At 51.1% G+C, this 57,671-nt stretch carries 54 protein-coding genes and 4 tRNA genes (1 of these 58 cut by a window edge); 37 read left to right on the top strand and 21 right to left on the bottom strand.

Translation table 11 applies throughout. From position 1 onward, the window contains the following. From MET42_RS0108975 to MET42_RS0108960, 4 genes are all read left to right on the top strand, one after another. Positions 1-229, top strand: partial view of a fumarate hydratase gene (locus MET42_RS0108975; protein WP_019882580.1) — the 3' portion only. It extends 1,277 nt beyond the left edge of the window; only the last 229 of its 1,506 coding nucleotides appear in the window; its start codon lies beyond the left edge, outside the window; its stop codon occupies positions 227-229. Between the two features lie 134 nt (positions 230-363). After that, positions 364-645 (top strand): hypothetical protein, encoded by a 282-nt coding sequence (locus MET42_RS0108970; RefSeq protein WP_232411426.1) that lies wholly within the window; start codon positions 364-366, stop codon positions 643-645. Between the two features lie 196 nt (positions 646-841). Then, a complete protein-coding gene (gene acnB / locus MET42_RS0108965; protein ID WP_019882578.1) occupies positions 842-3,421 on the top strand; it encodes a bifunctional aconitate hydratase 2/2-methylisocitrate dehydratase in 2,580 nt (859 codons plus the stop codon). Between the two features lie 216 nt (positions 3,422-3,637). Continuing rightward, on the top strand, positions 3,638-4,606 hold the full coding sequence (locus tag MET42_RS0108960) for a crotonase/enoyl-CoA hydratase family protein (RefSeq protein ID WP_019882577.1): 969 nt from the start codon (positions 3,638-3,640) through the stop codon (positions 4,604-4,606). A gap of 23 nt (positions 4,607-4,629) precedes the next feature. Here MET42_RS0108960 and MET42_RS0108955 read toward each other — a convergent pair whose 3' ends face one another. After that, complete coding sequence (locus MET42_RS0108955; protein WP_019915252.1) at positions 4,630-6,849, bottom strand: ATP-binding protein; 2,220 nt, start codon at positions 6,847-6,849, stop codon at positions 4,630-4,632. A gap of 274 nt (positions 6,850-7,123) precedes the next feature. Here MET42_RS0108955 and MET42_RS0108945 point away from each other — a divergent pair, with 274 nt between their 5' ends. After that, a complete protein-coding gene (locus MET42_RS0108945; protein ID WP_019882574.1) occupies positions 7,124-8,242 on the top strand; it encodes a DUF2914 domain-containing protein in 1,119 nt (372 codons plus the stop codon). A gap of 7 nt (positions 8,243-8,249) precedes the next feature. On the opposite strand, the gene MET42_RS0108940 is transcribed toward MET42_RS0108945, so the two are convergent. Further along, positions 8,250-9,086 carry a 23S rRNA (adenine(2030)-N(6))-methyltransferase RlmJ gene (locus MET42_RS0108940; protein ID WP_019882573.1) on the bottom strand — a complete coding sequence of 279 codons (837 nt, stop codon included), beginning with the start codon at positions 9,084-9,086 and terminating at the stop codon, positions 8,250-8,252. A gap of 86 nt (positions 9,087-9,172) precedes the next feature. Here MET42_RS0108940 and MET42_RS0108935 point away from each other — a divergent pair, with 86 nt between their 5' ends. The 10 genes from MET42_RS0108935 (at position 9,173) to MET42_RS0108890 (ending at position 14,727) form a co-directional block, all read left to right on the top strand. Next, positions 9,173-9,919, top strand: a complete 747-nt coding sequence (locus tag MET42_RS0108935; protein WP_019882572.1) for a cation diffusion facilitator family transporter — start codon at positions 9,173-9,175, stop codon at positions 9,917-9,919. 39 nt (positions 9,920-9,958) lie between these two features. Further along, positions 9,959-10,138, top strand: a complete 180-nt coding sequence (locus tag MET42_RS0108930; protein WP_019882571.1) for a 4-oxalocrotonate tautomerase family protein — start codon at positions 9,959-9,961, stop codon at positions 10,136-10,138. Positions 10,139-10,177: 39 nt separating this feature from the next. Next, entirely contained in the window at positions 10,178-10,534 is a 357-nt protein-coding gene (locus MET42_RS0108925) for a hypothetical protein (protein ID WP_019882570.1), read from the top strand. 90 nt (positions 10,535-10,624) lie between these two features. After that, entirely contained in the window at positions 10,625-12,424 is a 1,800-nt protein-coding gene (gene uvrC / locus MET42_RS0108920; RefSeq protein WP_019882569.1) for an excinuclease ABC subunit UvrC, read from the top strand. A gap of 44 nt (positions 12,425-12,468) precedes the next feature. Then, positions 12,469-13,050 (top strand): CDP-diacylglycerol--glycerol-3-phosphate 3-phosphatidyltransferase, encoded by a 582-nt coding sequence (pgsA, locus tag MET42_RS0108915; RefSeq protein ID WP_029512386.1) that lies wholly within the window; start codon positions 12,469-12,471, stop codon positions 13,048-13,050. 106 nt (positions 13,051-13,156) lie between these two features. Then, positions 13,157-13,232, top strand: a tRNA-Gly gene (locus tag MET42_RS0108910). A 61-nt stretch (positions 13,233-13,293) separates the two neighbouring features. Then, positions 13,294-13,367 (top strand) — tRNA-Cys (locus tag MET42_RS0108905). A gap of 18 nt (positions 13,368-13,385) precedes the next feature. Further along, positions 13,386-13,461: transfer RNA gene (locus tag MET42_RS0108900), tRNA-Gly, on the top strand. A 77-nt stretch (positions 13,462-13,538) separates the two neighbouring features. Next, a tRNA-Leu gene (locus MET42_RS0108895) sits at positions 13,539-13,625 on the top strand. Between the two features lie 184 nt (positions 13,626-13,809). After that, positions 13,810-14,727 carry a YihY/virulence factor BrkB family protein gene (locus tag MET42_RS0108890; protein ID WP_232411424.1) on the top strand — a complete coding sequence of 306 codons (918 nt, stop codon included), beginning with the start codon at positions 13,810-13,812 and terminating at the stop codon, positions 14,725-14,727. A 4-nt stretch (positions 14,728-14,731) separates the two neighbouring features. Here MET42_RS0108890 and MET42_RS0108885 read toward each other — a convergent pair whose 3' ends face one another. Beyond that, the gene (locus MET42_RS0108885) at positions 14,732-14,950 is read right to left on the bottom strand and encodes a hypothetical protein (protein WP_019882566.1); all 219 of its coding nucleotides are present in this window, start codon (positions 14,948-14,950) and stop codon (positions 14,732-14,734) included. A 315-nt stretch (positions 14,951-15,265) separates the two neighbouring features. Here MET42_RS0108885 and MET42_RS0108880 point away from each other — a divergent pair, with 315 nt between their 5' ends. Next, the gene (locus MET42_RS0108880; protein WP_019882565.1) at positions 15,266-15,514 is read left to right on the top strand and encodes a helix-turn-helix transcriptional regulator; all 249 of its coding nucleotides are present in this window, start codon (positions 15,266-15,268) and stop codon (positions 15,512-15,514) included. 271 nt (positions 15,515-15,785) lie between these two features. Next, the gene (locus MET42_RS0108875; protein WP_232411422.1) at positions 15,786-23,276 is read left to right on the top strand and encodes a tetratricopeptide repeat protein; all 7,491 of its coding nucleotides are present in this window, start codon (positions 15,786-15,788) and stop codon (positions 23,274-23,276) included. Positions 23,277-23,424: 148 nt separating this feature from the next. Here the strand turns inward: MET42_RS0108875 and MET42_RS0108870 are convergent, their stop codons facing one another. From MET42_RS0108870 to aepX, 6 genes are read right to left on the bottom strand one after another with little or no spacing between them, the layout of a single operon-like run. Further along, positions 23,425-24,816: a CDP-glycerol glycerophosphotransferase family protein gene (locus tag MET42_RS0108870; protein WP_019882563.1), complete on the bottom strand. Its 1,392-nt coding sequence runs from the start codon at positions 24,814-24,816 to the stop codon at positions 23,425-23,427. A 6-nt stretch (positions 24,817-24,822) separates the two neighbouring features. Further along, complete coding sequence (locus MET42_RS0108865; protein ID WP_019882562.1) at positions 24,823-25,521, bottom strand: trans-aconitate 2-methyltransferase; 699 nt, start codon at positions 25,519-25,521, stop codon at positions 24,823-24,825. After that, positions 25,518-25,931, bottom strand: coding sequence for an adenylyltransferase/cytidyltransferase family protein (locus tag MET42_RS0108860; protein ID WP_019882561.1), 414 nt, complete (start codon positions 25,929-25,931; stop codon positions 25,518-25,520). Before MET42_RS0108860 ends, MET42_RS0108865 begins: the two co-directional genes overlap by 4 nt. Then, positions 25,928-26,917 (bottom strand): aminotransferase class V-fold PLP-dependent enzyme, encoded by a 990-nt coding sequence (locus tag MET42_RS0108855; protein WP_019882560.1) that lies wholly within the window; start codon positions 26,915-26,917, stop codon positions 25,928-25,930. The genes MET42_RS0108860 and MET42_RS0108855 overlap by 4 nt, the downstream gene beginning before the upstream one ends. Next, the gene (gene aepY / locus MET42_RS0108850; RefSeq protein WP_019882559.1) at positions 26,910-28,085 is read right to left on the bottom strand and encodes a phosphonopyruvate decarboxylase; all 1,176 of its coding nucleotides are present in this window, start codon (positions 28,083-28,085) and stop codon (positions 26,910-26,912) included. Before aepY ends, MET42_RS0108855 begins: the two co-directional genes overlap by 8 nt. Positions 28,086-28,112: 27 nt before the next feature. Further along, positions 28,113-29,411 (bottom strand): phosphoenolpyruvate mutase, encoded by a 1,299-nt coding sequence (gene aepX, locus MET42_RS0108845; RefSeq protein ID WP_019882558.1) that lies wholly within the window; start codon positions 29,409-29,411, stop codon positions 28,113-28,115. Positions 29,412-29,902: 491 nt separating this feature from the next. Here aepX and MET42_RS0108840 point away from each other — a divergent pair, with 491 nt between their 5' ends. The 7 genes from MET42_RS0108840 (at position 29,903) to MET42_RS0108805 (ending at position 35,157) form a co-directional block, all read left to right on the top strand. Next, positions 29,903-30,700 carry a flagellin gene (locus tag MET42_RS0108840; protein ID WP_019882557.1) on the top strand — a complete coding sequence of 266 codons (798 nt, stop codon included), beginning with the start codon at positions 29,903-29,905 and terminating at the stop codon, positions 30,698-30,700. Between the two features lie 72 nt (positions 30,701-30,772). Then, positions 30,773-31,117 carry a flagellar protein FlaG gene (locus tag MET42_RS14380; RefSeq protein ID WP_019882556.1) on the top strand — a complete coding sequence of 115 codons (345 nt, stop codon included), beginning with the start codon at positions 30,773-30,775 and terminating at the stop codon, positions 31,115-31,117. A gap of 36 nt (positions 31,118-31,153) precedes the next feature. After that, positions 31,154-32,821 (top strand): flagellar filament capping protein FliD, encoded by a 1,668-nt coding sequence (fliD, locus tag MET42_RS0108825; RefSeq protein WP_019882555.1) that lies wholly within the window; start codon positions 31,154-31,156, stop codon positions 32,819-32,821. Positions 32,822-32,902: 81 nt separating this feature from the next. Further along, positions 32,903-33,406: a flagellar export chaperone FliS gene (gene fliS, locus MET42_RS0108820; RefSeq protein ID WP_019882554.1), complete on the top strand. Its 504-nt coding sequence runs from the start codon at positions 32,903-32,905 to the stop codon at positions 33,404-33,406. Position 33,407: 1 nt separating this feature from the next. Beyond that, positions 33,408-33,740, top strand: a complete 333-nt coding sequence (locus MET42_RS0108815) for a flagellar protein FliT (protein WP_019882553.1) — start codon at positions 33,408-33,410, stop codon at positions 33,738-33,740. Beyond that, the gene (locus MET42_RS0108810) at positions 33,741-34,880 is read left to right on the top strand and encodes a flagellar hook-length control protein FliK (RefSeq protein ID WP_019882552.1); all 1,140 of its coding nucleotides are present in this window, start codon (positions 33,741-33,743) and stop codon (positions 34,878-34,880) included. After that, positions 34,867-35,157 carry an EscU/YscU/HrcU family type III secretion system export apparatus switch protein gene (locus MET42_RS0108805; protein WP_019882551.1) on the top strand — a complete coding sequence of 97 codons (291 nt, stop codon included), beginning with the start codon at positions 34,867-34,869 and terminating at the stop codon, positions 35,155-35,157. Before MET42_RS0108810 ends, MET42_RS0108805 begins: the two co-directional genes overlap by 14 nt. Positions 35,158-35,181: 24 nt before the next feature. On the opposite strand, the gene fliE is transcribed toward MET42_RS0108805, so the two are convergent. Next, entirely contained in the window at positions 35,182-35,547 is a 366-nt protein-coding gene (gene fliE, locus MET42_RS0108800) for a flagellar hook-basal body complex protein FliE (RefSeq protein ID WP_019882550.1), read from the bottom strand. A gap of 266 nt (positions 35,548-35,813) precedes the next feature. Between fliE and fliF the strand changes: the two genes are divergently transcribed. From fliF to fliR, 13 genes are all read left to right on the top strand, one after another. Then, on the top strand, positions 35,814-37,529 hold the full coding sequence (fliF, locus tag MET42_RS0108795; RefSeq protein ID WP_019882549.1) for a flagellar basal-body MS-ring/collar protein FliF: 1,716 nt from the start codon (positions 35,814-35,816) through the stop codon (positions 37,527-37,529). Positions 37,530-37,532: 3 nt separating this feature from the next. After that, a complete protein-coding gene (fliG, locus tag MET42_RS0108790; RefSeq protein WP_024931105.1) occupies positions 37,533-38,531 on the top strand; it encodes a flagellar motor switch protein FliG in 999 nt (332 codons plus the stop codon). Between the two features lie 25 nt (positions 38,532-38,556). Next, positions 38,557-39,225: a flagellar assembly protein FliH gene (locus MET42_RS0108785; protein WP_019882547.1), complete on the top strand. Its 669-nt coding sequence runs from the start codon at positions 38,557-38,559 to the stop codon at positions 39,223-39,225. A gap of 137 nt (positions 39,226-39,362) precedes the next feature. Beyond that, positions 39,363-40,805 (top strand): flagellar protein export ATPase FliI, encoded by a 1,443-nt coding sequence (fliI, locus tag MET42_RS0108780; RefSeq protein WP_198289789.1) that lies wholly within the window; start codon positions 39,363-39,365, stop codon positions 40,803-40,805. An 18-nt stretch (positions 40,806-40,823) separates the two neighbouring features. Then, complete coding sequence (gene fliJ / locus MET42_RS0108775; RefSeq protein ID WP_019882545.1) at positions 40,824-41,270, top strand: flagellar export protein FliJ; 447 nt, start codon at positions 40,824-40,826, stop codon at positions 41,268-41,270. A 25-nt stretch (positions 41,271-41,295) separates the two neighbouring features. After that, complete coding sequence (locus MET42_RS0108770) at positions 41,296-42,693, top strand: flagellar hook-length control protein FliK (RefSeq protein WP_019882544.1); 1,398 nt, start codon at positions 41,296-41,298, stop codon at positions 42,691-42,693. Between the two features lie 146 nt (positions 42,694-42,839). After that, the gene (locus tag MET42_RS0108765; protein WP_019882543.1) at positions 42,840-43,430 is read left to right on the top strand and encodes a flagellar basal body-associated FliL family protein; all 591 of its coding nucleotides are present in this window, start codon (positions 42,840-42,842) and stop codon (positions 43,428-43,430) included. Between the two features lie 33 nt (positions 43,431-43,463). Then, the gene (gene fliM / locus MET42_RS0108760; protein WP_019882542.1) at positions 43,464-44,465 is read left to right on the top strand and encodes a flagellar motor switch protein FliM; all 1,002 of its coding nucleotides are present in this window, start codon (positions 43,464-43,466) and stop codon (positions 44,463-44,465) included. After that, positions 44,465-44,950 (top strand): flagellar motor switch protein FliN, encoded by a 486-nt coding sequence (fliN, locus tag MET42_RS0108755; protein ID WP_019882541.1) that lies wholly within the window; start codon positions 44,465-44,467, stop codon positions 44,948-44,950. Before fliM ends, fliN begins: the two co-directional genes overlap by 1 nt. Before the next feature lie 33 nt (positions 44,951-44,983). Further along, positions 44,984-45,484 (top strand): flagellar biosynthetic protein FliO, encoded by a 501-nt coding sequence (gene fliO, locus MET42_RS0108750; protein WP_019882540.1) that lies wholly within the window; start codon positions 44,984-44,986, stop codon positions 45,482-45,484. Between the two features lie 113 nt (positions 45,485-45,597). After that, positions 45,598-46,365, top strand: coding sequence for a flagellar type III secretion system pore protein FliP (fliP, locus tag MET42_RS0108745; RefSeq protein ID WP_019882539.1), 768 nt, complete (start codon positions 45,598-45,600; stop codon positions 46,363-46,365). A 31-nt stretch (positions 46,366-46,396) separates the two neighbouring features. After that, entirely contained in the window at positions 46,397-46,666 is a 270-nt protein-coding gene (fliQ, locus tag MET42_RS0108740) for a flagellar biosynthesis protein FliQ (protein ID WP_019882538.1), read from the top strand. 12 nt (positions 46,667-46,678) lie between these two features. Next, complete coding sequence (fliR, locus tag MET42_RS0108735; RefSeq protein WP_019882537.1) at positions 46,679-47,446, top strand: flagellar biosynthetic protein FliR; 768 nt, start codon at positions 46,679-46,681, stop codon at positions 47,444-47,446. Between the two features lie 47 nt (positions 47,447-47,493). Here fliR and flgL read toward each other — a convergent pair whose 3' ends face one another. The 11 genes from flgL to flgB form a co-directional block, all read right to left on the bottom strand. Next, the gene (gene flgL, locus MET42_RS0108730; RefSeq protein ID WP_019882536.1) at positions 47,494-48,399 is read right to left on the bottom strand and encodes a flagellar hook-associated protein FlgL; all 906 of its coding nucleotides are present in this window, start codon (positions 48,397-48,399) and stop codon (positions 47,494-47,496) included. A gap of 21 nt (positions 48,400-48,420) precedes the next feature. Further along, entirely contained in the window at positions 48,421-50,073 is a 1,653-nt protein-coding gene (gene flgK / locus MET42_RS0108725) for a flagellar hook-associated protein FlgK (protein WP_019882535.1), read from the bottom strand. A gap of 106 nt (positions 50,074-50,179) precedes the next feature. Further along, positions 50,180-51,265: a flagellar assembly peptidoglycan hydrolase FlgJ gene (gene flgJ / locus MET42_RS0108720; RefSeq protein ID WP_019882534.1), complete on the bottom strand. Its 1,086-nt coding sequence runs from the start codon at positions 51,263-51,265 to the stop codon at positions 50,180-50,182. 13 nt (positions 51,266-51,278) lie between these two features. After that, positions 51,279-52,424, bottom strand: coding sequence for a flagellar basal body P-ring protein FlgI (locus MET42_RS0108715; protein ID WP_019882533.1), 1,146 nt, complete (start codon positions 52,422-52,424; stop codon positions 51,279-51,281). Between the two features lie 11 nt (positions 52,425-52,435). Beyond that, a complete protein-coding gene (locus MET42_RS0108710) occupies positions 52,436-53,086 on the bottom strand; it encodes a flagellar basal body L-ring protein FlgH (RefSeq protein WP_019882532.1) in 651 nt (216 codons plus the stop codon). 40 nt (positions 53,087-53,126) lie between these two features. After that, complete coding sequence (flgG, locus tag MET42_RS0108705; protein WP_019882531.1) at positions 53,127-53,909, bottom strand: flagellar basal-body rod protein FlgG; 783 nt, start codon at positions 53,907-53,909, stop codon at positions 53,127-53,129. 53 nt (positions 53,910-53,962) lie between these two features. After that, complete coding sequence (locus MET42_RS0108700) at positions 53,963-54,706, bottom strand: flagellar basal body rod protein FlgF (RefSeq protein WP_029512381.1); 744 nt, start codon at positions 54,704-54,706, stop codon at positions 53,963-53,965. A 36-nt stretch (positions 54,707-54,742) separates the two neighbouring features. Beyond that, the gene (gene flgE / locus MET42_RS0108695) at positions 54,743-55,954 is read right to left on the bottom strand and encodes a flagellar hook protein FlgE (protein ID WP_019882529.1); all 1,212 of its coding nucleotides are present in this window, start codon (positions 55,952-55,954) and stop codon (positions 54,743-54,745) included. A gap of 43 nt (positions 55,955-55,997) precedes the next feature. Beyond that, positions 55,998-56,666: a flagellar hook assembly protein FlgD gene (locus tag MET42_RS0108690; RefSeq protein WP_019882528.1), complete on the bottom strand. Its 669-nt coding sequence runs from the start codon at positions 56,664-56,666 to the stop codon at positions 55,998-56,000. 20 nt (positions 56,667-56,686) lie between these two features. Then, positions 56,687-57,091: a flagellar basal body rod protein FlgC gene (gene flgC, locus MET42_RS0108685; RefSeq protein ID WP_019882527.1), complete on the bottom strand. Its 405-nt coding sequence runs from the start codon at positions 57,089-57,091 to the stop codon at positions 56,687-56,689. Positions 57,092-57,107: 16 nt separating this feature from the next. After that, on the bottom strand, positions 57,108-57,539 hold the full coding sequence (flgB, locus tag MET42_RS0108680; protein WP_019882526.1) for a flagellar basal body rod protein FlgB: 432 nt from the start codon (positions 57,537-57,539) through the stop codon (positions 57,108-57,110). Between the last annotated feature and the right edge of the window lie 132 nt (positions 57,540-57,671).

The following is a 57,671-nucleotide window of genomic DNA, read 5'->3' as shown; positions in this document are numbered from 1 at the left end:
CAAGCACAAATCGGTTTACCTGATGGCGGTGGGTGGCGCGGCTTATCTGGTGAGCAAGGCGATTAAAAAGTCACGTGTATTGGCTTTTGAGGAATTAGGTATGGAAGCCATCTATGAGTTTGAGGTGGTGGATATGCCGGTGACGGTGGCGGTGAGTGCAGATGGGGAATCTGTGCACCAGACCGGGCCGGCACAATGGAAAAAAACCATTGCTTTACACGCAGTGTAAATAGCGGGCCTGCAATGTGAGCGACATCACTGAGGCCGGGCACGAATTGGGGAAATATACGTCATACTACTAAGCGTCATTATGGAGTGAGTATGATAAAAATAAACACTGGGGTAATTTGGTTCATAGCCGGGTTGGCAGTAGGTATTAGTTTGCCTGCGCATGCCGAATCCGCCCTGGAGTATTTTACCGATAGCACTGGCCGTTATAGCGGGCCAACGCTGGAAGACCAGGTGGCATTGATGGATAGTGATCACAACGGATTTGCCGATGTGTTTGAAGTGCGTGCCTATCTGGAAAAACAGCACGGCAAGGGTTATCAAAAAGAATTACTGGATAAATGGGAATCGTCTGCTTACGGAAAAAGTTGCAGTACGCCATTTGCCAAAGAGTTATATGGAGACAGTAACCGCTGACAAGATAGCAAAGGCATGAAGCAGTGTTGTTTTGTTGCTGTTGGCGGCGGTCATTTTGATCAATTGCCGGAATGTTACAAGCAGTTAACATTCTGGTGAATGGACTGGATTATAATCAAGCGAGAAGAATCCTCGCGGCCTGTGGTTAACACCAGCCCATTCCCCGACTTTAAGTTTTATTGATAGAGCCTACATCATGTTACAAGCATACGAAACCCACGTAAAAGAGCGCGCTGCGCAAAACCTGCCTCCATTGCCCCTGAATGCGGAACAAGTCGCTGCATTGGTTGAACTGTTGAAAGCCCCGCCTGCGGGCCAGGAGGCTTTACTTGTCGATTTGCTACAAAACCGTATTCCGGCGGGGGTTGACCAGGCTGCTTATGTGAAAGCCGCTTTTCTGGCCGATATTGCCAACAGCAAGGCCATTTCCCCATTGGTCAGCGCTGAAAGAGCGGTTGAATTGCTAGGCACCATGCTTGGTGGTTACAACGTGCAGGCATTGGTTGCTTTGCTGGACACACCGATGGCCGCCCATGCCGTGACAGCGCTGTCGACGACGATTTTGATGTTTGACGCGTTTCATGACGTCGACGCCAAGATGAAGGCGGGTAATGCGCATGCCAAAAAACTGATCGAATCCTGGGCAGCTGCCGAGTGGTTCACCAGTAAACCTGCGCTGGCAGAAGCCATTAAAGTGGTGGTGTTCAAGCTGGATGGCGAAACCAACACCGATGACCTGAGCCCGGCACAAGACGCCTGGAGCCGCCCGGATATTCCATTGCATGCGAAAGCCATGTTGATTAACCGCATGGCCGATGGTTTGACGACGATTGAAAGCCTGAAGCAAAAAGGCTTGCCATTAGCCTATGTCGGTGATGTGGTTGGTACCGGTTCTTCACGTAAATCGGCGATCAACTCTGTGCAATGGTGGATGGGCGACGATATTCCATTTATCCCTAACAAACGTACCGGCGGTGTGGTGATTGGCAACAAAATCGCGCCCATTTTCTTTAATACCGCTGAAGACTCCGGGTCTTTGCCGATTCAGTGTGATGTTTCCAAGCTGAACACGGGGGATGTCATCGTGATCAAGCCTTTTGAAGGCAAGGTCTTGTCAGAAGCCGGGGAAGTGCTGGCTACGTTTGAAATGAATCCAGTGACCCTGGCCGATGAAGTACGTGCCGGTGGTCGTATCCCGCTGATTATTGGCCGTGGCCTGACTGCCAATGCACGTAAGGCATTGGGTTTGGGCGACACGGATACCTTTATCAAATCTATCCCGGCGAAAGATACCGGCAAGGGTTACACGCTGGCACAAAAAATGGTGGGTCGCGCCTGTGGTTTGCCTGAGGGCTTTGGCGTGCGCCCAGGCACTTACTGCGAGCCAAAGGCAACGACAGTCGGTTCACAGGACACCACTGGCGGCATGACGCGTGACGAGTTGAAAGAGCTGGCTTGTCTGGGCTTCAGTGCCGACCTGGTGATGCAGAGTTTCTGCCATACGGCTGCGTACCCAAAACCAGTGGATATTAAATTGCAACATGAGTTGCCTGAGTTTATGTCTAGCCGTGGTGGTGTGAGCCTGCGTGCTGGTGACGGCGTGATCCATTCCTGGCTAAACCGCCTGGTGTTGCCGGATACGGTGGGTACGGGCGGTGACTCGCATACCCGCTTCCCGATTGGTATCAGTTTCCCTGCTGGCTCCGGATTGGTTGCATTTGCTGCGGCAACCGGTGCCATGCCGCTGGATATGCCAGAATCAGTCCTGGTACGTTTTAAAGGCGAAATGCAGCCTGGTATCACCTTGCGTGACCTGGTCAACGCCATTCCTTATGCGGCGATCCAGGAGGGTACGCTGACGGTGGGCAAACAGGGCAAGAAAAACGTGTTTAACGGCCGTGTGCTCGAAATTGAAGGCTTGCCAGACCTGAAGGTTGAACAGGCGTTTGAACTGGCAGATGCCTCAGCCGAGCGTTCTGCCAATGGTTGTACCGTGCTGTTGAACAAAGAGCCAGTGATTGAGTTCCTCAATTCCAATATCGTGCTGATGCAGAATATGATCGAGAATGGTTATGCCGATGCACGCACATTGGAGCGTCGTATCGCCAGCATGAAAGCCTGGCTGGAAAAACCGGAACTGTTGCAGCCGGATGCGGATGCCGAGTATGCACACGTGATTGAAATTGATCTTGCAGATATTAAAGAGCCACTGGTCGCTTGCCCGAATGACCCGGATGATATCAAGCCATTGACCGCAGTGGTCGGTGACAAAATTGACGAAGTGTTTATCGGTAGCTGTATGACTAATATTGGCCATTATCGCGCGGCAGGTAAAGTGCTGGAAGGCGCCGGTGGTATCCCAACCCGTTTGTGGATTGCGCCACCTACTCGTATGGACGAGGCGCAACTACGTGCCGAAGGCGTGTACTCAACCTTTGGTGTGGCAGGCGCACGGACTGAAGTGCCAGGCTGCTCGTTGTGTATGGGTAACCAAGCACGTGTGGCTGACAAGGCGACAGTATTCTCAACCTCTACGCGTAACTTTGATAACCGTATGGGTAAAGATGCGCGCGTGTATCTGGGCTCTGCCGAGCTGGCAGCCGTGTGCGCCAAGTTGGGCCGCATGCCTACGGTGCAAGAATACCTGGACACCCTGGGTAGCAAACTGACCAATACGGCGGAGATTTACAAATACCTCAACTTTAACCAGATGACCCAATATGCAGGCTCTTTGGAGAATGTGAAGAAAGTCATTCCGATTAAAGAAACCGCCTAACAGTTAATGGTTTAAGACACAAGTAAAGGGAGCATTCGCTCCCTTTGTTGTTTTTAAGGCAGGACATATCCTTGCAACTGTAAAACCTGAGAGCCTCCCTCACCGCGACCTTCTGTTTTGATTATGATGTACTGGCTGACGTCAACGATTCGATGTACATGCACGTCAATACCACTGATTCAATTCAACAGATTTTTAATGTCCAAGGAGAAACTCATGAAACCGTTCGAACAAGGGTTGGTTAATTATCAACAACGTTTACTGTCACATGATTACGGTCAGGTATTTTGCCGTTTTGATGCAGAGCAACAGGCGTTATGGAGCTATATACATCAACCTCAGCGCATTCCGTGCATCAATCATGAGTTACTCATGAACTTGCATCAGCACCATGCGGATATCCAGCGCAGTGGTGGCTATGTCCAGACAGACAGCGAGACAGTACTGCCGATCCGTTACTCTGTGTTTGCGTCAGCCACACCGGGCTATTTCAATATGGGCGGTGACTTGCAGAAAATGGCTGCCGCTATCCGCTTGCAAGACCGGGCGCAATTGCAGGCCTATGCGAAGCTGAGTATTGATGTGGTTGCACAGCGCGCATTCCGTTTCCAGCTGGACCATGTGACCAAAATCTCGCTGCTGCAAGGTGAAGTGCTAGGCGCCGGTATTGAGGCGGCCATGACCAGTGATGTACTTATCGCTGAAAAGCAATCCGTGTTCTGCTTTCCTGAGCTATTTTTCAACATGATTCCTGGCATGGGTGCTTATAGCTTTATTGCACGCAAGGCAGGCATGGCGGTGGCCGATAAAATGATTCTGGGTTGCGAGCGTTACACGGCTGAAGAATGCCTGCAAATGGGCCTGATTGACATCGTGGTTGAAGAGGGCGAGGGTGAGCAGGCCGTGCAAGACTTTATTCACAAAAACAATAAGCGCGCAGAAGGCTTTTTGTCTGCGCAAAAGGCCAAGGCCAGAATCAATCCTTTAACCTACGACGAGCTTAAGGATATTGTCGATGTATGGGTAGAAAATGCCTTACGCCTGACTGAGCGTGATCTCAAAGTGATGGATAGGTTTTATCGCGCGCAGTCACGTTTGTTCCCAAATGAAGCGCTTGCTAGTGAGGTTGCACCACAACAGCCGCTGGTGTTACCAACAGATCATCATATCGCAGTGAATCAGTAGTGTGCAGCAGAGCAGGTGCCCGGCTATTTATGCGAGCGTTTGGATGAGAGCTTGCTGCGATGTTGTTGCAGTTGCGTACGCGTCTCTTCGTAACAATCCGCAACGGCCTGATAAAGGCCGGAAATAGTCTGGGCATCTTCCATGCTCAAGCTCAATAAACGGCGGCTGAGTTTACTGAGTGGAATCAAGCCCATGTTGGCAGATTCACCAGCCAGCTCATGCGCCAGTTTATGTACCTGCTCGAAATTTAAATCCAGGCTTGCCATCCCGAGCGCGCGCAGCAAGACATCGGTCGAGTCAATAAACTCTGTGATGAGTTTGTGTAAGAATGCTTCACCCCCACCCAGTTTTAACAAGTGCGCCATACGGTCATCATCCAGCAATGGTTCAACCGTTGGAATGATGTTGGCAATTTTAGGGATGGGTACAGACGCGGGTTTCCCGGTTCTCATCGGTGAGTGTGGTGACCGTGCGTCTACAAATGTGGGTTCCACCGGAGCGGCCGTTAATGGCACTTCAGGCGACGTGACTTTAGGTTTTTTGCGTCTGACGGGAGCCACTTGCGCAACCTGTTCAGTCTCGATGGTGCTCGCAATAGCTTCAATCAGGCTTTGAATTTGTCTTGAGACCACTGGCTTGGTCAATACTTGATATACCCCAGCGCGCAAACAGCGGTCTTGTGTGGTTTTAGTCGCATCTGCCGTGAGGATCACTGTTCTGATCGGTTTGCTGCCAGGCAAGGCGTTGTGGATATTAAACACCTCAAGGCCATTCATCTCTGGCATGTTGTAGTCCAGAATCATCAGGTCAAACTGGTGATGTTCCAGCGCATCCAGTGCGGCATCTCCATTGTCTACCGCTTTCACCACACAGTGCATTCTTTGCAGTGTTTCATTCAGAATCAAGCGGTTGACCACATTATCATCAGCAATCAATACACGAATTTTCTTGCGGAATTTGGTGTGGCTGCTCAACGGGACCACATTTGACTGGCCATCCAGATTTATTTCGTTCACCGCCTGCGGTGCGGGTGCCACTGCATGTGTTAGCGGCAGGCTCACCACAAAGGTGGTGCCGACATTTTCCTGGCTGGCGACACTGATTTTACCGCCCATGACTTCGACCAGTTGCTTGGCAATAGAGGTGCCCAGGCCGGTGCCACCATAGCGTCGGGTAATGCTGCTGTCTGCCTGGGTGAAACTATCAAAAATCAGCGGCAAAGCATCACTTTTAATGCCTATGCCGGTATCTCGAATACGGAAGCTGAGCTTACTCATGTCGGCATGGCCTTGTACGACGCTGACCACTACGTCGACGCCGCCATGCTGGGTGAATTTAATGGCATTGGCGATCAGGTTGGTTAATACCTGTTCGATGTGGTGCATGCTGCCGACATAGTGACGTTCGACAAGAGGATCCAGGTGAAATCTCAGCCACAATTGTTTGCGTTCGACTTCAATCTGGAACATCAGGTGCAAGCGCTGAATCAGGTCAGGCAGGAAGAAGGTGATCTCTTCCAGTTCGACTTTGCCTTTTTCGATTTTGCTAATGTCCAGCACGTCATTAATCAGTTTTTTAAGGCTAGAGGCCGACGTGCCCACCATTTTAAGCAGTTCGGATTGTTTGCTATCCAGCTTGGTTTGCGCGATTAACTCACTGGCACCAATAATGCCGTTAAGTGGGGTACGCATTTCATGGCTGATATTCGACAGGAAATTGGTTTTCGCCTCACTGGCTTGACCAGCCTCTTTGGTCGCTTTTTCCAGGCTGACCAGCAAGCGCAATGCATGCGGTGGAATCAATAACAGGGTCAGTAAAAAGCCGTAGGCTAAATGCTGGTGCTGGTTCCAGTAGGGATTTAAATACAGGGTAAGACTAAAGCCGATCAGGCTGAAGACGTAACAACCTTTGAAAAATTTGGTGCCGTAGCGCAAGCCATAGCCGATGATGAGCCAGAGGTAAATACCGATAAACACGCCTGCCATGGCGCCTGAAATCATTTGCTCAAGTGAAGTCGCCGTAATGTCCATCACCATCGCTGTCCACTGGCGCTTTTCATTTTTTTGTGGATTCTGCAGGATGTTATACAACATCAAAAAGCCCAGGCACAAATAAATCAGGCAAAGTAATACGGGCTCGAAGCTGCTGTGATTGACGAGGAGATAAAGCGTGATAAAGCTGACGAAAGCAACACGGATAAGAGCCTGCTCAGTTTCATAACTGATAGACTTTATTTCTGTCACTTTCTGCTTTAACTGTCTAACGAAATCTCGCATGCTTAATCATGTTTCAGGGTTATACGCTTACTCGATACTTGCGCAGGGAAAATCTAATCTTTTAATTGAAAATCTAACCTATATTGATAGTTAACGGACTTTTCTTAAGATAACTTAAATTTTAGCAGGCTCGATTTGATTATCAAAGAAAGTTTACTTTTCACAACGCAAAATAATAGTGTGGTTGACGGCATCTGTGATAAAAATGCCGATATTCTGGCCTTATTAACGATTTATCTGCATGACGAACCCTATTGATACAGAGCAACCCTCGAGATTGTCGCGCTGGCTGGCGCGTAGCCGCATGATATTACCGATTTCCTTTTTTGTCGGTGGTTTTGTCTGGGATGCCATTACCATCGGCAAAAAAGTGGCGCTGTCCGATATGGCGATCTTTGCCGGCTATTTGTTACTGGCAGCGTTGCTCATGTACCAGTTGGCCGAACCTTCTTCGTCGGTCAGGCGTATGGGAGAGCGCTTGTTACGTTGGCAATGGTTGCAAAACAGGGTTTCTAGCTGGCCAGTGCAAGATTGGCCTTACTGGATATTGCAGTTTTTGTTTGGCAGCCTGCTCAGTGCCTTGTTCATTCTCTATTTTAAGAGCTCCAGCTATGGCCTGGCATGGGTCGTCACGTTGGTATTGGGCGTATTGCTAGTGGCCAATGAGTTTATGGAGGGCGAATACAGGCGCTTAAGTTTGTGCTGGAGCATGTTTGGCCTGTGTACCATTTTGTGGTGCAACTTTGCTTTTCCATTTTTGTTTGGCAGTGTACACGCGGCCTGGTTCTATTTGAGCACGGTGTTGGGTGCTACGGTCACCTATGTCTTATACCAGCGTGCGCCACATCATGCGGGCCGTATCTGGCCGGTGTGGGTGATTGCAGGATTGTTGATGCTCGCCTACCGTGCAGACATGATTCCGCCGGTGCCGCTGGTCAAGCAGGCGGTTGTGGTGGCGTATGACCTGGAAAAGTCACCGGAAGGTTACTGGATGACCGTCGAGAAGTCGCCCTGGTGGCAGTTCTGGCGCGTGGACAGCGACCATTTTTACCTGCAACCCGGGCAAAAATTGGTGTGTTTTTCGGCGGTGTTTGCGCCACAAGGCCTACAGACCAAACTGTTGCATGACTGGCAGAAGAAAGTGAAAGGAGAGTGGGTCAGTGTCTCCATGCCTGGCTTCTCGCTCACTGGCGGCCGCGATAGCGGCTACCGCGGCTATACCTATAAAACAAATCTGACCGCAGGCGAGTGGCGGGTACGTATCCAGACCGCTACCCGGCAAACAATTGCTGTGAGCGCATTTAATGTTTCTGTGAGCACGACTTTAGATCCGCAACATCGTACACGTATCCGCTATTAATGCCTGGTTAACGTTGCTGGCCTTCGCATGATGCATGTGCGGTGGCATCTTGCGCCAGCGTCTCTGCCAGCCAGTCCAGCTGTGGCTCTACAGACTGACGCAAGGTCCACGGCGGGTTAATCACCCACATGCCGCTGCCGTGCATGCCAAAACCATCGGCAGATGGTTGTTGCACATCCAGTGTCACGTGCAAATAATCTGTATTCAGGCTGCGTAGCTTGTCTATCATTTGCTGTGGCTCAGGCCGTTGCAAGCGCGGATACCAGATCAGGTAAGTGCCGGTGGCAAAGCGTTTTAAACTGTCTTTAATGCAATCGACCACCCGCAGGTAATCGTCTTTTACCTCATAAGGTGGATCTATCAGCACAATGCTGCGCTTGGTCGGGGGTGGCAAACAGGCTTTAATACCTTCAAAACCATCTTTTTGCTGGATGGATACCTGCCTTTTTTGTGCTGAAAACTGTTGCTCCAGCAAGGCGGCATCTGCCGGGTGTAGCTCAAACAAACGCAACTTATCCACCGGGTTTAAAAAGTGGCTGGCGATGCAAGGGGAGCCAGGATAAAGCGTGGCATTGCCTTGACCCGCCGCTGTGACGGCTTGCAGGTAACCATCAAAAATGTCAGGTGGTTGACCTTGCTGCAAGCGTTGAATGCCGTCTACATACTCGGCTGTTTTGTTGGCCACCGAACTATCAAGGCGGTACAGACCAGCCCCGGCGTGGGTGTCTATCACCCAGTAAGCTTTATCTTTCTGGTTAAAATAATCCAGCACCAGGCTGTAAATCCAGTGTTTTAAAACGTCGGCGTGATTGCCAGCGTGAAAGGCGTGACGGTAACTTAGCATGCATATATTCTCAATAAGCCGTCATTATAAGCTACAAAATTTGCGCGCTCTTGTGAAAACCAGGCAATTTGCATTAGCATGCAAATATGAAACCTAGTCATACACACTCTGAACACACGCATGCGCATAACCACTCACATGGGGGCTCCCATGAGGGTTGCGCGCACGATCACGCAACTGACCACACAACGCATGACCAGCATGGCGACCATGGGCATGATGACCATGCACATGGCAATCCTTTCTGGATTCCTTTTCTGGCGATTGCACTCTTCACCGTCGTAGAATTTGCGGGAGGCATCTGGACGCAGTCACTGGCCTTGCTTAGTGACGCCTGGCATATGTTGTTTGACGTGCTAGCACTCGGCCTGGCCATGTGGGCCGCCCACAGGGCACGCACCGGTCACCCGGCGTCGCAGCAAACCGAGCTTCGCGTCTCCATGGTCAATGCCCTCTCCATGTTGCTGGTAACGGCCGGCATTGTCATAGAGGCCATTGAGCGTCTTAAACATCCGGTTTCCGTAGCTGGTGGCTATGTCAGTGTGATTGCGCTGGTCGGCCTGCTGGTGAATCTGTTTGTTGCCAAGCATATGCATCACCAGCACGAACATCACGGCGGCGATGCCAGCTTGAACCACCGTGCCGCATTTTTGCATGTCTTGGGTGATTTACTCGGGTCGGTGACTGCCGTCGCCGCCGGTGTCGTCATCTACTTTACTGGCTGGATGACCATAGACCCGATTCTGTCTATTCTGATTTCGTTGTTGTTATTGGTGGTGACCCTTAACCTTATCCGCGATATCTATCGCGGGAAAACGGGCCATCATCACTAGTTTTCTTTAATTGTCCGATACATTAAAAGGAGCGCCCATATGCCTTACGTCAACGTCAAACTTGCCGGCTCTGTGACCAAAGAGCAGAAGAAACTGATTGCAAAAGAAATCACTGAAACTCTGCAAAAACATGCTCAGAAGCCTGCTAATTACACCTACATTGTATTTGAAGAGGTCGAATACGAAGACTGGGCTATTGGTGGCGAGCTTTTAGGCTAGCTCAATCTTGATAAGCGAGCTTTTCAAATAAGTTGATAAATGATGCACACCATTGAAGACTTGAGGCAGGCAAATGCAGCGCTTGATGAGGTGGCCGAGCGATGGTCGGCTGCCTATTCTGTAAATTGTACTAATCCTTTGGATGCGGAAGCTAAGGCTGCGGCAGAGAAAGTTCGCCACATTGAAGAAGACCTTAGACGTCGCGGGCTTTTACCCTTCACAGAGCAGGAGCTGCTGGAAGAGAGTTTAGATCAGAGATATCCTGGTGCCCAGAGCAGGGAAGTTGTCTTATACAACGGCAAAAGATATCGAAGAAGATTTTATCCACTAGAGTTAAGCAAATCTGGAAAGAGCGTTAAGCAATGGAGAAAGGAGTGGGAACCACTCGATGATTAATTAATAGTTGTTTAAGGGCTGATAGTTTCTTTCACGCTTGATCATGTGCAGGGAGTCACTTGAGCAAACATCTGGTGCTAAAATGCCGTCATGTTTGACCCCAAACCCATCCTCAAAAACCTGCCTAACTTACCTGGTGTTTATCGCATGCTGAATGCGGAAAATACTGTGATTTATGTTGGCAAGGCCAAAGACCTGAAAAAACGGGTTTCCAGCTACTTTAATAAAAACCTGGCTAGTCCGCGTACCAAGATGATGGTGTCGCAGATTGCCAATATTGAGACGACAGTGACGCGCTCGGAAGCCGAAGCGCTATTGCTGGAAAATAACCTGATTAAAGGTCTCATGCCGCGTTACAACGTGTTGTTCCGCGACGACAAGTCTTACCCTTATATTGCGTTGACTGGTGATGCTTATCCTCGATTGGCGTTTCACCGCGGCACACAGCGCAAGGGGGCGCAGTATTTCGGGCCTTTCCCCAGCTCGCCAGCCGTGCGCGAGAGCATACAGCTGCTACAAAAAGTATTCAAATTACGCACCTGTGAAAACACTGTGTTTGCCAACCGTTCGCGGCCTTGCTTGCAATATCAGATTGCGCGCTGTACAGCCCCTTGCGTAAAGTTGATTTCCCAAGAGGATTACGCCGGTGATGTACGCCATGCCGCGATGTTTTTGTTAGGTAAGACCAGTGAGGTGATTGATTCACTGGCAGATGGCATGAATGTGGCCGCTGAGGCGATGGAGTATGAGCAGGCGGCCATTTTACGTGACCGTATCCAGGCACTGCGCCAGGTGCAGGCCAAACAGTTTGTCAGTGATTTTAGCGTCAGTGATGCCGATGTGATTGCCTGCGCAGAAGTGCAGGGCCAGCATTGCATTAACCTGGTCATGATCCGTGGTGGCCGTCATTTGGGTGACAAGAGCTTTTTCCCGAAGAACAGCCAGGATGCCGAGTTGGTTGAAACCGTAGAAGCGTTTATCACCCAGTATTACCTGTCGCAAAATACGCCGCCATTGCTGGTGTGTGGCGCCGAGATTGATAAAACCGAATTTGAAGACATGCTGAGCGAGCAGTCCGGGCGCAAGATCCGTGTGCTGACCAATGCCATCGGCGATAAAAAAGTATGGCTTAAGATGGCACAAACCAATGCTGAGTTGGCTTTGCAGCAACGCCAGGCGACCTCAGCCAGCCAGCAGGCACGCTTGTTGTCATTACGCGAAGCGCTCAACCTGGCAGAAAACACCGAGCGCATTGAGTGTTTTGATATCAGCCATACCATGGGTGAGGCCACGGTGGGCAGCTGCGTGGTGTTTGACCGCGGTGACATGCAAAATAGCGAATACCGCCGTTATAACGTCACTGGCATTACGCCAGGCGACGATTATGCCGCCATGCGCGATGTGTTGACGCGTCGCTATAAAAAAGTGGCAGCAGGCGAGGGCAAGCGGCCAGACCTGATTTTTATTGATGGTGGCAAAGGTCAGCTCGGTGTCGCCATTGAGGTGATGCAGGAGGTCGGTCTGGACGATATTCTGCTGGTCGGCATTGCCAAGGGTGAAGAGCGAAAACCTGGTCTTGAGACCATGATTTTTTCTGACACCGGCGAAATGCTGAATTTGCCTAGCGATAACCAGGGCTTGCATTTATTACAGCAAATCCGCGATGAAGCACACCGCTTTGCCATTACCGGCCACCGCGCCAAGCGCGCCAAGGCCAGAATCACCTCTAGCCTGGAAGAGATTGAAGGCGTAGGCGCCAAACGCCGCAAAGCCTTGCTGACGCGATTTGGTGGCCTGGATGGGATAAAAAGTGCTAGCATAGACGAGATTGCCCAAGTCGAAGGCATTAGCCTGGTATTGGCGCAAATCATTTACGAACGCTTGCATTAATGGCGTGTAAATAGACCTTTGTATGCATCCATAGACGAATAAAAATGTGGAATATTCCAAATATACTTACCTTATTGCGCATCGGCATGATTCCGGTGTTTGTCGGTATCTTTTACCTGCCTGCCAACGCTGTCACCGCTGACGGTCTGCCAGCACACTGGGTCAATTTAACGGCAGCCAGTGTGTTTATCGTCGCCGCATTCACCGATTGGCTGGATGGCTACTGGGCGCGCAAATATCACCAGATGTCTAAATTTGGCGCGTTTTTAGACCCTGTGGCTGACAAACTCATGGTGGCTGCGGCCTTGATCGTGCTGGTCGAATTAAATCGCGCCGGGGCTGTGGTGGCGCTGATTATCATCGGACGTGAAATTGCGATCAGCGCCTTGCGCGAATGGATGGCTAGTATAGGCAAAAGTGCTAACGTGGCCGTCGCCATGGTGGGTAAGGTCAAAACTGCCGCACAAATGGCCGCCATTACCTTATTGCTGTGGTACGACCCGCTGTTTGGGGTAGACATTCAATGGTTGGGTGAGTGGCTGATTGTATTGGCCGCGTTACTGACCCTGATTTCCATGGGTTACTACCTGCGCGCAGCCTGGCCGGCAATACGCGAAACCATCTAAAAAAGCAATCATAAAAAAGAAACATTATTTTCAAAATCGTCCTTGACACCGGTCTCAAAATCATTAAAATGCCAGCTTCTTTACGACACATGGCGTAAGGAAATACGCGGGAATAGCTCAGTTGGTAGAGCGCAACCTTGCCAAGGTTGAGGTCGCGAGTTCGAGACTCGTTTCCCGCTCCAAATTTCGGGGAAAGCGCCGCTTTCCCTTTTTAACATAAGAAGTTTTTATGTTGTTGGTTCTGGCGCGATAGCAAAGCGGTTATGCCGCGGCCTGCAAAGCCGTTTAGGCCGGTTCGACTCCGGCTCGCGCCTCCAGTCTCATGTAGCAAATATGCGGGAATAGCTCAGTTGGTAGAGCGCAACCTTGCCAAGGTTGAGGTCGCGAGTTCGAGACTCGTTTCCCGCTCCAAATTTCTCTCAAGCACTCATTCTGGATGCTACGCAAAGTAGAACAGAGTGTTAAAATATAAAGCTTGTTGACCTGCCGCCCGGATGGTGAAACTGGTAGACACAAGGGACTTAAAATCCCTCGGCTTAACGGCTGTGCCGGTTCGATTCCGGCTCCGGGCACCAAAATAAGAAACCAGCTGAAAAGCTGGTTTTTTCATTTCACACTTTCAATCTACTCCTACTTGCAGTTCAACGCCTATCATCAGAGATTTCTGACAGGATGGTGCGGTGTCGTCTGATGTATAGAGCAGTTCCATTCCTATACCCTTATCATCATTGAACAATGCTCACAAAGCAGGGCAACGAGATGACGATCAAACAACTTTGGATATTAAGTAACGCCGCCTTTACCGCTTGGCGCGATGACCGTGCGCAAAGTATGGGCGCTGCTTTAGCGTACTACACGATGCTTTCAATTGCGCCAGTATTGCTGATTGTCATTTCCCTTGCCGGCATTATTTTTGGACAAGAAGCGGCACGTGGTGAAATCTATGCGCAATTGACCCATCTGGTAGGTGAGCAGGGCGCACTGGTGGTGCAAAACCTGCTGGAAAGCACCAACCAGCCAACCGAGGGGATTGCGGCGACCACGATTGGTATTGTGTTGTTATTGGTAGGGGCAACCACGGTTTTTGGCGAATTGCAGACTGCGCTGGATAGTATCTGGAGGGCGCCGGCGAGGATAAGCAGCGGTGTGTGGAGTTTGATGCGTGCCAGATTGTTGTCATTTGGCATGATTCTGGGGATTGGCTTTTTGCTGATGGTCTCGCTTGTTTTTAGCGCAGGCTTATCTGCGATCAATAAATGGTGGTCGCCTGTATTTGCGGGATGGCTGGCGGTTGCCGGTGTGGTGAATGTTGTGTTTGGCTTTTTATTGACGACGGGCATGTTTGCGTTGATCTACAAAATCATGCCGCGTGTCAGTATTCGCTGGAGCGAGGTTTGGATTGGCGCTGCGATGACAGCCGCTTTATTTACGGTAGGTAAATGGCTGATCGGTATTTATATTGGCAGAAGTGCGTTTGCAAGTGGCTATGGGCCTGCAGGCTCTTTGCTGGCGCTGTTAATCTGGATTTATTACTCCGCGCAGATATTTCTGATGGGCGCTGAATTTACCTGGGCATATTCCCATCTGTTTGGCTCACGCAAGCAGCAGGATACGCCACGGGATTTGGCGAAGGCATTCTCAAATAATCAAACGGCACATGAACTTGGCGCCAGATGAGCGTTTACCAAACCCAGAAACCACGATTCCACGCCTGAGCTTCATCACTGCCTTCTGCATACGGGTTTTCAGTGTGCTTCAAGCCAGCGGTTGATGCATGCAAACCTTCGTCGTAGCATTTCTGCATCAGAGCATGATCCGTTTTTACGTCTGACTTGCTACCACTAAAAAAGTATAAATATCCACTCAGTAATCCCATGATATCCACCCAATCAATCATCATTTTTTTAATAATTGATTGATTATTATCTATATTGTTTTAGTTTGCCAATAGTCCGATCAAGCTATTAATACAATCCTGCAAAGACTTTTCATATCCTTGCATTTGCCAATTGCTTTGGCAAAAAATCATGCCTTCTGCGTTATTTCACTGATATTAAACACTATATAAAATTGTATAATGTCCCTGTCATGTTCGGCGCGCAGTATTGATCAATGCAGTTTGATGTCTATCAATGCTTGCAAATCAATACGGCCTAAGCGGTGTTGTGATACTTTTTTCGCCGGACAAGCATTCCCATTGAAGTCAGGACGTTGTGTGATTTACGTAGAGTTAAAAACGGTTATTCTTAAAAAACAATTAGAGTGGGGCAGGACCATTACGATTACCGAAATTGCCGATGCCAGTGGGATCAGTCGCATGACCTTGCATCGCATGTTAAAAGATCAATCCTATAATGCCAGCACCGATCACTTGAATAAGCTGTGTGCTTATTTGCAGTGTGATTTATATAGCCTGGTGCGCTGGGTCCCCGATATTGTCGTGCCGCAAGAGCACGTCGCCTAGAAAAAAACCTCCGATATTCCCGAAGGTTTTTTATTGGGGCAAAGTTTACGGCGCATTCCCCTGATTCTTGAATAAATATTTTGGCGTGACCATTGTCGCTAAAAGCATTGGTTGAGCGGCAATCCTAATGCCTATGCGGGCTGGCTGGCAATGCGCGTGAGGTGCGTATTAAGCGAACAGCGAAGATAGCTGGTTTTTGTTGCTTTTTTTAAGCAATGCAAATGCCTGAGAGTTTTGAATAATAAGAGAAAATTTTTGGAATTCTCTTGTTATGAAACTCTCGTCAGGCCATATGCAGTCCAACGCGGTGAGCGCACAGGATTGCAGCTATTGGATGCAAGCACTGACCCAGGCCTGGAAACAGGGTGCCTGGCCACAGTGTTTGACCCTGGCGCAGAAAATCACGCATGAGTTTCCTGAAGAAGGCTTGGCCTGGAAGTTATTAGGCAGCCTTTATCAACAGCAAGATACGCTGGCGCTGGCTGCAGATGCTTTCTTGCAAGCGAGCAAGCGCTTAAAGAAAGATGCTGAGGTGTTGTATAACCTGGCCAACGTGTATGCGCAATTGCAAGACACCACGCAGGCGATCAAATATTACCGCCAAACACTCAAGCTCAACCCGGTTTTTAGCCAGGCTTATGCCAACTGGGCCAGTGTACTTAAGCAAGCAGGACAAGTAAAAGAGGCGGAAAAATTACTGCGCCGGGGATTGAATATTCACCAGCAGGATGGCCGCGTCAATTTTGAACTGGCGACCTTGTTACACGAGGCAGATAAACCGCTGGAGGCGATTCAATACTACCGCGAAGCCGTGTCGATTGAGCCTGATAATGCCGTGATTTTTTTCAATATGGCGTTGGCACTGGATCAGCTTGGCAATACGACGGAAGCGATTGCTGCCTATCAGCAAACGATTGCGATTCAAAAAGACTATGTTGAGGCCTATAGCTACCTGGGTGCCTTATACCTGAAACATGGTGACGTGGAAGAAGCTGAGCAGTGGTTGCTGGCGGGCATGGCATTGAATCCAACCGAGTTATCACTGCTTAAAAATCTGGCCAAACTTTACCGCGTGACGCACCGCACCAGAGAATACCAAGCCTATATTGATCAAATCATGCAGGCGCAAGAGGTGAGTGCGGAGACGCTGAATAACCTCGCCACCGAAATGTTGAATCAGCAGTTATACGGTGAGGCCGAGAATTATTGCCTGAAGGCGCTGGCGCTGGATCCGGAAAGTCCTTATGTGCAGGGCAATCTTGGCTTGATTGAGAATGCCAGAAATGCTTATGACAAAGCGTGTGTGTATTGTGAAAAGGCATTAGCGCAGTTGCCTGAGTCAGAAAGTATCTTGAGCAATTACAGTATCAGTTTGCGCATGCTGGGCCGCTATACCGAAGCAATTGCCTGTCTGGAAAAAGCACTGCGCATCAAGCCTGAATTCATGCCTGGGTATATCAATCTGGCCAATGTCTATTTGGACATGGGGCAGATTGAAATGTCGATTGCGACCTTGAAGCAAGCCTTGCAGATTGAGCCTACCCATATGATGGCGCTTAGAAACCTGCTGTTTGCTAATAGCTACAGCAATAGCTTGCCGCCTGCCGAAAGCCTGGATTACGCGCATAGACTGGGCGCCGCCATGATGCACGAAGTGACGCCGTACGACAGCTGGAATGTCCATGCGCAAGAGCAACGTATCCGCATCGGCCTGGTATCGGCTGATTTGCGTAAACACCCGGTCGGCTATTTCCTGCACCAGTGGTTGCAGGCATTTGACGCCAGCCGCCTGGAAGTTTATGGCTACTCGACCGATGGTCGCGAAGATGCGTTTTCGCACGAGCTGAAAGACTTATGCAACCAATGGCGCTCACTGGCCGGGTTGACGGATGCGCAGGCAGCCAAACAGATTCGTGAAGATGGTATTCATATCCTGCTGGATTTATCCGGCCTGTCTGGTGGGACACGCTTGCCGATTTTTGCCCATAAACCAGCACCGGTACAAGCCACCTGGCTCGGCTATTGGGGCACGACCGGTTTGCCAACGATGGATTATGTCATCGCTGATCCAGTGAGTATTGATGCGCACGTGGCGACCCAGTTCACCGAGCAGGTCGTGCACCTGCCACATACGCGTATGTGCTTCACGGCGCCGCCTTGTGATGTCGCTGTCAATGATCTGCCAGCATTAAGCACCGGTGCTGTGACTTTTGGCTGCTTTCAAAACTACAGCAAAGTAAGTGATGACGTATTATCTTGCTGGGGCGAGGTATTGCAGGCCTTGCCGACGGCTACATTGTTTTGGCAGAGCAAAGCATTTAATGATGCCTTGGTGCGTGAAGAGGCATTGGCCAGATTGCAGCAATATGGCATCTCTGCTGCGCGTTGTAGCTTGCATGGCATGGTGCCCAGAGAAGAATACCTGCGTAACCACCACCAGATTGATGTGATCCTGGATACTTTCCCTTTCACGGGTGGCACCACGACGTGTGAAGCCTTATGGATGGGTGTACCGACGCTGACCTTGCTGGGCGACACATTGATTGCCCGCCAGGGTGCCAGCTTTATGCATTGCGTGGGGTTGGCTGACTGGGTGGCCACCAGCCGTGAAGAGTATGTGAGCAAAGCCATTGCATTGGCCAGTGATCTTGGCGCCTTGGCAACATTGCGTGCACAACTGCGCCAGCAAGTGTTGGCTTCGCCATTAATGCATGCTGAGCAGTTCGCACAGGATTTTGAACAGTTGCTGTTTGGCTTATGGCAACAAACCCTGGCCACATTGGCGCCACAGCAATTGTTGGCTGAGTCACCGGTACAAGATGCTTTTTCCGGCGAGCAGCCAGTTTGGGTAGTCAGCGCCACGCGCATGACAGAAGAAGTTTTCTGGCGTGACTCTGCACTTGGCAGATCACTCAAACGCCATATGCAGCAGGATAAACGCCTGGTGCCCGTAGTCGCTTATGAAAATACGCGTGGCCTGTCTGAGGTATTTAATGAAGCGATTGCCGCCGCGCCAGACCAGGCATTACTGGTATTGATCCACGATGATGTCTGGCTGGACGAAAATACCTTTGTTCATAGCATACAGCAGGGTTTAAATCATTATGATGTGATTGGCATTGCAGGCAACGCAAGGATTCAAGCTGGCCAGCCTGGCTGGTGCTTTGTGGATTTGCAATTCACCTGGGACGATGCCAGATACTTGCGCGGTGCGGTGAGCCATGGCCAGCATGCGTTTGGGCCTGCCTCCAGTTATGGTGATGTGTCTGGCGAATGCCAGTTGATGGATGGTGTATTCCTGGCGGCACATAAACAGACCTTGCTGCAAAGCGGAGTACGTTTTGACCAGCAATTTGACTTTCATTTTTACGACCTGGATTTTTGCCGTACAGCCACCCGTGCAGGCCTCAAATTGGGTGTATGGCCAGTGCGCATGACGCACCAGAGTGGTGGTGCGTTTGGTAGCGCACGCTGGCGTGATAAATACCTGAGCTATCGCCAGAAATGGGAGCCGGTCAGCGTACCACGGCAGCCAGCGTCCACGGCCTTGCAGGACGCAATGGCCGAGGTATTTGACCAGGCTTCACAAGCGCAACAGCAAGGCGATTTAAATACCGCGAAACAGCTATACCAGGAGATTCTGGCCGTAGATGCACAGCATGCACTCGCTACGCATAATCTGGGTTTGATTTACTGGCATAGCCAACAGCCAGCAGAGGCATTGCACTTGCTGGCACAGGCTTATGCGCTGGCGCCAACGCAGTGGCAGTTGTTAAGCAGCTACCTGACTGCACTCAAACACAGTGGTGCGACAGCCGAATTGGAGCAGGGATTGGCGCAAGCTGTTAACAGCGGCCAGCATACACAAGCCTTGCAAACATTGATGCAAGACTGGCAGTTGCCATCGCTTGCGCCAGCGCAGCCATCAGATCAGGCACAACAGGCCTTGCTGGCCTTGTTTGAGCAGCAGCAATATGCGCAGATGGAACGTGAGTTAGACACGCTATTACAGCAATATCCTGCCTGGTTAAGTGGCTGGAAAATGTTGTCTGACGTATTGATGATCCAGAAGAAAGATGCCCGCGTGGCGGCCGGTAAGGCGCTAGCCTTGAATAATCAAAGCGCTGAAGAACATTGCTACTATGGATTGGTACTCAAGGCGGAAAATGACCTCACGGCAGCCGCAGATGCCTTTGCCCAGGCCATACACCTGAAACCGGACTATGCTGCGGCGTATAACAATCTGGGTATTGTGCTCAAAGACCTGGGCGAAGTGGATGAAGCGATCAAGCAGTTTAAACAGGCGCTGATATTACAGCCGCAATATGCCGATTGCTTCAGCAATCTGCTGTTTTGCATGACGCATGCAGAACAGGTGGATAACGATGCCTTGTTACAAGCGCATACCGCGTATGCCGCCCTGTACGAAGCACCGTTAAAACCGCATTGGCAGCCTCATGGCAATACGCGCGATGCACAACGTCCGTTACGCGTAGGCTTTGTTTCTGGCGATTTGCGAGCACACTCAGTGGCGCATTTTCTGCTGCCTTTGTTACCTGCGCTGGCCCAAGATAGCTCATTGGCTTTATTTGCTTATGCCAATTATGCGCTGGAAGACGATGTCTCGGCGGAGATGCGCCAGTACTTCAAACAATGGCGTGTCGTTTCCAATATTTCTGACGATGCGCTGGCAGAGACTATCAGGCAAGACCAGATTGATATCCTGATCGACTTGTCCGGCCACACCTCCGGTAACCGTTTGCTGACATTTGCCAGGAAACCGGCACCCGTTCAGGCGAGCTGGCTGGGTTACCTGAATACCACCGGGCTGACATCCATAGACTATTACCTGGCTGATAATGCCTTGTTACCTGCCGGGCAGTTCGACCAGCAGTTTACCGAGCAGCTCGTGCAGTTGCCGGTGAATGCGCCATTTGTGCCGTATCCGCAAGCACCAGCCGTCAATGCCTTGCCTGCGCTCAGCAATGGCTATGTGACTTTTGGCTGCTTTAACCGCCCCAATAAAATTACCCAGGCTACCGTGCAGCAATGGGCTGCTGTGATGCAGGTCACGCCTGCCAGCCGCATGGTATTAGGCGGTATGGCAGAAGCGGGTGCATGCGCGCATATACAGCAATGGTTTGCCGACGCAGGCATTACTGCCGACCGCTTATCGTTTTATGCCCGTACCGATATGCTGAGTTATTTACAGCAATATCATTTGGTGGATATTTGCCTGGATACTTTCCCGTCTAATGGCGTGACCACCACCGCGCATGCTTTGTGGATGGGTGTGCCTACGCTATGCGTGGCAGGTGATCGCCTGGCCAGCCGCGGTGCCATGGCGTTGATGCAGCATCTTGATCTGGCCGACTGGGTCGCGGCCAATTCACAGCAATATTTCCAACAGGCCGCGCATGTGTTGTCTGACCTGCAGGCACTGGCTGATTTACGCGCCAATATGCGCACCCGTTTTACGCAGTCTCCGCTGGCACAAGCGGCACCATTAGCGCACGCTTTGTCACAGGCGATGCGCCAGATGTGGCAACGCTGGTGCCAGGGGCAGGCCGCAAGCAGTTTTGCTATTCCTTCTTTAACGCTGAAAGAATCTTCTGTTGCGCCGGACGCGACTGAACCCTCTGATAAAGGTATCTCTATGAATACAACACTTAACCCACAAACTGCACAGGCTAATGCGCTGCACGATTCGATTGCTGAAGTGTTTCAGCTGGCGCTGCAAATGCAGGAAAAAGGCGACCTGGCACAAGCGATGAGCTTTTATCAGGAAATCTTGCGCATTGATGACAAGCATGCAGCCACGTATTTCCAGTTAGGACTATTGGCGCAGCAAGCGGGTAAGGCCGAAGAGGTATTACCGCTATTGGAGCAAGCCGTAATTCTGGCACCGCAGCAGCCTGCGTACTGGCAAGCCTATATTGGCGAACTGTCGCTGACCGCGCCAAAAAATGAAGTGCTGGACGTGATCACTTTTGCCCGCCAGAATGGCCTGGCCGCAGCCGATGCCGATGCACTGCAACGCCAATACAGCCAGTCAGTAGCTGCCGCAGATGTCGTGCGCAAAGGGCCTTATATCTACCGTACTGAAGATAACTTCTATCAGCGTGCGCAGACCGAGGCTTTTGGCTACCAGGATGTGGGTAATGCCGAGCAACGTTTATATGACATGATCCGCCAGTCACGCGACAAGAGCGTATTCTCCAGCGAGCTGGCAGCCAAAGCCACCGACTGGCCGAGCTACTACCACCTGACTTCGCAGCGCGCCAATTTGCTGCGCCCGTTTGCGGACAAAATTGCCAACGGTAAGGTGCTTGAGCTCGGTGCCGGTTGTGGCGCAATTACGCGTTTCCTCGGTGAGCTGGGCGGCGAAGTGGTGGCACTAGAAGGCAGCCCCAACCGTGCACGTGTGATTGGCCAACGTTGTGCCGATCTCAACAATGTGACGATTTACTCTGACCTGATCCAAGCGTTTGAAACTGACGAGAAGTTTGATGTCGTGACCTTGATCGGTGTGCTTGAATATGCGCAGGTCTATGTGAAAGAAGCCGATCCTTTGCGTTTCTTGCTGCAAACCGCCAAGTCTTTCCTCAAAGAAGACGGCATGCTGATTGTGGCGATTGAAAACCAGCTTGGCCTCAAGTATTTCTGCGGTGCGCCTGAAGACCATATGGGACAGGCCATGTATGGGATTAATGACTCCTATAGCACTACAAGCCCGATCACCTTTGGCCGCGTAGAGCTGGATGCCTTGATCCGCAGTGCCGGTTTTGAAACCACAGAGTTGTATGTGCCACTGCCAGATTACAAAACACCCGTCAGCGTGATTTACCCGGAAGGCTTTAACCAGGCCCATCGTGCGGCAGGCTGGGATGTAGGTGCCCTGGCGGCAGGCTCGGTGGTGCATGACAGGCAATCGCCACGTCACCCGACATTCTCACTGGAAAATGCCTGGCAGGTGATTGCGCGTAATAACCTGGTAGAAGATGTTGCAAACTCATTTATGTTCGTGGCGTATCCGCAGCGCCAGGCTGGCAAATTGCATCCGGACGTATTGGCTGCGCATTATGGTTGCCAGCGCCAGGCCGTGTTTAGCAAGGAAACCCAGTTTGTACATGATGCACAAGGCTTGGCAACGCGTACACGCAATACCGGCGAAACGGCGCAATTGCTGCAGGCAGATTGGGAGCATGCGCCTTACCATGGTGGCCAGTTGTGGATGGACAAGCTGACGCAGTTGATGAACCGTCCTGGCTGGCGCGTGGAAGACCTGGCGGCATGGACTGCCCCATGGTTGCAAGGCCTGGAAGCCGCAGCACGGACCGGTGGCAAAACCTTGCCGGAGTTTGCAGGCTATTCCGCCTTGTTGCCTTCTCAGTATTTTGATGCGACGCCAACCAACTTTGTGATGGACAAAGCTGGGCAGGGCCATTTCTTTGACCTGGAGTGGGATTTTGCCATTCCATTACCAGTGGCTTTCGTGGCCTTGCGTGGCCTGTTCCTCACCCTGCATCGTGTGCGTAGTTGCGGCAAACCCCACGCCAGCACGCCAACCAATATTGGCAGCCTGACACTGGCAGTGCTGGAGCTGAGTGGCTACCACTACCGCGATGACCAGTTACAAGCGTTTATCAGCGTGTTTAACCGCCTGCAAAATATGACACAAGGCGTGCCTGAGCATGTAGTGAATGGCTTGACCGCTGAGTTTACCCGGGCAGAGTTGCCGGTACGTCAGCTGTTTACGTAACACGGGGCGTATCAATACCAAAGCATGCACAGCGATGTGCATGCTTTTTTGTTGCCTGTAGAAAACGGCTGGCAATAAAAATCCGGCGACTATACAGTGGCCGGATCTTTTAAGCGAGCGTGTTGAATTGTTTAAAACACTGAATTATTTAAAACATAGTTTCCATGCAACGGCGGATATGCGGGATAGAACCGACCGGATTGGGCGTATATTTGCTGAGTTTGGCCAGGGTTAACAGGGCCTTGTCAGCCTTTTGTTGCAGGCAATAGACTTCAGTCAGGTTGCTCAGTGGAATCGCCGGATTCTCTTGCGCCAACAGCACGGCTTTTTCCAGCAAGAGTTCTGCATCTTCAAACTGGCCCTGGCTGACTAACAAGGTGCCCAGGTCATTGTAGGGCTCCCAGCAGCAACTTTCTTTTTTAATCAGCTCCAGCATGACTTGTGTCGATAATTTCATATCGCCTTCGGCGGCCAGCTTTTCGGCGTAGTGATAGGTATTGCGGTCAATTTCTACCTGAGATTTGATGGCTGGCGTAGGTAATTCTGTCACACCTGACAGTGCGGCGAGAATATTATCTGCAATCAAGGTCGCGCTTTGGCCCAGGTGGGCAAACTGATGTTGTTTGTTCTCGGTGATTTGCTGTTGATAGACGGCGGCGTTTTGCAGCACGTCTTCAACCGTACGGCGCAAGTCGGCTTTGACGGTTTTAATCACATAGTCATAAGGCACACTGGCCGGGCGCGGCGGGTTAGTATCCGGAATCAACCAGTCGGTGACGGCAATGCCAGGCACATCCAGCAACAAGGCTTCTGTCAGCACGCTGGATTCATCTGACACCATGACGTCGGCCAAACCCAGGCAATACATGATGCTGATTTCGCGATCGACCACATACACGTTGTCAGCGCAGTTACGATGCAGGGCATCCATTTCGTCAATATTATTCAGCACCCAGCGGTATTTGTCTGACCAGGGCGCCTGTTTCAGCAGCAGGTTGACCGGTAAGTCTTTTAGCGCTTGGACAAACTCATCCTGTTTGCCATGGTTTTCCCATGATGGCGCATAGAGGATGGAGTGTTCATATTTCAGGCCCAGTTGTTCGCGCAGCTTTTGTGCTTCCTGCTTGAAGGTTTCCTGGTTGCGGTAGACCAGGTCGGCTTTGGGCCAACCCAGGTCAAACATGCCCAGTTTGGGCTGCGCCTGTTTGAAATTGGCTTGCGTTTGCCAGCGCTCAACCCAAGCTGGGCCTGGTATAACGCCGATATCAAAGGCTGACCATGGCTCGTGATGCCAGAAGTGCGGCCAGATATCATGGCGCTGCGCCAGGTCATGCAGCAAAATCACTGAAAATCCGGCATTCGGTTTGCAGGCATGTTCGCAATACACACCGACCTCGGCATATTGCTTGGAATTGGTACTCCATTGAATGGCATAGCCTCTGCTGGCAATTTCATCGGCAACCGGTGCCAATGCCTGGCGCTCGCAGTTGTCGGTATAAAAGAAAGTGAACACGGGCTGGTGTGAGTTGGTTGTCGTCATGATGGTCTATCCATGCAAGCGTTTGGTGAAAATAACACTGAAACGGTATTGGCTTTGTGCGTAATTGGGCACGCAGCTTTCAAATACCTGCTGTGGTTTTTCCGGCAATTGCTGGCTAAACCACTCAGGGGTGTAATAAGTGTGGTGCAAGCCACGGTATTTTTCTTCATATTCGGCAATCGTCAGCGCATCGCGGCGTGCGTGCTCGCAGGCTTCGCGGGTGGCTGCATGCGGAATATCGAGGATTGCTATGCCAACCTTGGCTTTTTGCCACATGGCCTGGAGCACTTCGGCGGCCATGGCTTCATCAAAATAATGAAAGACGCTGTTGGCAATCACAAAGTCATATTGGGGGTCAGTGGCCATGGTTTGTGCAGCTTGCGCCTGGAAGTCGCCATCAGGCATGGCTTGTTGTGCGGCTTCAATGAGCCCCGCAGCGTAATCCAGGCCGCCCACAGTCAGGGTATGTTGCTGACGCAAGGCATATAAAAACGCGCCGGCGCCACAACCGACTTCAAATACAGAATCTCCAGACTTTAGTCCTAGTTTGTCACTGATGCGGCGGGTATATTCCTGCCAGTCTGCTGGGTTGATTTTGCCTGCACCACTGTCAAAACCATCCAGGGCAATCAAGGTATCCAGTGTGATGGCATGCTGCGGTTGCAGCGTGCGCTTTTCCCAAATCTGTTGCCAAAGGTTACTCATGTGTTTGCTTCCATTTTTTGACTGACGGCTTTTAATACACGGGCACGCAATTGAGTGCTGCTGATGCCTTCGGTGCGCGGCAGGATATGTAATTTGTCTGCGGCAATCGGATTGCTGTTATCGTGGCCATGCACCAATAGGTCAATCTGGTGCAGGGTTAAAAAGGCCTCGTCTAGCAGCCAAGGGCTGGGCACCACTTCGTCTACATCACGCAAGGCCAGCAGCACTTCGGCGCGTGCGGCATAATCGAGCTCAGGCTCATAGCCTTTTTTGGCACGAATTTCTTCATCTGTAGTCAAGGCCACCACCACATGGCCTAATTGCCTGGCGGCTTTTAACAGGCGCACGTGGCCGTGATGAATCAGCGTGGCGGACATATCGACCATAATGCGCTTTTGTGGCTGCGTCATGGCTGTAGCTCCAGTAAATCAAGAATGGCGCCGCGTGCCGTGCTGCCCAGGTGTGCTTCGCCCAGGTGGCAAACGACACTGCCACGGCTGATGCCGCGTGGTTGATACAGTACAGCACGTGCATGCTGGCTACTGACCTTGGCGTCAACCCAGGTACATAGTACTGGTTGGTAGTTCACCGGATGAGTCGCGTAAGCAGCAATCTTTTTCAGCATCTGTGCCTTGTTGATAAACACCGCTTCACGCAAGTCATCATGCTTGGGCAATACTTCATATAAAGAAGCGATGGCATGGTAAGGGCCCGTCATGCGGCGTTCCAGATGCGTGGTCAGATTCAGGTAAAACGAATCGACTGCGTGTCTGGGCGATTGGTGGAAAGCAATAAAAGAGGCGCCGGTCAGGCCAAACAAGCCTTTGCAGGAGCTATAGGCAATCACATCGGCCAGGCCATGGTCATTTTCCAGTCCGATAGAAGCGGTGGCATCCAGCATCAGCTGTGCACCGACACGGTCAGCCAGCGCACGCAAGTCTGCAATCGGTAGCAATAAACCGGCACTGGTTTCGGTATAGCAGGCGACGACCCAGTCATAGTGGCCAGTCACGTTTGCCAATTGTTGCCAGTCGCAGACGGTGACTAATGACACCTCACCAGCATTACGTTGAGCCATTTGTGCGAAGCTGACCAGGCGTTGTGCGTAATAACCGCTGTCTATCACCAACACCTTGCCGTATAGAAAGTTCAGGCTGGCAATTTCCAGTGCCAGGCTGGCAGAGCCTTGTAGCCGTGCAATATGGGCATGGCCAGTCATGGTCTTGAGGGCGCTTAAGACCACATCTTCGACTTGGCTGTAATCCTGGTCACCGCGTCCAAAGCATGGTCGCAGGCCAAGCAGGTTTTCTTCCAGTAAACTGGCCGGGCCAGCGGTAAACAATACCTTGTGTTGGTTTTGCGTGGCGACATGGGCGTGTATGGTGGTGTCAGGCATATTCCACCTCGGTTAAAAACTGCATAAAATCCTGTTTGTTTTGTGCCGGGGTACGCGTCGGCCGACCCAGGTCAGCCCGTGCGCCTTTGCGGCACAGTACTTCAATAAAGCTGCTTTTGCCGCTGGCTAAGGCTTGTTGCAACACTGTGTTTAATGATTCTGCGCCAGACACACTGTAGACCTGTGCATAGCCGGCAGCACTGGCAATGTCTGAGAGTGTGAGTTGCGCGGCAACGGTTGGCTGGCCACCCACAGAGTCGTGCGCGCCATTATTCAACACAATATGCAGCAGATTGGATTGCTGGGCACTGATGGTCAGGCTGCCCATATGCATCAGCATGGCACCATCACCGTCAATACAGATCACTTGCCGGTCTGACTGTGCCAGTGCAATGCCGCAGGCAATTTGTGAGGCGTGGCCCATGCCACCCACGGTCAGAAAATCGCGGCCATGTCCGGCCTGTTGCGCTTTGCGCAGCTCAAACAGTTCACGTGAGGCCATGCCGGTGGTGGCCACCACGGCAGCCTCTTGTGGCAACGCTGACACAATCTGTCCAATCATGTGCTCACGGCTTTCCAGCACGGGCAACTTATCTGCCATGGCAGAGGCGGGGGCTGCTGTTGTTTTCACTGGCTTATACGGCGCAAAGCTTTGTTTGCGCACCACCAGTGCGACGGGGCCCTGACGTGTCATCGCCTGCTGCAACAATGTTCGCATTTGCGCATGGGCGCTGTCTATATCATCAGCCATCACCTGGTAAGGCAAGCCCAGAACGTCGAGTTGTGATAGGGTGATTTGGCCTTGTTTGACATGCTGCGGTTCATCATGGATCTGTTCGCCATGCGCATTCAGCTCTCCGCGCCAGCCAATGACCAATAACATAGGAATGCCATACACCTGTGGATCCGCCAGTGACGCAATCGGATTCACCACATTGCCCAGGCCGGAGTTTTGCATATAGACCAGCGCCGGTTGATGGCTTGCCAGGTAGTGGCCAATGGCCAAACCAATCGCACCACCTTCATTGGCGGCAATCACATGCTGGCTGGTAGCCAGGGCGTCTGAAAAGCAGGCACACAGTTCTTTGAGTAGGGAGTCGGGCACGCCAGCAAAAAACTGCACCTGTTCGTTTTGCAAGGCGTTTAAAAAATCCTCGGCATGTATCATCAGAATACTCCGCTTATCTGGTTACGGTTATTTAGTGCCTGGAATCAGTTCCAGCACATCGTTAATCGACATCAGGCTGGCTTCGATTTCTGCGGTCCTGCCATTTTTGAGGATTTCCATGGCGGCATTCTGCATGGCCGGATAGGCAGCACGCATCATATGGTTGGCATAAATCACCAGGTTAAAGCCGTGTGCGGCCAGTTCTTCCTCAGTCACTTTGTTGTAACTGGTGGGGACGCAGACCAGCGGAATGGTCGGAAATTCGGATTTAAAGATTTTGGCAAACTCAAACACTTCGTCCGGTGCTTTCTGGCGGCTGTGAATCATGATGCCATCGACGCCCGCGCCTACGTAAGCTTGTGCGCGTTTAACTGCATCGGCAATGCCTTTTTCCAGGATCAGGCTTTCGATACGCGCAATCACCATAAAGTCATCACTCACACGTGCAGCACGGCCTGCCATGATTTTTTCGCAGAAGGGCTCAATCTCATCCTGCAACTGCGGCACTTCGTTACCAAATAAGGAATTCTTTTTTAAACCAATTTTGTCTTCAATAATGGTGGCGGAAATACCCAGGCGTTCCATGCTGCGCACATTGAGCTCAAAGTGCTCCAGTTTGCCGCCGGTATCGGCATCCATAATTAAAGGTTTGGTGGTGACATCAAAGATGTCATTAATATTAGACAGGCGGCTGTTGATTTCAACCGCTTCAATATCTGGTTTGCCGCGGGCAGTGGAGTCGGTCAATGAACTGGACCAGAAACCGTCGAACTGGCAAGTTTTGCCATTACGTTGCGCCGTCACATGTTCGGCAATGAGGGCAGAGATCGGATTATGCGCCTCAATAAAACGTGAAATCGGTTTGACGGTGAGTAACCTTTTCAGGGTACGGCGACGGATATCCGGCGTGGTACCCAGGGCCTGGATCTGGCCGAGCATTTCATTCGAAGACACGCCACGTGTATAAGGAATCTCGATCAGGTGGCCGCCATACTCGGCCAATGCGGCACGTGCACGGTCACGGTAGGGCACCAGCGGGCCTTCCAGCCAGTCGTCGCCATGCACCATGATGTCTGGTTTGTATTTAAGCAGGTTGGGCGCATAGTCCCATTCTTCTTGCGGCACCACATTGACCACACCGCGAATATTCTCGACGATCTGTTTGCGTTGCTCATACGTCAGGTAGGGCAGGCGTTTATGGTCTGCGACCGCTGCGTCTGATAACAGGCCGATGGTGACGTCGCCGTACTTTCTGGCCTGCTCAATAATATTGATATGGCCATGGTGCAGAATGTCTACGGTCATACCTACATAAACGGATGCCATGCAAAACTCCTTCGTAGTCTTTTGGATACCTTATATAAGGTATGCGAATTGGATAGCCTGATTATCGTTGGCAATGCCTAAGAATGATTTGCAGATAAACGCGGAAAACCGGCCTTATATCTTGTGTGATACAGCGGTCATGGACAGGGTCTGAAAGCGGTGTGCTTTAAAAGCAGAATTAAGACAGATTCTCTATTTAGCTCGGTTAATGGTCACGACGCATCTTTTTATAAAATAGATTGGTATAAACAATTTTGTGCAGTTCTTGATAGAAGGCTAAAGATTTTGGTGGAGGGGTCGTAAATAGTTTCAAGTGCATGATTGATCGAAAAAAGAAATTTGCAAGAAGTATTAAAGAAATTTCGCAAGCGGTCGATAACACAACTAACAACGCTAGATAGCAAACATTAAGTGGTAAATAGCGATCAACGTTGAAAGTAACATGACGATTTGACACTTAACTGGGTATACGACTCTAAAGGAGATTTAACATGGCTTCAGTAATTAACACCAACTTGGCATCCTTGAATGCACAACGTAACTTAAACGCTTCACAAAGCAGCCTGAATACTTCTATTCAACGCTTGTCTTCTGGTCTGCGTATTAACAGCGCTAAAGATGATGCGGCTGGTATGGCGATTGCAACACGTATGGACTCACAAGTTCGCGGTATGGATGTTGCAACACGTAACGCTAACGATGCGATCTCTTTCCTGCAAACTGCAGAAGGTGGTTTGAGCAGCGCAACTGACTCATTACAACGTATGCGTGAACTGGCTGTACAGGCAGCCAACGGTTCCTACAGCTCTGGTGACCGTGCAAACCTGGATACAGAATTTGCGCAACTGAAAGATGAACTGACTCGTTTGAGCACTGCAACCAAGTTTAACGGTCAGGCAGCTTTCGGTGCTGGTTATAACTTCCAGATTGGTGCTGACAGTGGCGATACCATCAGCGTGGCTTCTGTTTCAGCAGCTTCCCTGTCTGGTTCATTGTCTTCAGCAGATGCTGCATCAGATGCGATTACTGCGATTGACGCACAATTGACTGCTGTAAACACTAGCCGTGCGACATTGGGTGCTTACCAAAACCGTTTTGCTTCAGTAGTAAGCAACTTGGGCGTAGCGTCTGAGAACATGTCTGCTGCCAAGTCACGTATCACTGATGCTGACTTCGCTTCAGAAACAGCCAAGATGACACGTGCACAGATTCTGCAACAAGCTGGTACTGCGATGCTGGCTCAAGCGAACCAGTTGCCTAACCAAGTGATGACATTGCTGAGAGGTTAATACATCACACGGTAACGCTAAATCCACAGGCCTAGACCCTGTGGATTTGGCCTAGGTAAAAGGAGCAACATCATGAGTGACTCATCTATAAATGGTGTAGGTGGCAGTTTGCAGGGTGTACAGGCAGCCAGTAGTTTGAAACTGGTGAAATATGCTGAATCAGCTGCGGATAAAGTGACGGCCGATGTGAATGACAAAGCTGCGATTAGCGGTGCAGTCAAAAAGTTAAATGAGTATGTAGCACCAGCGTTACAAACGATAGAGTTTTCTATCGATGATGACAGCGACCGCATCATTGTGAAAGTGGTGGATACCGAAACACAAAAGGTATTACGCCAAATCCCCAATGAAGAGGTGTTGGCCATCAGTAAAACGCTGGATAAATTACGCGGGCTGGTGGTACGACAGACAGCCTGATATTGCGTTTTAAATAGACGGTTGGGAGATTAAGAAATGACAGCGATTGTATCCTCTACTGGCGCATCTGGCCTGCCTATTGACTCTTTGGTCACTGCGCAGATGCAAGCGGAACAGCAACCCCTGACCGATATTCAAACCAAAATATCGTCTTACAATACCAAGCTGTCAGCGTACAGCACATTGAAAAGCGGCTTAAGCACTTTTCAAACGGCCGTTGATAAACTGGCTACCGCAGCCAAGTTTAATGCGCAAGCCGTCACTGCCAGTGATAGCACCAGTATCAGCGCAACTGCGAATGGCACAGCCGTTCTCGGTAATTACAATGTGACGGTCAGCCAGCTGGCGACTTCACAAAAACTGGCCACTTCGGCTTACAGTAGTGCCACCGACATCGTCGGCACCGGCAAAATCACCATCTCTTTTGGTACTACCGGTACTGCACCTGCTTCATTTACGGCCAACGCAGACAAGTCCGATATCACCATAGATATCACCAGCGGTAACAATACGCTGGCAGGTATCCGTGATGCGATCAATGCAAAAAATGCGTCGGTCTCGGCTTCTATTGTCAATGATGGTACCGGTAATCGCCTGGTGATTACGTCTAAAGACACCGGCGAGGTGAATAGTCTCAAAATATCGGTGGCAGATGATGATGGTAACAATACGGACACTGGTGGGCTGTCTGCATTAGCCTACGATCCCTTGGCCAGCAGCAATAACATGACGCAAATGACGGCGGCGAAGAATGCCTTGCTGACCGTGGATGGCATGAGCATCAGTAAATCCAGCAATACGGTGTCTGATGTGATTCAAGGGGTAACCTTGACGTTGAAGTCGGTCACCTCGGCCAGTAATACGCTGAGTGTCAGCACCGATACCGATGCCATACAGACCGCAGTGCAAAGTTTTGTCGATGCCTATAACGCACTCAATACCAGCATGCGCAACCTCACCAAGTTTGTCTCGGCGGGCTCCAGTTCAAACGGCGCACTGCTGGGAGACTCGACGGCGCGCGATATCATGGTGAAGTTGAAATCCATGTTGTCGGCATCTTCGCCGACGGCCACCACGTTTAAAACGCTGACCGATATTGGGGTCACCATGGGGTCAACGGGTGCATTGACGCTGGACAGTACCAAACTGCAAAAAGCCATCACCACCAATGTGAGTGATGTGGCCAAGTTATTCTCGCCGTCGGCGACGTCTACCGATCCGCAAGTGACTTTTATCAGTAGCAAGGATGACACGGCCTCTGGAACCTATGCGGTGAATATTACGCAACTGGGTGGTAATGGTGTCAATGCGATTGGTACGATTAACGGCGTGACGGCCAATACCACTGGTTCTGTGCTCACTGGCGTGACCGGCAATGGCAGCTATGGACTGCAATTGAACGTCACTGGCACCGCGACTGGCAGTCGTGGTACGGTGACCTTCAGCAAAGGCCTGGCAGGGGAGCTCAGCAGCTTGCTGGACGGCTGGCTGGATAGCGAAGGCGCATTGACCACAAAAACAGATGGTATTTCAAGTTCCATTAAAGATTTGAACAAAAAGGCCGATGATATAAATGCCAAGCTGCCTGCCATTGAAGCACGTTACCGTGCACAGTATGCGAAGCTGGATGCCTTGCTCAGTAGTCTGCAAAGTACCAGCACCAACCTGACCTCACAACTGGCCGCAATTAGCGCCAACAGTTAGTTGAAGCGGTAGATGTCTGTAGCGAGCGGCTGGCAAATTATCGTAAACCATACGCTTTAAAGCAGAATTCAGGAGTCAAAAATGTTCGGGATGAAAAAATTAGGTGTCAATGCTTATGCAAGCGTAGGGTTGGAAACCGGTGTGGTGGATGCCAGCCCATTGAAACTGATCGTCATGCTGTATGACGGCGCAATTTCAGCCTGCATTCATGCCCAGCAAGCAATGGCTCAGCACGATATTGTCAAAAAAGGTGAGTACCTGACCCAAGCAGTGACTATCGTCGATAGCGGCTTACGTGCCTGCCTGGACAAGCGTGCTGGTGGCAACATTGCACAAAATCTGGACCAGCTTTATCAATACATGACACGTACGCTGATGGAAGCCAGCGTGCGTCAGGATGCGAAAAAAGTACAAGAAATTCAACATTTACTGATGGAATTAAAAAGCGCGTGGGAAACACTGGAAAAGTCAGCCATGGCGCGTCCAGTGCAAGCGGATATGTCTTTGGGCCAGATGGTCGCCCAGAAAACAAATGAATTGCAACAGATGGGGCAAGTTAACCGTTTGGCCACTGCCGGAGCCTAAGATGTCACAAGCACTGATTAATACTTACGAATCTGCCGCAAAACTGATGGAGCAGATGCTGATTGCGGCACGCAAGGATGCCTGGGAAAAAGTCACCGAGCTGGAGCAGTCTTATATGCTCAAACTCGAAGTGGTCAAAAGCCTGGAGCAAACTATGCGTCTGGAGTCTCAGGCACTGACACCAGAACTCAATGCCCGTAAACAGGCCTTGGTGCAAAAGATTTTGGCTGATGATGGTGAAATCAGGAATTTGCTCTATCCGGTCATGCACCGCATCACCGATATGATCTTTGATGCGCAATTACATGCGCGCATCCCCCCGGACGTGATATAGATGTTACCGATTCCGCAAGTTCTCTCACAACGTATTATCGCGAGTGAAACAGAGAGCTTGCGTGCAGTTTCTTCGATCATGCCGGTCGAAGGCACGCAGTCTGAAGCCCCTTTATGGGAGCGCATGCGACCTGGCATGCAGTTCACTGGTCTGATTCTGCAAAAAGAAACAGGGGCCGCCAAAACCTCAGAGCTGGCACAGTTCAAGGTTCAAATCCAACTTCCTAACCAAGCACCAACAACGGTACAGATGCAGCTGCCTGCCCACCTGGCACAACAGCAAACCCTGCATATGCAGTTTATGGGTCTGGCGCAACAAGGCGCAGGCAAAGATATCCTGCCGCAAGTGAAATGGGGTGTGCAGCCAGGGAATAGCCAGGCCAACACCGGCACAGCACACTTGACTGAGACCGCCTTGCTGACAGATATGTCACAGTCCGATCATGGCGAGCATCTGCAGGACATGGTAAAAACAGCTGCTGGCCAAGCCAGCCTGGTTGAACTGAGTAGCCCGGCCAAGCATTTGCAACGCTGGCTAAGTTCTTCTGAATTTCAGCAACAAACCACCGCTTTGCAAGCACAAACCGTGGTCAGTCATAGCCCGCAAAAACCACAAGTACTGGCACAAGACCTGAAACATGCGCTGGATAGCTCTGGCCTGTTTTATGAGTCGCACCTGAAAGAAGCGACACTGGGGAGCCGGCCCTGGCACCAGTTATTGCAGGAGCCACAAAACAAACCCGGCCTGGTGCCGCCAGAGATGGTCGCGCAGCAGTTACAAGTGCTGGAACAGCAGCGCGTGGTGTGGCACGGCGAGGTGTGGCCAGGGCAAACCATGCAATGGCAAGTGAATGAGCAGGAGAACTCGGCCCATTCGTCAGACGAGCCGGTGTTGAACAGTTTGCAGAGCGACCTGACCTTGCATTTGCCGCGCCTGGGTGAGGTGTCAGTCAAGATCACCATTGTTAACGGACGTTTCAGCGTACGTGTTGAATCGGAAGATGACAAGGCTTTGAAAGAGATGCAGTCTGGCCGTAGCCAATTGGCGATGAGTTTGCAGTCTGCGGGTTTAAAACTGGAGTCTTTACAGATTAGCCAGGATGACACGGCGCAAGACAGGCGGCAGTATGCAGCAGGATAAACTGTATACGCAGTCTGCTGTCGCCCTGGCTTATGAAGCCGGTGACCTAGCGCCACGCGTGGTTGCCAAAGGCAATGGTTTACTGGCTGAGCGCATTATTGCGCTGGCGAAAGAACATGAGGTGTATGTGCATGAGTCGCAGGCCTTGTTGAGCCTGTTGATGCAGGTAGAACTGGATGCCCATATTCCGCCGCAGTTGTATCAGGCGATCGCCGAGATACTGGCATGGTTATATCAATTAGAGCAGGGTGAAACGCGGGAACCGCCTGCTGTGTAGGCTGTCAATGCAGAATATGCCGCTTTAGACTTGCATGTTCATCATGTCCTGGTAGGCGGTGACCAGTTTATTACGCACCTGCACCGTTGCCTGGAAAGCGATATTGGCTTTCTGGCCAGAAATCATGACATCAGACAGGCTGACATTGTCATTACCCATGGCAAAGTCTTGCCCCAGTTTTTCTGATTGCAGTTGCATATTGTTGACCTGGTCCAGTGAGGCTTTCAATGCATCGCTAAAGCTGACCTGGCTGGTCGGGGCTGCTGCATTGGTTTTCTGCACTGGATTTGCGATAGCCGCGCTACCCAAACCTTCAGGTTTTTGAGCGGCTGCACGCAATTGTGCCAGCATGGACGAGATGCGTTGTGCATCAATACCGCCTGCGTTCATGGTGGGCTCCTTTCATCGTCTGGGCAGATTAAGCCCTTAATTGTCATGGTAGACACTTTAGCATTCTGTGCGACCGGGTGCTTTGTAAAATAGGCAACATTAATCCGTCTTATTTGCCAATTTGAAAATAAACAGTAAGCGCATAATGTGATCCATGTGAGTGTGTCCTTAAAACGCATTCGAGTTCAAAAAGGTGTTTTTGAGTCAGCCAACCCGGATCGGGCGCTCAATTCAGAAAGCCTGCGGTAGTAAACATGGAGGTTCAGATGGCTGCTGACGCTGCCTTACTTACATCAACTGGTGAGTCCAACGGTACACCGAATATGTTTGGTCAACTCGGACAGAAGCTGCTATTGGTCGCAGGCATTGCGGCCGTGGTTGCCGTGATGGTGGTGTTCTGGCTGTGGAGTCAGAAGCCGGATTATCGCGTTTTGTTCTCCAACTTTGCCGACAAAGATGGTGGTGCCATTGTCGCTGAGCTCGACAAGTTAAGTGTCCCTTATCAGTTTGCTGAAGGCGGCAATGCGATTTTGGTCCCTGCTGACCAGGTGCATCAGGTGCGTTTGAAATTAGCCGCACAAGGCTTGCCAAAAGGCGGCAATATCGGTTTCGAATTACTGGAAAACCAGAAGTTTGGTGTGTCGCAGTTTGTTGAGCAAGTCAACTTCCAGCGTGGCCTGGAAGGCGAGCTCGAACGTAGTATCCAGTCCATTTCTGCTGTGCAGGCCGCCCGTATCCATTTAGCCATTCCAAAGCCAAGCGTATTCGTGCGCGAGCAACAATACCCAACGGCTTCCGTGTTATTAAACCTGCATAATGGTCGTCGCCTGGACGGTCAGCAAGTCGCTGCGGTGGTTCATCTGGTCGCCAGTAGCGTGCCTAACTTGTCTGCAGACCATGTGACTGTGGTCGACCAGAACGGTAATTTGTTGTCTGACACGACCAACAAGGTCAAACAAAACGGCCTGGATCCTGAGCAAATGGCTTACGTGGAAAATATGCAGAACAGCATTGCCCGTCGCGTGGAGTCGATTATTACCCCTATTGTTGGTGCCAAAAATGTGCACGCTGAAACCAGTGCAGAGATTGATTTCTCGATGACTGAGCAAGCCAACGAGTCTTACAAGCCAAATACCAAACCTGATGATATGGCGATTCGCAGTGCGCAAAGCCATGAGTCACAAAATGCCAGCGGCAGCAATGGCGCAGTACCTGGTGCTTTGTCTAACCAGCCACCAGGTGAGTCTACTGCACCGATTAATGCCCCGGGTGCGCAGGCGCCGGGCGCAGAAGGTGCTGCCCCAGCCGCGCCACCGGCACCGCCACAAAATACCCAAAAAGATAACACCACCAACTACGAGCTGGATAAAACAGTCAGCTACATCCAGCAAGCTAAAGGCGGTATCAAGCGCCTGCACGTAGCAGTGGTGGTGAATCATATCCCTGTGGTTGATAGCACTGGTAAAACGACTTATCGTGCCTTGAGCAATGCCGAGAAGCAGCAAGTGAGTGACCTCGCCATGCAGGCCATGGGTTTTAACAAAGAGCGTGGTGATACGATTTCTGTCGTCAACACCCCGTTTATTGCCGAAGCACAGGACAAGCTGGTGGAGCCACCATTGTGGAAAGATCCACTGGTGATTGAGTATGGTAAAGATGCCTTGCGTTTTCTGGCAGGGGTGATTGTGTTGATGATGGTTTATAAAAAGCTACTCAAACCAATGGCCAACAAACTGACCGGTGCTGACAAGAAAGAGCAAGCGCTGGCTGCAGGTGCGGCTGCTCTGACCGGCCCTGACGGACTGCCTATTGCAGGCGCCACCGGTGCAGAAGGGGATGATACCTTGGTGACCTTGAGTGGTGATGCGACAGCATTACCGGGTGGTCTGGACCAGACCCTGCAAGCGGCAAAACAGGTAGCGAAAGATAACCCACGTATGGTGGCTAATGTTGTGTCCAGCTGGACCTCCGCGGAGAAGTAGTGCATGAGTGACCAGGGATTAACCAGAAGTGCAATCTTGATGCTGGCGCTCGGTGAAGACGAGGCGGCTGAAGTGATGAAGCATTTGTCACCGAAAGAGGTGCAGCGCCTAGGGATTGTCATGGCGTCGATGAAGCCAGTGCCACGCGAAGAGGTTGAGCAGGTGCTGGAAAAGTTCATGCTGGACTTTGCCAGCAGCAGTGATTTCGGCCTCGATTCGGACAGCTATATCCGCTCGGTGCTGATCAAAGCTTTTGGTGACGACAAAGCCTCCAACTTGCTGAACCGTATTCCGCAATCACAAGATGCGGCGGGCATAGAAAGCCTGAAGTGGATGGATGCCTTTAGTGTGGCGGACTTTATCAAGAACGAACATCCACAGATTATCGCCACCATTTTGTCTCATCTGGAGGCGGAACAGTCCGCAGAAATTTTAGGACATTTTACCGAGCGTTTGCGCCAGGACGTGATTTTGCGTATTGCCACGCTGGACAGTATCAAACCGACTGCGTTGAGAGAGTTGAATGAAGGCATGCTGAAAATGCTGGCCGGTAATGACAACATTAAACGGCAGGCGATCGGTGGCGTCAAAACTGCCGCCGAGATCATGAACTACATTAGTGGCGAACATGAGGCCAAACTGATGGATGGCCTTAAAAGCTACGATGATAATATGGCGCAGCAAATCATGGATCAGATGTTTGTGTTTGACAACATCATGGAGATCGATGACAGAGGCATTCAGGTGCTGCTGCGTGAAGTACAGTCAGACATGCTGATCGTGGCCCTGAAAGGCACCTCAGATGAAATGAAAGAAAAATTCTTCCGCAATATGTCTTCCAGAGCGGCTGACATGATGCGTGAAGACCTGGAAAGCCGTGGGCCAGTCAAGCTGTCAGAGGTTGAAGGCCAGCAGAAACAAATATTGCAAATTATCCGTCGCTTGTCAGATGAAGGCCAGATCATGCTGGCTGGCAAAGGCGACAGTGAGCAATATCTATAAACGCATGATATAAGGAAAGTGTCTCATGGTAGCTTCTGCAATTCCAAAAGAACAAATGAGCGCCTATCAACGCTGGGAGATGGCCAGCTTTGATGATTCCATCTCCAGTGAGCGTGTTAAACGTGAACGCGAGCAGGCCGAGGAAAATGCACGTACGGTCAGCCAGATTCTGAAGCAGGTCAGGCAAGAGGCTTATGAAGAGGGCTTTAAAACCGGTTACGGCGATGGCATGACACATGCCCAGTCGCAAATTGACACTGAGCGCCAGCAATTGTCGCAAATGGCCGCCAGCTTCCAGCAGGCATTGGCCATGCAGGATGTCAGCGTGGCCGAGTCTGTGTTGAGCCTGGCGCTAGACCTGGCAAAAGCCATGATGAAGACCAAATTGCAGGTGGATCCGCAAGCGGTGATTCCTGTGGTACTCGATGCCATGCATTACTTGCCTCAAGTCAAACAGCCTGCCAGGTTGATCGTGCATCATGAAGATGCCAAAGTACTGCGCGCCCATATTGGTGAGCAATTGAAAGAACAAGGCTGGCAACTGGTTGAAGATAGCCAGATTGAGCGTGGCGGCTGCCTGGTGGAAACCGCAGAAAACCAGATTGATGCCAGCAACGAAATGCGCTGGAAACGCTTGGTGCAAGGCTTGTCACGCGTGGATGACTGGCATAAACCTGTCGCTAGCAATGAATAATGTGTGCAGCCTATTGAGCAGCGATTGTGATTGATGCAAGCATGATAGACCCTAATAGCGCCGTAGATGCCAGCCCAGTGTTGGCAGAAGACTTGGTTAATGATGCGGATGTGACGCCAACCGCAGATGCCAATGTCATGGCAGACCAGGCAGAAATTGCCGCGCCTGCCGAACAGGACTTGCCACCCAATGTGCATAACCAGCGTTGGCAAAGTTACCTCAAAGACTGTAGAGAACTGATTCATTTGGTTGAACCACTGGAAGTGGCTGGACGTATCGTCAAAGTCACCGGCCTGATCATGGTTGCAACCGGTATCAAAATGCCGATTGGCGGCGCCTGTTTTATTCCGCTGCAAGATGGCGGCCGCGTTGAAGCCGAAGTCGTCGGTTTTGATGGCGAAAACTTGCTGTTAATGCCACAGTCAGCCGTCGATGGTGTCGTGCCTGGCGCTAAAGTATTTAGTATGGAAGTCACCGAGACCTTGCCTAAACCGCAATTTGGTCGCCCGCCACGCCGTCGTGCACAAGACCGTGCGCGTCATTTTCCGGTAGGCGATGGTTTGCTCGGCCGCGTGGTTGATGCTGCGGGTAATCCGCTGGATAACCTGGGCCCGATTTCCACTGAAGTCATGGCGCCGTTAAGTGGGCGTGTGATTAACCCGCTGATGCGTGCACCGATTGAAGATACGCTGGATGTAGGCGTACGCGCAATCAATGCCATGTTAACCGTTGGTCGCGGGCAACGCCTCGGGCTGTTTGCGGGTTCTGGTGTGGGTAAAAGCGTATTGCTGGGCATGATGGCGCGTTACACCACTGCCGATGTGATTGTGGTTGGCCTGATTGGTGAGCGGGGTCGCGAAGTACAAGAGTTTATTGAACAGATTTTAGGGCCAGAAGGCCTGGCACGCTCTGTCGTGGTGGCTGCCCCGGCAGACGTTTCGGCACTGATGCGTTTGCAAGGGGCCAATTACGCCACTGCGATTGCCGAGCGCTTTCGCCAGCAAGGCAAAAACGTATTGTTAATCATGGATTCACTGACACGCTATGCCATGGCGCAACGTGAAATCGCCTTGGCGATTGGTGAACCACCAGCGACCAAAGGCTACCCACCTTCAGTGTTTGCCAAATTACCCGCGCTGGTTGAGCGTACCGGTAACGGCGCTAGAGGCGAGGGCTCAATTACCGCTTTTTATACCGTGCTGACCGAAGGGGATGACCAGCAGGATCCGATTGCCGATTCTGCACGTGCCATTCTCGATGGCCATATCGTGCTTAACCGTACCCTTGCTGAGAGCGGGCATTATCCGGCGATTGATATTGAACAGTCGATCAGCCGTGCCATGCACAACATCACCAGTAAGGAACACCAGCAGGCCGCGCGTTTACTCAAGCAGTTATATTCGCGTTATTTGCGTAATCAGGACCTGATTGCCGTTGGTGCTTACCAGCCAGGCTCTGATCCTATGCTGGATGTGGCGATTAAAAAGCGCGACCAGATCAATGCATTTTTGCAGCAAGACATTGATGAAAGTGCCTATATGCAAGCCTGTTTGCAGCAATTGGCGCAAACCATTTCCTGAGGCCATCTGTAATACGTTATGGCCAAACAGTCGACACAAACGCTGACACTGCTGATTCAACTGGCGACAGACGAGGTGGACGCTGCCATGCAAGACCTGGCGCAAGCCATGCAACTGCTTGAACAGGCACAACAGCAGCGCACCATGCTGGAACAATATCAGCAAGAGTATGAGCAGCAATGGCAGTTGGCATCACAAAAAGGCCTCAAAGCCGATTTATACCGCAATTTTCAGGGCTTTTTCTCGCAATTGGAATTGGCCGTGCGCAGTCAAAATGCTCAAATCGAACAATGTCAGGCGAATGTCCTGCAAAAACGACAGCTATTGCAGGAAAAACAGCGCAAACAAAAGTCCTTTGAAGTTCTGATGACGCGAGCAGCAACGATGCAAGCAAAAGCAGAGGGCAAGCGTGATCAGAAACTGATGGATGAGTTTGCAAGCCGTGCCAAGCGCACGCGTCTGTAAAACAAATGTTGACCGGGAGAGTCATATGGCGTTTTTGAATTCCGCAACTTTACTGAATATGGGGGCCGATGCCGTGAAAACAGCATCGCCCAATCAGGTGTCACAAGACGCACAGAGCAATGGGTCTGATGAGTTTGCACAGGCGTTGCGCAAGCAAATGCAGCAAAGTAGCAAGCCTGTGATCCCTACTGCCAATAAGGCGACAGATAAGGTCGATGCACCTAAACCTGAGCCGACAAAATCCGCGACTGCAGAAAAAGCGCCAGCTGCACCAAACAATACGGTCAAGTCAGAAGACAGCCCACAAAAGACCGCGGCTGATAGCAGCGACGAACATACGAGTGCTGAAGCAGCAGCCAGCACTGAAGAGACTGCTGCGTCCGCAACGACCAGCAATACAAAAGACCCTGCCGACGTGATTGAAACAGCGCAAGAGCGCAAAAAACGTTTATTGGCAGACCTGGCCGCGAATGATCAACTGCCACCAGGCATTTCGCCGTGGATGCAAACCATGATTGCCATGCGTCCAACCACAGCACAAACCGATAGCCAGCCTAAAGCTGAATTGAGTACCGATGGTGCTACCGTGACAGTAGATAGCGAGCAATTGCCTGCTGTTGATGGCAATGCCTTGGCTTTGCCACTGGAAACTGAGGCAACGGCTAAAACCACAGCTGCACAGATACCGACCGGGCCTGCTGTGAATGTAGAGCAGGATGATCAGGCCGCCGATTTCAAACAATTGCTGGCTGGCAATGCACAGGCTGAAACGGCTAAAGAGTCACCTGGTATTTCTGAAACCTTGGTCAATGCTAAATTAATGGCAGAGGCGACAGGCGAAGCAGGGCGTACAACGCAGGCTTTTAATGAGATGCGTGGGGCGGATGGACAAGCCGATGTATTGAATTTACCACAGCAGCCAGCGGCGCAAGCCTTATCCAATAGCACATGGCTGAATGCGGCTGGTGTGGCGCAAAGCAGCTCTGTGGCGATGTCGCAAATTGCGGCGCCGTTTGGCAATGAGCGCTGGCAAACCGCCATGAACCAGCATGTGATGAATATGGTAGGCAGTGGCGACGATGTGGCCAGCCTGACCTTGTCACCACCCGACTTGGGTCCCATTCAAGTCGTGCTGAAAGTGGATAACCAGTCTGTGAATACCAGCTTTATTACTGATAACCCGCTGGTGCGTCAGGCATTGGAAGATGGCATGCAGGATTTACGTGAGCGCATGCAGTCACAGGGCTTGCAGTTGGGCCAAACCTTTGTTGGTGATGGTCAGCAGGCGCAACAGCATTTTGAGCAACAAACGTCACGCCAAGGTGGTCAGTCATCAGGCACAGCAGGCGAAACGGACGCTGTGCTTGCTCCGCAAGCCATTAAAACCAAGGTCGCACGTGGCCTGGTTGACACCTTTGTTTAAACTGCGGGCAGGCAATTTGCCTGCCAGTGGGTATAAATTTCGATTAAACGCTGATTTAACCCTTTTATCTGTCAATCTCCAGCGCGCTGTTTTGCGCATAATGACACCATAAACACTCTAGGTTTAATGTAAGAAAGGTTTGTGTCATGGCTCAAGAACCGGCGAAAGCAGCTGGTGCCGCAGAAGCGGCGCCAAAATCCAAGAAAAAACTCATTCTGATATTGGCCGTCGTGCTGGCATTAGCTGCCGGTGGCGGTGCTGCCGCATTCTTTTTGATGAAGAAACCAGAAGCGCATCAGGCAAAAGGCAAGGCGGGCGATAAGGCTGAGCACGCCGAAGATGCTGAGGGCGAAGCAATTAGCGAGGAGTCTGCGGAAGAGGAAGCGCCAGAAGAATCTGGTGGTCATGCTGATCCGAAAACGGCTTTGACTTATGTGCCATTTGAAACATTTACTGTGAATTTGTTACCAGACCCGGATGACAAGTTCCTGCAGCTCGATTTGACCATGGAAGTGAAAGGCGCTGAGCTGGCAGAAAAAATGAAAGCACAGATGCCTGCCTTGCGTAACCGCGTACTGTTATTGCTCACCAGCAAAAAAGCTTCCGATATTTCTACACCGGAAGGCAAAGCACAACTGAGTCAAGAGTTGCTGGTTGAACTGAAAAAACCGCTCGCTGCACACGGTAAGCCACTGAAAGTCACACAGGTATTATTTACCTCGTTCGTGATTCAGTAATGTTATGAGCCCAGTAGTTTAAAGTGAGTCATCATGTCAGCTGACAAGTTTTTATCACAAGACGAAATTGATGCGCTGCTCAAAGGCGTAGACGGCGATGACGAGAGTGAATCGTCTGGTAAAGACGATGCTAGCGTTCGTAACTACAACCTTGCCACGCAAGAACGGATCGTGCGCGGCCGCATGGCCACGCTGGAAATGATTAATGAGCGCTATGCGCGTTTATTGCGTGTTGAGCTGTTCAACTTCCTGCGCCGCACCGTTGAAGTCTCGGTCGGGCCAGTCAGGATTATCAAATATACCGACTTTATCCGTAACCTGGTGGTGCCTACCAACCTCAACCTGATTCACATTAGTCCCTTACGCGGCACCGGTGTGCTCGTGATAGATCCTACCTTGGTGTTTTTGGTGGTGGACAATATGTTTGGCGGCGATGGCCGCTTTCACACCCGCGTCGAAGGCCGTGATTTTACCGCGACCGAACAGCGCATTATCCAGCGCATCCTGGGCATCATGTTCGAATCGTATGAAAAGGCTTGGGCACCGGTATATCCGATCAAGTTTGAGTACCTGCGTTCAGAAATGAATACGCAGTTTGCCAATATCGCCACGCCGAATGAGGTGGTGGTGGCCATTACTTTCAATATTGAGCTGGGCCCGAATAGTGGCGAAATGCATTTTTGCGTGCCTTATTCTATGGTTGAGCCGATTAAAGACCTGCTGACATCACCGTTGCAAGGCGAAAACCTGGGCGGCGATAAGCGTTGGGTCAAATTGATGACGCAGCAAATTCAAGCCGCAGAAGTCGAGATTGTCGCTAATCTGGCCACGCGTAAATTGACGGTGGCAGACTTGCTGGAGCTGAAAGAAGGCGATGTGATCCCGATTAATATCAGTGACAGCATCGAAGGACAAATTGACAACATTCCGGTCATGGAGTGTCGTTATGGAGTATTTAACGGGCAGTATGCCCTCAAGGTTGAAAAGTTAATTCGCGCTGACGGTAGTCAGGAGCAATTGCAAGGAGAGTCATAATGGCTATGGATCCCGCCACTAATAGTGCAGATGATGATATGAATGCAGCGATGGCTGCCATGGGAGTGTCTGATCCCGGTGATGTGCAGACGATTGCGGAAGATGACTGGGGAGCAGCCTTGGCTGAGCAAACCCAGGCTGAGTCTTCGGCGTTGCAGGAGCCAACCAGCAAGACGGCTGTCTTTAACGAGTTTAGCAGCAACAATAAACTGGAAGGCACGCAGAATGATATCGACTTCATTCTGGACATCCCGGTACAACTGACCGTTGAGCTAGGCCGCACCAAAATTTCGATCAAGAACCTGTTGCAACTGGCACAGGGCTCTGTGGTTGAACTGGACGGCATGGCGGGTGAACCGATGGATGTGCTGGTCAATGGCTGCCTGATTGCCCAAGGTGAGGTGGTGGTGGTGAATGACAAGTTTGGTATTCGCTTAACCGATATCATTACCCCGGCCGAGCGTATTCGCAAACTGAATCGTTAATTGTTTTTTGAATTCCTTTTTATTTAGAGCGTCATGAAAATTATCAGCCAGTTGTTGATTGCCTTGTTTAGCAGCCTGGTTACCGGCGTGGCATGGGCTGTTGTGCCTGCGGCGACTGTCGCAGCAGCACCGAGTACCAGTGATAGCCTGGGCCGTATGGTGTATGGCACGGTGATTGTCTTGCTGGTGATCGCAGCGATTGCCTGGTTGTTACGGCGCGTGATGCCTGGACAAACCATGGCTCAACGCGGTGTGATCAAACAAGTAGGTGGTTTGCAGTTAAGCCCCAGGGAACGTGTGGTCGTGCTTGAAGTGGCTGGCCGCTGGCTGGTAGTGGGCATCAATGCAGGCCAAATGACGGCCCTCGGCGAAGTCGCCCCACCTGCGACGGAATCCTCAGTGGAAGAGGGCGCAAGTACTGCTCAGTCCCCGGCTTCTGGTATTGATCCACAAGCTTCTTTTGCTGTGCGTTTGCAACAAGCCATGCAAGCGACATTGCAGCAAAGAGTCAAATCCCTCAAAAACAAGCCTTGAGTCGCTCATTTCCGACCTTTGATTTAGCCTGGTCGGGCGTACTATAGCCCTAACTTATTGATAGCCTTGTGTCTGCCGTGAGCAGTTACAAGCAAGTTTCGGGTGCCATACACATGCGTGTTTTTTCAGTGTTAAAGTCTATATTGTCCTTGTTGCTGCCGGTCGGCTTGCTGCTTGGTTTCCCGCTATTGTCGTTTGCGGCTGGTGGATTGCCGATAGGTACAGTCAGCCCTGGAGCAGGTGGTGGCCAGGACTATACACTGAGTCTGCAAACCCTGATTTTACTCACCTCGTTGACGTTTATCCCGGCCGCGATGCTGATGATGACCGGCTTTACGCGCATCGTGATCGTATTGTCTTTACTGCGTCAGGCATTGGGTACCCAGTCTGCTCCTTCCAACCAGGTATTGATTGGTCTGGCACTGTTTATTACCTTTTTTGTTATGGGTCCGGTGTTCGACAAGATTTATACCGACGCTTACCAGCCTTTGTCTGAAAGCAAAATCACCATGCAGGAAGCGTTAGAGCGCGGTGTGTTGCCACTCAAAGGCTTTATGCTCAAACAAACCCGCGAAAATGACCTGGCCATGTTTGCCAATATGGCACACACGGAAGCGATTCAAACGCCGGAAGAAGTACCACTGAGGATACTGGTGCCTGCTTTTATGACCAGTGAGCTCAAAACAGCCTTCCAGATCGGCTTTGCCATTTATATCCCGTTTTTGATTATCGATATGGTGGTAGCCAGTATCTTGATGGCCATGGGCATGATGATGGTCTCACCGGCAATTGTGTCGCTGCCGTTTAAGCTCATGCTGTTTGTACTGGTTGACGGCTGGCAACTGATCATCGGCTCGCTGGCGCAAAGCTTTGTGATTTAAATAGGCACACATTCATTTTCAGGAGCAAACCATGAGTCCGGAACAGGTATTGACCATAGGCAGTGAAGCGATGCAAACCACGTTGATGGTGGCCGCGCCGGTGTTGGGCACTGCGCTGATGATCGGCTTGATTGTGAGTATTTTTCAGGCTGCCACGCAAATCAACGAACAAACCTTGTCGTTTATCCCCAAGCTGGTGGGCGTCATGGCGGTGCTGTTACTGGCAGGCCACTGGATGCTGATGACCATGGTGGATTATATGCACCATATTTTCACCATGATTCCGCAATTGGTGAACTAAGCGCCTGATCACATGCTGACCATCCATGCTTCAGATCTGCAATTGTGGATTGTTCAGCTGCTGTGGCCACTCACACGGGTACTAGGCTGCCTCACTGTCGTTCCGCTGTTCAGCCATCCAGCTATTCCCAAACGCATCAAACTCGCTATTGGCTTTGTGGTTACGCTGGCCATTGTGCCTGCGATCCAGGTGCCGCCCATTGAAGTGCTTTCCTGGCAAGGCTTATTGTCATTACTGGCCCAGTTTCTGATTGGTATCAGCATGGGCTTTGTCATGCGGCTGTTGTTTACAGCAGTCGAAATGGCCGGCTTTATGATGGGGATGAGTATGGGGCTAGGCTTTGCCAGTTTTTATGATCCGCAGGCACATGGCCAAACGATTGCCGTCGGCCAGTTTCTGACCATGTTAGCGCTGTTGGTGTTTCTGAGCCTGGACGGTCATTTAATTGTGGTCGCGGTTATGCTGCAAAGTTTTGAAACCATGCCGATCGGGATGGAGCACTGGCAGTTGAATAGCCAGGCTATTGCAAGCCTGGGCGGCCATATTTTTTCACAAGGCTTGTTGCTGTCATTGCCGGTGGTTGCCAGTCTACTGATTACTAACATGGCCTTGGGCGTGTTAACCAAGGCAGCACCGCAATTCAATATTTTCGGTATTGGTTTCCCAATTACGATTTCAGTCGGCTTTTTGATGACATTATTAAGCCTGCCTTCTCTGGTCAGCCCCGTCAGCCGCTGGCTGGTCGATGCACAGCAACTGATGTTGCAGGTACTGCGCTAGCGGTGCCGGGCCTTCGTGTTTGCAAGACCCTCACCGCTGTAATCCTTTTAAATCAGGCTAAATAGCGAGATATTCGACGTGGCCACAAACGCTTTTTGTGCAGCCTGCAAGATGGTGGTTTTCTTGGAAATATCAGACAAGGCCTGCGCATAGTCCAGATCTTGCAGCGTTGAAATAGACGCATCGTATTGCAGATCCAGGCTATCGCCGGTGGTGTTCAAGGTATCCAGCAAATTCAGGCTACTACCGATTTCTGAACGCGCATCCAATACCGAGTTCAATGAACCTTTCATTTTATCGATGCTGGTGGCCAGGCCGGTATTAAATGTCGCCTGGGTGGTGCTGTCCGTGATCGGTGTTTTTAACAGTGAAATGATATTCTGCAAGTTAGTAAACACATTGTCGCCGTTGGCACCAAATACTTGGTCGCCGGTGAAGGTCACTGGCAACTGGCTTTGCACATCAATCTGCAACTTGGTGCGGTCTGAGCTGGCGACAAAGTCATAGTTACCATCAAAAGGCACCGTAGACGAGGCATAGCCGGAATACATGTAGTTGCCTTGCGAGTCTTTGGTGTTTGCCAAGCCCTTCAGCGTATCCAGGCTGCCTTGCAGCTCATTGGCCAGCTTGGCACGTTCGGCATCGGTATAAGCACCATTACCTGCAGCAATCAGTGAAGATTGTATCGATTGTATGGTGTCGGTCACGCTACTCAGGTTGGCTTCGTAAGTTTGCAGCAGAGTTTCTGCTGTTTTACGCGTGCTGGTGTAATTTGCGTTCTGGTCTTTGGCCGTGTTGAGTTCGAGGATACGTGCCGCCGCCACCGGATCATCTGCTGGCGAGTTCACACGTTTACCAGTCGCAGTTTGAATGCTCAGCTTATTCAAGTCTGATTGCAGATTCATTAACTGGTTGGTGCCAGATTGATAGATGGTATTGGTACTGATTCTCATGATGGCCTATCCTTCAAAAACTTATTGACCTAGCTGCAGCAACACTTCAAACAGCTGACTGGCGATTTGCATCATTTTGCCTGCTGCCTGATAGGCTTGCTGGTAACGCAACAAATCTGTCGCTTCTTCATCCAGGTTGACGCCTGACTCTGACTGCATGGCACTGGTTGCATTTTCCAGGGCAGTGGCATCGGCCTTGCTGGTAATGCTGAGCTCGTTGGTTTTTGTGCCCACCGCGCTCACCATTTGTGCAAAGGCTTGCGCGTAGGTTCTGTTAGTACTGCTGCCTGCCACACGCACATTGGCGCCAGTTTGCAAAGCCGCCAGTTTGAGACCGTTTTCGTTGTCGTTCGGGCCACTGGTGGCTGAGCCAGCCAGCGCCAGTTTGTCAACGTTGGTAAACGCCAGTGACAATTGACCCGCAGCATACTGCGTCGGTTTGATCAGGTAGGAGTCTCCTTCTGTCGGTGTGCTGGTATTGACATCAATCTGCATGCCGTCGACGGTAGCAGGCAGTGAGGCACCTTGCCACATAACGGATTTATCGCTGAGGCGCGTAATCGTGTATTGGCCACTGTTATATTTAACCGTGTAGTCACTGCTGGTCAGCAGGCTGGCATCCACAATGGAGGCCGAGGCGGCTTTGGTCGGATCGGTGTTATAAGCGCTGCTGATGGCGGTCGGTGCGCCCACATTAAACAGGTTGGTACCCAATACGCCATTTAAATCATAGCCCTGGGTTTGTTGGGCATTAAACTGGCTGGCCAGCGTGATTGCCAATTGGCCCACCTGGCTTTGCACCGTATCCAGGGTTTCGCTCCTGAACTGCAAGACTCCGCCCAGGGTGCCGCCAGACAGCGTGTCTGAACTCAGGATTTTTGGACTGTCCGGGTTGCCGTAAGCCACCTCTACGCGTGAGGGGTCGGTATCACTGGCGCGAGTATAAAGCGAATACTGCGTCGTACCGACGACCAGAGGCATACCGCTACCGGCAAATACGTTGTAGGACCCATCATCCTGCTTGATGACGGTGGTTTTCACTTGTTCACTGAGTTTTGCCACCAACTGGTCACGTTGGTCCATCAAGTCATTAGGTACATTCCCCGTCGCATTAATGGCTTTGCTGATCGTGTCGTTTAGGTTAGCGATTTGTGACGAATAACTATTAATGGTATCTACACTGGCTGTAATTTGGGTATTAATGCTCTCCCGCATTTGATCCAGTTGCGTGTTCACCGCATTAAAGCGGTTGACCATCGATTGGGCAGAAGAAATCAGGGTCTGGCGCGTGGCTGTATCGCTAGGGTTGGCCGCAGCGGCACTCACCGCGCTGAAAAAACTGGTAATCACCGGGTTTAAACCGGCGGTACTGTCTGATAACAAGCCGTTGACCTGGCTGATATTGCTGTAATAGGCACCGCTGGCATTGGCGGTAGAGGTTGCATTGATCAGCTGTTTGGCCAGGGTCTCGTTGTACACACGCTGGATCCCGACCACATTGGTGCCCTGGCCGACATAGCCATAGCCAAAGTTTTGCGCTTCGGCGGCAGCTTGTACGACTACCTGGCGGTTATAGCCTGCGGTAGAGGCGTTGGCAATGTTGTGGCCAACGGTGGCAATGCCTATTTGTGCGGCATTCAGGGCGCTTTTACCAATGCTGAGTACATTTGACATGTGATTTCCTCATGTGTCAGCCCCCTGCAGAGAGTCAGACACGACTTTAAAGTGTGGTTAAGTAGCCTATCGGCTGTTTTTTTTGTTTCTTTAGGGTTGCGCTTGCTTAGCCTTGTAAATTCTTGATCACTTGCGTCAGTTTTTTGCCATATTGTGGATCGGTGGCATAGCCTGCACGTTGCAATGCATTGGCATACGCGCTGGCATCATGGGTGTTGCTCATGGCTTGCTGGTAGCGCGGATTCTGTGAAATCAGTTTGGCGTAATCCTTGAAGGCATCACTGTAGCTATCGTAAGCACGAAATTTCTCCACGCGGGTCTGCTTGACGCCATTGATGTATTCGGTGGTAGTGCTGCTTGCGACTTTGCCTTTCCAGTTGGCATCAGCCTTGATGCCAAACAGGTTGTGGCTGTTCACACCATTGTCTGTTTTAATTTCATGTTTGCCCCAGCCACTTTCGAGGGCTGCCTGGCCAATCATGAATTTAGCTGGAATGCCGGAAGCACTGCTGGCGGCTTGTGCGTGTGGCAACATGCTCTGGATAAATTGTTGTGTTTTCCCTGCTACTTCACGCATGGCAGTGGCTAATGGGGCTTGCGGCAGGGTAAAGCTCTGGATATTTGTCTGGGTTTCTTCCATCAGCGGTGGCAGTTCGGGAATGCCGCGTGCCCAGGCTGTATCGGTATTGCTATTGGCGGTGCTGTCTGTTGCTTCCCACTGCTGGTAAGCCTCGCGGATTTTTTGTGCCGCTTGTGCCAGCACGGCTTTGCCGTTGCTATTGCTTGTTGTGTGGGTCGTTTGGCCGGTGAGGGGCAGGGCAGCATTGCTATCCAGTTTGCCAGGTGATTTGCTGTCTTTGCTGCCATCGGTGGCATCGCCAGGTTTTTGGCTGAACTTGCTTAATTGCCTGACCAGCACATCTGTCAGCCCCATGCCTTTCTGGCTGAGGTTAGTGCTCAGTTGCTGGTCCAGCATGCCCATAAACATCTTGCCTTGCTCGCTATCGGTGATGCCATCTTGCGGCACCGTGTCACGCATGCTTTTCAGCATCATGTTCATCAGTACGGCTTCAAACTGGCGCGCAACGGCACGAATCGCCTCTGGCGAATCGTTATTGGCGCGCTTCAGGCTATTGAGCGAGTTAGCATCAATAGCCAGGCTTTGCGTAGTAGGATCGACACGTGGTTGCATCGTCGTTTCTCGCTTAAATCACCTCAAGCTCGGCATTCAACGCACCGGCGGCTTTCATGGCTTGCAAAATCGCCAGCAAGTCCTGTGGTGTGGTGCCAATCGCATTTAATGCTTTGACGACATCAGACAAGTTAGCGCCGTTATTCAGCTTCAGTACCTTGCCTGGTTCTTTGTTGATGTTGATCTCAGACACTGCGGTGGAGATGGTCTGGCCATTCGAGAATGGGCCAGGCTGGCTAATCACCGGTGAGGTATTAATCACCACCGACAGGTTGCCGTGTGAGACTGCGCAGCTATCCAGCGTCACTGCCTTGTTCATCACCACGGAGCCGGTACGTGCATTGAGGATAATCTTGGCAGGTGTTGCAGCCAGGGCGACATTAATGGTTTCCAGGTTAGCCAGGAAAGAAACGCGGCTCATGCTTTCAGGTGGGCGCACCTGAATCACACGGCCACTCTCGGCCTGGGCAGTCATCGGGCCAAATTTCTTGTTAATGGCTTCAACCACATTATTGGCGGTCGAAAAGTCACTTTCCTTCAATTCGAGTTTGACAATATCCTGATGTAGCAGGGTATTCGGCAATGCGCGTTCAACGGTAGCACCTTCTGAAATACGGCCGACACTCAAGTGGTTGATCTGGGTCTGGCTGCCATTGGCTGCCGCGCCGACACCACCCACCACCAGGTTACCTTGACCCATGGCATAAATTTGCCCATCTGCACCTTTCAGTGGCGTCATCAACAAGGTACCGCCACGCAAGCTCTTGGCGTTACCCATAGAAGATACCGTCACATCCAGGGTTTGCCCTGGCTGTGCGAAAGCGGGCAGGGAGCTGGTGACCATCACCGCTGCCACGTTTTTCAGTTGCAGGTTGGTCCCAGGTGGCAGGGTAATGCCCATCTGGTTCATCATGCTGATAATACTTTGCACAGTGAATGGTGTTTGCGTGGTCATATCGCCAGTGCCATCGAGGCCGACGACCAGGCCATAACCAATCAGCTGGTTGGCGCGTACGCCCTGAATATTGCTGATGTCCTTGATGCGCTCCGCTTGAGCGAAAGGCGTGGCCAGCAGCAGGCCGCATGCCAGCAGGCCATAGGCAACAGCGCGTTGGCCGCGCTGTACGGTGTGAACTAAGCTGTGTGTCAGTATGGGCATGATCAACTCTCCTACAATGGAATCATGCTGAGGAAGAAGCGCGAGAACATGGATAACACTTCAGCGGCATCCATTTTGCTGTTGCTACGATATTCGATACGCGCATCCGCCACTTTGGTCGAAACCACTTCGTTGCCGATGGTAATCATGTCCGGGTTGACGATGCCAGAGAACCTGACATATTCAGTGCCTTTGTCAAAGCCAATCTGTTTCTCGCCACTGATGACCAGGTAGCCATTTGGCAGCACATCGGTCACTGTGGCAGTGACAGAGCCGCTAAAGGTATTGCTGGCATCTGCAGCCGCTTTGTCTTTAAATGACAGCGCTGAGCTGGCGTTGAAAGCGGCTTTAGGCACATTGTGTCCAAACAGGCCGGTCACAGAAGCCGCGGTTGAGCCATCTTTGGTTTGCTCGTTATCAGAAGCTTTGTTGGCGGTGGTGTTTTCTGCAATACGAACAGTGACGATATCGCCTACATAGCGCGGTCTGCGGTCTTCAAACAATGGGCGAAAGCCTGCGCTATTGAAGATGGCGCCTTCTGTGCGCGCATCTGGACGTGCCATTGCTACTCGCGGCGTTTCCGGTTTTTGCACAATGGTTGACGGCGTGATAGAGCAGCCGTTCAGTAATTGAGAAAACGCCAAACAAAGTAGTAAGCTCATGATCGTTCTATTCATCATTTGAGTGACCCTCAAGCAGGGATTACATCTGCGACAGTTTTTGCAGCATCTGGTCCGACGTTGTAATCGCCTTGCTGTTAATTTCATAGGCGCGCTGGGTTTGAATCATGCTCACCAGCTCTTCCACCACATTGACGTTGGAAGTTTCAACATAGCCTTGTGACAATAAACCGGCGCCATTGGTCCCGGGTGTATTGGTATTCGCGTTGCCGGAGGCGGTGGTTTCTACAAACAGGTTTTCACCTTTGGCTTGCATACCGGCCGGATTGATAAAGGTAGCCAGCTGAATCTGGCCAATTTGCGTTGTGGCTGTGGAGTTAGGCGTGGTAATGGATACGACGCCGTCTCTGCCGATAGACAAACTTTGCGCATTGGCAGGAATGGTAATTGCGGGCTGCACCGGGAAACCGCTGGCGGTCACCAGTTGCCCCTGGCTATCGACCTGGAATGAGCCATCACGGGTATACGCCGTGGTGCCATCTGGCATCAGAATCTGGAAGAAACCCTGGCCCTGGATGGCAACGTCTTTGTCGTTACTGGTTTGTTGCAGGTTGCCCTGGGTGAAAATACGCTCAGTGGCGACTGGCTTGACGCCGGTGCCTAATTGCAAACCGCTGGGCAGCTGGCTTTGTTGCGAGCTTTGCGAGCCTACCTGGCGAATGTTCTGGTAGAGCAGGTCTTCAAACACTGCGCGCGACTTTTTAAAGCCGCTGGTGCTGACGTTGGCCAGGTTGTTTGAAATCACGTCCATCTGCATTTGTTGTGCATCAAGACCGGTTTTGGAAATCCATAATGAGCGTATCATCGTTCACTCCTTGGGCTTAAAGCCGTTTTCATACTGCAATAGTAGTGCAAGCATTAACCATTCATACTGAAGAGCTGATCTGCTTTTCCAGCGTTGTTTTGCGCGTTTTCCAGCATTTTCATTTGCATTTCGAATTGGCGCGCCAGGCCGATCATATTCACCATGGTTTCGACCACGTTCACATTGCTGCTTTCGAGGGCACCACCGGTGACTTTGACATTCGGATCCAAGGGTGCAGCCTGACCATTACTGGTCACAAATAAGCCGTCTTCTGCACGTTTGAGCGAAGCTGCTGGCGGGTTAGCCAGTTTGATTCGAGCCAGAATCGTGGTCGCACCAGGCACGCTCAGGTCGTTGACGCTGGAAATCGTGCCATCACCACCGATGCTGACAATCACATTGGGCGGGATGCTGATCGGGCCGCCGTCGCCCATCACATTGAGGCCAGATTCGGTTTGCAACTGGCCGTTCTCATTAATTTTGAGCGAGCCGTTGCGGGTATAACCTTCTGAACCATCCGCACGCTGTACGGCAATCCAGCCTTCACCTTGTACGGCAACATCGAGGTCGCGACCGGTATGCTGGATACTGCCTGGCTTGTAGTCAGTGCCGACGGTGGCATCGACGACAAAGGCGCGTGTTGGCAAGCCATCGCCCAAAATCGGCACGGCCCTGAAACTGTCCACCTGGGCTTTGAAGCCAGTGGTGGTCGCGTTTGCCAGGTTATGGGCTGTGGTCGCCTGTTGCTCCAGAATGTGCTTGGCGCCAGTCATTGCGGTATATATCAGACGATCCATAAAGCTGCCCCTATCAAGAAGTTAATCAGACCTGTATTAACGCAGGTTGACCAAAGTCTGCATGACCTGATCTTGCGTTTTGATGGTTTGCGCGTTGGCCTGGTAGATACGCTGTGCAGTAATCATGTTGACCAGTTCTGCGGTCAGGTCTACGTTCGAATCTTCTACCGCAGATGACTGCAGTACGCCCAGTGTGCTGCTGCCTGGTGAGCCAATCAGCTCGTCGCCAGATTCGTAAGTCGATGCCCACTGGTTACCGCCCAGTGATTGCAAACCATTCGGGTTCACAAAGTTAGCCAGGACCACACGGCCGAGGTCTTTGGATTGACCGTTGGTGTAGCGGCCTTGAATAATGCCATCATCACCAATAGTGAAGCTGGCAATACGGCCTGAAGAGTAACCATCCTGGCTCAGCTTGTTGACGCTGAAAGACGAGCCATACTGTGTGCTTTTTGAATAATCAAAGCTGATGTTCATGGCGGCGCCACCCGTCGTAGGCGTGAATGTTATCGGTGTCACGCTGGAGTTAGTTGAATCGTAGCCACCCGCGTTAAATACCATGGTTGGTGTTGGTGTTGGTGTAACATCCGTACCATCTACCGTAGTGTAGACACTCCAGTTGTTAGCGGCAGTTTTCACATAGTAGTTTTGTACATTGTGTGAATTACCCAGGTTGTCATAGACCGTAATCGCGGTTGAGTTAGTGTAGCTGGTCGGGTCTGTGGAGCTAAATGGGGTGACGGTCTGATCAATATCAGCACTGGCTGAGTTCAGGTTCAAGGTACCTGTGATTTTGGAACTGGCGACTGGTTGCAAATCACTGGTATCAATCTGAATTTCTACCGGGCTGGAACCGTTGAGGTTGTCTGCGCTGTTACCCATCAGGCGTTTGCCGTCGCTGGTGACAATGTAGCCATTCTTATCCATCTGGAATTGGCCGTTACGGGTATAGGTCACCGCACCGTTGTTGCTCAAACGGAAGAAGCCGGCACCGTTAATTGCCACATCCAGTGTGTTATTGGTCGCGGTAATGTTGCCTTGTGTAAACTGCTGGGCCACATCAGAAATTTTGGTACCAATACCGATTTGTGTCGTACCCGCGCCACTCAGGGACGCCGCGAACACATCAGAAAACTCTGCACGAGACTGTTTAAAGCCAACAGTGTTGGCGTTAGAAACGTTGTTGCCAATCACTTCCAGCGCTTTAGATGCTGCATTTAAACCACTTAAGCCTTGTGAAAAAGCCATGTTATCTCTCCTTGGTAAGGACTAAAAATGTCAATATTAAAAATTAGAAAATCTCAGAAATATCAGATGCAGACACTGTCGTGTTATTGCTCAAATTCAGTTTGGCACCGCTGGTGCTGGTGGTGACGCTTTGTACCTGTGCCAGACTCAGGGCGGTACTGCTGACGGTGGTGTCACCAGTTTTTGCGGTGATTTCATAGCTATAGTCACCACTAGGCGCGACGGTGCCATCATCCATTTTTCCATCCCAGCTCAACGCATTGACACCTACGTCTTGTTTGCCGAATGTCAGTGTGCGGATGGTGGCGCCGGAACCGTTTTTAATCGCGACTGACAGGCTGTCTGCGCCATTAGGCACATTGACGCCGAAGTAACCGCCGGTTTCTGTATGGGTGAGCGTTTTGCCTTCTACCAAGACATTGCGGCCTATCATGCTGGTAGCCTGGTAAGCTTGGCCTAGCTGTACGCTGCCGATCAGGCTGCTCATGGTTTCATTCAGCTTGTTGATGCCAGTCACGGTATTCAACTGTGCCATCTGGCTGGTCACCTGGGCGTTATCCATCGGATTCAACGGATCCTGGTTTTTCATCTGCGTCACCAGCAAGGTCATGAAACGGTCTTGTGTTTCATCTGTCGTGCTGGCCGTGTTGCGTGTGTTCACTGAATTCAGTAAATCTTGTGACACCTGGTTGTTGGTATTAACGGTGGTCATGCTGAAGTCCTTTCTGCAGGTTATTGACCGATATTCAATGTTTTAAGCAACATGGTTTTTGCCGCGTTCATGGTTTCCACGTTGTTTTGATAAGCGCGTGACGCTGAAATCATGTTCACCATTTCCTCAGTCACATTGACATTAGGCATGGTGATGTAGCCATCGGCATTCGCCATCGGGTGTTTGGGGTCGTAGACCATTTTGCCTGGCTTGTTATCTTCAATGACACGATCCACTTCAACCGTGCTGCTCTGGTTGGCTGCATCCTGAACTGCCTTAAACACCACTTGTTTAGACTGGTAGGGCTTGCCATCGGAGCTCACCACGCTGTCGGCGTTGGCGAGGTTGCTGGCCACCGTGTTCAGGCGCATGGATTGCGCACTCATGGCTGAGCCGGAAATTTTGAATACGTTAAACAGAGACATGACAGACCTCCTTTAATTATTGCTGGCCGTTAATTGCGGACAGCATTTTCTTAATCTGGCCGCCTATCATGGTCAGGCTGGCCTCATAACGGATGCCGTTATCGACATAAGCATTACGCTCCACATCCATATCGACGGTGTTGCCATCAGCAGAGCCTTGCACCACTGCGCGGAACAGCGGGTCGCCTGTGCTGACATAGCCGCTGCCGCCCGTGCCATTCATATGGCCAGCATTGGTTTGTTGCAATGCGCCATTGCTTGTTGTGGTGCCGGCAGAAGCATTCGGTTGCAGCGCTGCCTTCATGGCAGACTGAAAGTCGATGTCACGCGCTTTATATTGCGGTGTATCTGCATTGGCAATATTCGATGCCAACAGCTCTTGACGTTCATTGCGCACGCGCAATGCCGTCTGATGGAAATTCAGTGCGGCGTCCAGTTTGTTTATCATCGTTTTATCCTTTCCTGGCTGTTTCTCCAGCCCTGTTCGAAACCTGTTGCTTTCGAACCTCTAAAGTTTTGTCCTCTGCGACCGTTAACCCGAATAAGCAGGTCTGCTTTCACGCATATGACTTTTACTAGC

It is taken from the genome of Methylophilus sp. 42 (genome assembly GCF_000384155.1).
GTDB lineage: Bacteria > Pseudomonadota > Gammaproteobacteria > Burkholderiales > Methylophilaceae > Methylophilus.
The sequence above is the reverse complement of the archived record's forward strand: the minus strand, read 5'-3'. Positions and strand labels throughout refer to the sequence as shown.

Excerpts from the sequence above, each read along its gene's own strand:
- MET42_RS0108930 (WP_019882571.1), top strand. The coding sequence starts at position 9,959 with ATGCCTTACGTCAACGTCAAACTTGCCGGCTCTGTGACCAAAGAGCAG.
- flgJ (WP_019882534.1), bottom strand. The coding sequence starts at position 51,265 with ATGCAACCACGTGTCGATCCTACTACGCAAAGCCTGGCTATTGATGCT.
- MET42_RS0108715 (WP_019882533.1), bottom strand. The coding sequence starts at position 52,424 with ATGCCCATACTGACACACAGCTTAGTTCACACCGTACAGCGCGGCCAA.
- MET42_RS0108935 (WP_019882572.1), top strand. The coding sequence starts at position 9,173 with ATGAAACCTAGTCATACACACTCTGAACACACGCATGCGCATAACCAC.
- MET42_RS0108875 (WP_232411422.1), top strand. The coding sequence starts at position 15,786 with ATGAAACTCTCGTCAGGCCATATGCAGTCCAACGCGGTGAGCGCACAG.
- flgK (WP_019882535.1), bottom strand. The coding sequence starts at position 50,073 with ATGTCAAATGTACTCAGCATTGGTAAAAGCGCCCTGAATGCCGCACAA.
- fliO (WP_019882540.1), top strand. The coding sequence starts at position 44,984 with ATGAAAATTATCAGCCAGTTGTTGATTGCCTTGTTTAGCAGCCTGGTT.
- acnB (WP_019882578.1), top strand. The coding sequence starts at position 842 with ATGTTACAAGCATACGAAACCCACGTAAAAGAGCGCGCTGCGCAAAAC.
- MET42_RS0108940 (WP_019882573.1), bottom strand. The coding sequence starts at position 9,086 with ATGCTAAGTTACCGTCACGCCTTTCACGCTGGCAATCACGCCGACGTT.
- MET42_RS0108785 (WP_019882547.1), top strand. The coding sequence starts at position 38,557 with ATGGTAGCTTCTGCAATTCCAAAAGAACAAATGAGCGCCTATCAACGC.
- fliF (WP_019882549.1), top strand. The coding sequence starts at position 35,814 with ATGGCTGCTGACGCTGCCTTACTTACATCAACTGGTGAGTCCAACGGT.
- fliJ (WP_019882545.1), top strand. The coding sequence starts at position 40,824 with ATGGCCAAACAGTCGACACAAACGCTGACACTGCTGATTCAACTGGCG.
- MET42_RS0108890 (WP_232411424.1), top strand. The coding sequence starts at position 13,810 with ATGACGATCAAACAACTTTGGATATTAAGTAACGCCGCCTTTACCGCT.
- fliP (WP_019882539.1), top strand. The coding sequence starts at position 45,598 with ATGCGTGTTTTTTCAGTGTTAAAGTCTATATTGTCCTTGTTGCTGCCG.
- MET42_RS0108690 (WP_019882528.1), bottom strand. The coding sequence starts at position 56,666 with ATGACCACCGTTAATACCAACAACCAGGTGTCACAAGATTTACTGAAT.
- fliN (WP_019882541.1), top strand. The coding sequence starts at position 44,465 with ATGGCTATGGATCCCGCCACTAATAGTGCAGATGATGATATGAATGCA.
- flgC (WP_019882527.1), bottom strand. The coding sequence starts at position 57,091 with ATGTCTCTGTTTAACGTATTCAAAATTTCCGGCTCAGCCATGAGTGCG.
- fliG (WP_024931105.1), top strand. The coding sequence starts at position 37,533 with ATGAGTGACCAGGGATTAACCAGAAGTGCAATCTTGATGCTGGCGCTC.
- MET42_RS0108885 (WP_019882566.1), bottom strand. The coding sequence starts at position 14,950 with ATGATGATTGATTGGGTGGATATCATGGGATTACTGAGTGGATATTTA.
- flgE (WP_019882529.1), bottom strand. The coding sequence starts at position 55,954 with ATGGCTTTTTCACAAGGCTTAAGTGGTTTAAATGCAGCATCTAAAGCG.
- fliE (WP_019882550.1), bottom strand. The coding sequence starts at position 35,547 with ATGAACGCAGGCGGTATTGATGCACAACGCATCTCGTCCATGCTGGCA.
- MET42_RS0108770 (WP_019882544.1), top strand. The coding sequence starts at position 41,296 with ATGGCGTTTTTGAATTCCGCAACTTTACTGAATATGGGGGCCGATGCC.
- uvrC (WP_019882569.1), top strand. The coding sequence starts at position 10,625 with ATGTTTGACCCCAAACCCATCCTCAAAAACCTGCCTAACTTACCTGGT.
- MET42_RS0108945 (WP_019882574.1), top strand. The coding sequence starts at position 7,124 with ATGACGAACCCTATTGATACAGAGCAACCCTCGAGATTGTCGCGCTGG.
- fliI (WP_198289789.1), top strand. The coding sequence starts at position 39,363 with ATGGCAGACCAGGCAGAAATTGCCGCGCCTGCCGAACAGGACTTGCCA.
- aepY (WP_019882559.1), bottom strand. The coding sequence starts at position 28,085 with ATGATACATGCCGAGGATTTTTTAAACGCCTTGCAAAACGAACAGGTG.
- flgB (WP_019882526.1), bottom strand. The coding sequence starts at position 57,539 with ATGATAAACAAACTGGACGCCGCACTGAATTTCCATCAGACGGCATTG.
- MET42_RS0108870 (WP_019882563.1), bottom strand. The coding sequence starts at position 24,816 with ATGACGACAACCAACTCACACCAGCCCGTGTTCACTTTCTTTTATACC.
- MET42_RS0108710 (WP_019882532.1), bottom strand. The coding sequence starts at position 53,086 with ATGAGCTTACTACTTTGTTTGGCGTTTTCTCAATTACTGAACGGCTGC.
- MET42_RS0108865 (WP_019882562.1), bottom strand. The coding sequence starts at position 25,521 with ATGAGTAACCTTTGGCAACAGATTTGGGAAAAGCGCACGCTGCAACCG.
- MET42_RS0108815 (WP_019882553.1), top strand. The coding sequence starts at position 33,408 with ATGTCACAAGCACTGATTAATACTTACGAATCTGCCGCAAAACTGATG.
- flgL (WP_019882536.1), bottom strand. The coding sequence starts at position 48,399 with ATGAGAATCAGTACCAATACCATCTATCAATCTGGCACCAACCAGTTA.
- pgsA (WP_029512386.1), top strand. The coding sequence starts at position 12,469 with ATGTGGAATATTCCAAATATACTTACCTTATTGCGCATCGGCATGATT.
- MET42_RS0108805 (WP_019882551.1), top strand. The coding sequence starts at position 34,867 with ATGCAGCAGGATAAACTGTATACGCAGTCTGCTGTCGCCCTGGCTTAT.
- fliD (WP_019882555.1), top strand. The coding sequence starts at position 31,154 with ATGACAGCGATTGTATCCTCTACTGGCGCATCTGGCCTGCCTATTGAC.
- fliM (WP_019882542.1), top strand. The coding sequence starts at position 43,464 with ATGTCAGCTGACAAGTTTTTATCACAAGACGAAATTGATGCGCTGCTC.
- fliQ (WP_019882538.1), top strand. The coding sequence starts at position 46,397 with ATGAGTCCGGAACAGGTATTGACCATAGGCAGTGAAGCGATGCAAACC.
- MET42_RS0108765 (WP_019882543.1), top strand. The coding sequence starts at position 42,840 with ATGGCTCAAGAACCGGCGAAAGCAGCTGGTGCCGCAGAAGCGGCGCCA.
- MET42_RS0108925 (WP_019882570.1), top strand. The coding sequence starts at position 10,178 with ATGATGCACACCATTGAAGACTTGAGGCAGGCAAATGCAGCGCTTGAT.
- aepX (WP_019882558.1), bottom strand. The coding sequence starts at position 29,411 with ATGGCATCCGTTTATGTAGGTATGACCGTAGACATTCTGCACCATGGC.
- MET42_RS0108840 (WP_019882557.1), top strand. The coding sequence starts at position 29,903 with ATGGCTTCAGTAATTAACACCAACTTGGCATCCTTGAATGCACAACGT.
- fliR (WP_019882537.1), top strand. The coding sequence starts at position 46,679 with ATGCTGACCATCCATGCTTCAGATCTGCAATTGTGGATTGTTCAGCTG.
- MET42_RS0108810 (WP_019882552.1), top strand. The coding sequence starts at position 33,741 with ATGTTACCGATTCCGCAAGTTCTCTCACAACGTATTATCGCGAGTGAA.
- flgG (WP_019882531.1), bottom strand. The coding sequence starts at position 53,909 with ATGATACGCTCATTATGGATTTCCAAAACCGGTCTTGATGCACAACAA.
- MET42_RS0108855 (WP_019882560.1), bottom strand. The coding sequence starts at position 26,917 with ATGCCTGACACCACCATACACGCCCATGTCGCCACGCAAAACCAACAC.
- MET42_RS0108860 (WP_019882561.1), bottom strand. The coding sequence starts at position 25,931 with ATGACGCAGCCACAAAAGCGCATTATGGTCGATATGTCCGCCACGCTG.
- MET42_RS0108700 (WP_029512381.1), bottom strand. The coding sequence starts at position 54,706 with ATGGATCGTCTGATATATACCGCAATGACTGGCGCCAAGCACATTCTG.
- MET42_RS14380 (WP_019882556.1), top strand. The coding sequence starts at position 30,773 with ATGAGTGACTCATCTATAAATGGTGTAGGTGGCAGTTTGCAGGGTGTA.
- fliS (WP_019882554.1), top strand. The coding sequence starts at position 32,903 with ATGTTCGGGATGAAAAAATTAGGTGTCAATGCTTATGCAAGCGTAGGG.
- MET42_RS0108960 (WP_019882577.1), top strand. The coding sequence starts at position 3,638 with ATGAAACCGTTCGAACAAGGGTTGGTTAATTATCAACAACGTTTACTG.